Origin of the sequence: Trinickia dinghuensis (genome assembly GCF_003367175.1) — a bacterium.
In the GTDB taxonomy this organism is placed as follows: Bacteria; Pseudomonadota; Gammaproteobacteria; order Burkholderiales; family Burkholderiaceae; genus Trinickia; species Trinickia dinghuensis.
This window is the reverse complement of record NZ_QRGA01000018.1, coordinates 115,343-171,350: the sequence shown is the minus strand read 5'-3', so window position 1 is coordinate 171,350 and position 56,008 is coordinate 115,343. Positions and strand designations below refer to the sequence as shown.

The window sequence follows — 56,008 nt, the reverse complement described above, 5'->3', positions numbered from 1 at the left end:
ATGCCTTTGCGAACTACCAGGCACGTCTCGTCTTTCCCGAGCCCACGCGCGAGTTCACGGTCACCGTCGATCTCGTGGCCGAGATGTCGGTCTATAACCCATTCGATTTCTTCCTCGAGCCCGAGGCGGAGACCTTCCCGTTCGACTATGCGCCGGCGCTGGCCGCCGAGCTCGCTCCGTATCTCGCGCGCACGGTTGAACCGACATCGCGGTTTGCCGCCTTCGTCGAAAGCATCGACCGCGCGTCGTGCCGCACCGTCGACTTTCTCGTCGCGCTCAACCAGCGGCTCGCGCGCGAGGTCCGGTATCTGATTCGCATGGAGCCCGGCGTGCAGACGCCGGAGGAGACGCTCGAGAATCGCTCGGGCTCGTGCCGCGACACGGGATGGCTGCTCGTCGAAACGCTGCGTCAGCTCGGCTTCGCCGCGCGCTTCGTGTCGGGCTATCTGTTGCAGCTCGCCCCTGATGAGAAGGCGCTCGACGGCCCGAGCGGCACGGAGGTCGACTTCACCGATCTGCATGCCTGGTGCGAGGTCTATCTGCCGGGCGCCGGCTGGATCGGGTTCGATCCCACGTCGGGGCTGATGGCCGGAGAAGGGCATATTCCCGTGGCCTGCACGCCGCAGCCCGGCAGCGCCGCGCCCGTCTCGGGGGCGCTCGACGAGTGCGAGGTCGAATTCGCGCACGCCATGTCGATTACGCGCGTACTCGAGACGCCGCGCGTGACGAAGCCTTACGACGAAGCGGTTTGGCGCGACATCGAGTGCATGGGCGCTAAGGTCGACGACGATCTGGCGTCGATGGACGTGCGCCTCACGATGGGCGGCGAGCCCACTTTCATTTCCGTGCGCGACCGTGATGCGCCCGAGTGGAACACCGATGCGCTCGGGCCGACCAAGCGCGGCTATGCGGTCTCGCTGATGGACAAGCTGCGCGCACGCTACGGTGCGAACGGGTTCCTCCATGTGGGGCAGGGCAAGTGGTATCCGGGCGAGCAACTGCCGCGCTGGGCGCTGTCGCTTTTCTGGCGCGCGGACGGCGAGCCGTGCTGGCACGACCCGACCCGCTTCGCCGATGAACGCGAGCCGATGAGCTATACGGCGGAGGATGCCGAGCGATTCATTCGCCGTCTCGCGGATAAGCTCGCGGTCGACGCCGGCCAGGTGCAGCCCGGCTACGAAGATGTCTGGTATTACCTCTGGCGCGAGCGGCGCCTGCCGGTCAACGTCGATCCGTTCGACTCGCGCCTGAACGACGAACTCGAGCGGCTGCGGCTCAGGCGCGTCTTCGACGCCGGGCTCTCGGCGGTGACGGGCTATGCGCTGCCGCTTGCCCGCGAACGCGATACGGCGGCCACGCTCGCCGGGCCGCGCTGGGTCACGGGGCCCTGGTTCTTCCGCGACGAGCGCATGTATCTGATTCCCGGCGATTCGCCGATGGGCTATCGTCTGCCGCTCGATTCGCTGCCTTGGGTGAGCGCGGCCGACTATCCATGGCTGCACGAGCACGACCCGTTCGCTCCGCCGCCGGCCTTGCGCGGCGCCGCGCAACTGCGCGCGCAGTATGGGTCGCGCGACGCGGGCGGCGAGCCCATAGCGGATCGGGAGCGAGACCGGGCGGCAAGCCGGCGCGCCGCCTCATCCGACGCGCGCGTGCCCGAGCGCGGCGAATCGGCGTCGTCGGTACGGCGCACGGCGCTTTGCGTGGAGGCGCGCGATCCCGCGCGCGCGGCCGGGCCGCAGGCCGAGGCCGATGCGGTAGTGGCGGGGCGCAAGGGCGGGGCGCTTTATGTCTTCATGCCGCCGTTTGCCGCACTCGACGATTACCTCGATCTGCTGGCGGCCGTCGAGGCGACGGCGGCGGAGCTGCGGGTCAAGATCGTCATCGAAGGTTATCCGCCGCCGCGCGATGCCCGCCTGAAGATGCTGCAGGTCACGCCGGATCCGGGTGTCGTCGAAGTCAACATTCATCCGGCTTCGACCTGGCGCGACCTCGTCGATAACACCGAGTTTCTCTACCGCGCCGCGCACGAGTCGTATCTCGGGCCGGAGAAGTTCATGCTCGACGGGCGCCATACCGGCACGGGCGGCGGCAATCACATGGTTCTCGGCGCGGCGACGCCCGCGGACAGTCCGCTCCTGCGCCGCCCCGATTTGCTTGCGAGTCTCATCGCCTATTGGCATAACCACCCTTCGTTGTCGTATTTGTTTTCGGGGCTGTTCATCGGCCCGACGAGCCAGGCGCCGCGCGTCGACGAAGCCCGCAACGACCAGGTCTACGAACTCGAGATCGCGTTTCGAGAGCTGCAGCGGCAGCTGGATGGGTTGGGGGCGCTCGGCGAAGGGGGGCAGCGGGTGCCGCCTTGGCTCATCGACCGCGCGCTGCGCAACATTCTCATCGACGTGACCGGCAACACGCACCGCGCCGAGTTCTGTGTCGACAAGCTCTACTCGCCCGATGGCCCAGCGGGCCGGCTCGGGCTACTCGAGCTGCGCGGCTTCGAGATGCCGCCGCACGCGCGCATGAGCCTTGCGCAACAGCTTCTGCTGCGCGCGCTCGTGGCGCGCTTCTGGCACACGCCCTATCAGACGAGGCTCACCCGCTGGGGCACCGAACTGCACGATCGCTTCATGCTCGGCACGTTCGTGCAGATGGACTTCGACGATGTCCTGGCCGATCTGCGCGCGGCCGGCTATGCGTTCGACCGTGCCTGGTTCGCGCCGCACTTCGAGTTCCGCTTTCCGCTCGTCGGCGAATTCGACGCGAGCGGCGTCACGCTGACGCTGCGTCATGCGCTCGAGCCTTGGCACGTGATGGGCGAGGAGGGGGCGCCGGGAGGCACCGTGCGCTTCGTCGATTCGTCGCTCGAGCGCATCGAGGTACGCGCGCTCGGCCTCAACGAAAACCGCCATAGGGTGACGGTCAATGGCGTGCCGGTGCCGCTGCAGCCGACGGGCCGCGCAAGCGAGTATGTGGCCGGCGTGCGCTTTCGCGCGTGGCAGCAGGCCGCATCGCTGCACCCGACCATCGGTGCACATGCGCCGCTCACGTTCGATCTTTTCGATAGCTGGGCCGCGCGCTCTCTCGGCGGATGCCAGTATCATGTCGCCCATCCGGGTGGACGAAATTATCAGACGTTTCCCGTCAACGCTTATGAAGCGCAGAGCCGGCGGCGTGCGCGCTTCTTCACAATCGGCCATACGCCCGGACCGATGCCCGTGAAGACGCGCGAGCGCAGCCTCGAGATGCCTTTTACTCTCGATCTGCGGCGTGCCGGGCTCGACGACTGACTGCACTGACCGAAGCCAGAGAGCAATTTGCCTTTCCAATCGACCCTGCCGTTCGGTGCCGCGGCCGATGTCACCGATGTTCTCGCGCGCCTCGCCGACGTTCCGGCGCGCGAGGGCCACTGGGACGAACTGCGCGATGCCGCGGGTGCGCTGCGCGCGCCGTGGCGGCGCTTTTTCGGCCTGCTCGGCGAAGACGGCGTGGCCGGCCTCGAGCAGGCCGCGACCGCGGTTGCGCGGCAGGTCCGCGACAACGACATCACATACAACGCCTATGCCGACAACGGCGAGTCTCGGCCATGGGCGCTCGATCCGCTGCCGTTCATCATCGACGAGGACGAATGGGCCGTGATCGAACGCGGCGTCGCGCAGCGCGCGCGGCTCCTCGAAGCGCTCGTCGCGGACATCTACGGGCAGCAAGCGGTCCTGGCACGAGGGCTGCTGCCGCCGGCGCTAGTATTCGGGCACCCCGGCTATCTGCGCGCGATGAAAGGCTGCGTGCCGCCGGGCGGACGCTACTTGCAGATCGTCGCCGTCGACTTGGCGCGCGGGCCGGGCGGCGCGTGGACCGTCATGGGACACCGCACGCAGGCGCCGTCGGGGCTCGGCTATGCACTCGAGAACCGGCTGATCGTCGCCGGCCTGTTTGCCGAGCCGTTTCGCTCGCTCGGCGTGCAGCGTCTCGCGCCGTCGTATTCGCAACTGATCGCCACGCTCGCGCAGGCGGCGCGCACGACGATGACCGACGACGAGCGCCGCGCGCGCGCCGGCTCTCCTCACATCGCCTTGCTGAGCCCCGGCCCTTTCAGCGAGACGTACTTCGAGCATGTGTTTCTCTCGCGCTATCTCGGCCTCACGCTCGTCGAAGGCACCGATCTCACGGTGCGCGGCGACAAGCTTTATCTGAAGACGCTGGCTGGCCTCGAGCGCGTGCATGGCCTGCTGCGCCGGCTGGACGATAGTTTTTGCGACCCGGTCGAACTGCGGGCCGATTCCACGATCGGTGTGCCCGGCCTGCTGCAGGTCATGCGCGCCGGCAACGTGGTCGTCTCGAACGCGCCCGGCGCCGGTGTCGTCGAGTCGCCCGCGCTGCATGGGTTTCTGCCTGGCATCGCCGATGCGCTCTTCGGCGAAACGCTCGCATTGCCGAGCGTCGCCAGTTGGTGGTGCGGCGAAGCGGCCGTGCGCGAGGACGCGCTGGCCCAGCTTGAACAAGGGTGGCTCGTGCCGACGTGGACCGGATTGCCTCACCCCGTATCGTCCGATATGCCGCCGGGTCTCGCGGCCGGCCCGCAGCCGCTCGCCGACTGGCGCGCGCGCATCGAGGCGGCACCCGACGCGTTCACCATCCAAGCTCCGCTGCCGCACTCGTGCACGCCGCGCTACGAGGACGGCGCCTTGACCCACCGGCCCTGTGCGCTGCGCGTCTACGCGATCGCCGGCGTGTCGGGCGGCTGGCACGTGTTGCCGGGCGCGTTCACGCGCATGGCCGGCGAGCGGCAAACGAGCGTCTCGATGCAATCGGGCGGCAGCAGCGTCGATACGTGGGTGTTGTCGAGCCGGCCCGGTTCGACGTTCTCATTGCTGCCTTCGCCGATGAAACCCGGCGATTTCGCGCATCGCCGACGCACTGTGTCGAGCCGTGCGGCCGAGAATCTCTTTTGGGCGGGGCGCTATTGCGAGCGAGCGGAAAACAGCGTGCGGCTCGCGCGCTTGATCCTAGGCTCGCTCGACAATCACGATTCCGAGGACATGCTCTCGACGCTCGCCGAGCTGGCCGCGCGCTTCGAACTGATCCCGGCCGTCGATCCGGCCGCGCGCGGCACGCGCCATGCGTTCGAACGCGCGCTTGCAGCCGGTCTGCACGAGCACTCCGGCACAGCGAGCGTGGGCCGGATCATCGCGAGCCAAGCGCGCGCGTGCGGCGAGATTCGCGCGCGGCTCTCGAACGATCACTGGCGCACCATTCTCGCGGCACGCAACGATTTCCGCGATGCGCTGCATGCGCTTTCGCTTGCTCCGTGCATGGGTGGGGGCGCCGAGCATAACGGCGACGACGCGCAGCGCGGCGAGCGCTACGAATCGTACGATCGTGTCGCGCTGATGAGCGCGCTCGAGACACTGGCCATGCAGCTGTCCGCCATCAGCGGCGCGCAGGGCGACCGCATGGTGCGGGACGAGGCATGGCGGCTGCTCTTCGCGGGCCGCCATATCGAACGCGTGATCGGCATGACGACGTTCCTGCACGTCGTGGCCGATGCGGGCGTTCTGGCCACGCCGGCCGGCTTCGATCTCTTGCTGCAACTGTTCGACAGCACCCTGACTTATCGGTCGCTCTATCCCGGGCGGCTCGAGGTGCCGGCGCTGCTCGATCTCGTCGTCGTCGATCCGATGAATCCGCGCGGGCTCTACGGCGTGTACGAACGCCTCGCGAAAAAGCTCGACGAGATCGCCGCCGTCGCGGGCGGTGCGTCGCGACGGCCGTTCGGCGAGGCGATGCCGCCGGTGTCGGCGCTGCCTTCGCTCGAACGTCTCTGCGGTACCGATGTGGCGGGACGCTACGCGACGCTCGCCGAACTGTGCGCCGAGCTTGCTTCGCATGTCGCCGGTGCGGCGAACGAGATCAGTGCGCGCTATTTCATTCACGCGGATAACGCGCTTGCCTCGAGGGTGTCGTCATGAGCGCCGACGTTGCCGATGTCAGACTCTCGGTGTCGCACGAGACGACCTATCGCTATTCGATGCCCGTCGAGACGGCCCAGCATCTTGCGACGATCCGTCCGCTCGATTGTCCCTGGCAGCGTGTGATGTCCTATCGTTGGCGGATCGATCCTTCACCGTCGTACGAGACGTCGCACGTCGACGCCTTCGGCAATGAAGTGCGCTATTTTTCCTTCGATGCGCCGCACGGGTCCCTGCAGGTGACGAGCGAGACCACGGTCGAGCTGACGCGGCGCTGGGGCAGCCTCGTGCCGTCAGCGACACCGGCATGGGATGGTGTCGCGGATGCGCTGCGTTATCGCGCGGTCGGCACGTATATGCCCGAAAGCGAGTTTGTCTTCGCCTCGCCGAACATCTCGCTGGCGCCCGAGTTGCGCGAATACGCGCTGCCGAGCTTCCCGCCGGGCAGGCCGCTCGTCGCGGGCGCGATCGACCTTATGCATCGGATTCACGCGGATTTCGCCTACAAGCCGCAGACGACGTCGTTCGACACGCCCGCGCTGCGTGCCTTTCGCCTGCGCCAGGGCGTGTGCCAGGACTTCGCGCAGGTGATGATCGGCGCGCTGCGTTCGCTCGGGCTGGCGGCGCGCTATGTGAGCGGCTACCTCCGTACGGTGCGGCCGGAGGGCACGCCGAATCTCGTCGGCGCGGATGCCTCGCACGCCTGGGTATCGGTGTACTGCCCGGGCACGGGCTGGGTCGACCTCGATCCGACGAACGACGTGCTTGCGGATCTCGACCACGTCACGCTAGCGGTGGGGCGCGACTACGGTGACGTGTCGCTGCTGCGCGGGATCATCCTCGGCGGCGGCGAGCACGTCGTCGACGTGGCGGTCAATGTGACGGCCGTCTAGGCGGGTGTCGATTCGCGCGCCGCCTGCCGCCTGCCGCGTGCTTCGTCAATGCGGCAGACGAACGTTCAGCTTGAACGTGACGAGCCGCGCGATGAGGATGAAGGCGCTGGCGGCGATGACGCTGTAGACCGGATCGAGTTGAAGATGGTCGAGCAGCAGATAGAACCAGCAGCCGACGAAGGCGCACGTCGCGTAGGGGCGGGAGTCGCGCAGCAACAGCGGCATTTCGTTGCAGACGACGTCGCGAATGATGCCTCCGAATACGCCTGTTACGACGCCCATCATCACGGCGATGAATGCCGGCATGCCCGTGTCGAGCGCGATCGACGTGCCCGAGATGCTGAAGAGGCCGAGGCCGATCGCATCGGCGATGAGCAATGCGCGCTCGTTGAACACGCGCGAGGCCATGCGTAGCACGAACGGCGCGAACAGCGACAGCACGAAGATGACGAGGACGTAGGTCTCGTGCTCGACCCAATAGAACGGCCGCCGCTGGAGCAGCACGTCGCGCACGGTGCCGCCGCCGAATGCGGTAGCCAGTGCGACGAGGAACGTGCCGACGGCGTCGAGCCGGTGTTTGCGCGCTTCGATGAAGCCGGAGAAGGCGTAGGCGAGGATCGCGAGGCCCTCGATGATGGCGAGCGCGAACGTGAGCCTAGGGTGCACTGGCGGGCCCATGGTCGGGGCGCGTGGTGCCTGGCCGGGCGGAACCCGGCTGCAGCAGCACGAGCACGGCGCCCGCGCCGCCGTCATGCGGCCGGGCCTGGCAAAACGCTATGACTTCGGCCTTTTGCACGAGCCACGCGCGCACCTTGCCCTTCAATATGGGTTCCTTGCCGACGGAGCCGAGCCCCTTGCCGTGAATCACGCGCACGCAGCGCAGCCCGCGTTTGACCGTTTCGCGGATGAAATCGGCCAGCGCCTCGCGCGCCTCGTCGCGACGCATGCCGTGCAAGTCGAGCTGCGCCTGCACGATCCAATGTCCGCGCCGCAGCTTGCGCACGACCTCATGGCTGATGCCGGGCCGGCAATAGAACAGCGACTCGTCGGTATCGAGCAGCACTTCGGGATCGAATTCGTCGGAGATCGCTTCGCTGAGCACGGCTTGCTCGTCGCGCCGGGTCTGCAGCGGCAGCGCCTCCGGCGGCGTGCGGCCGTGGGCGGCGCGCGCCGCGGCGGCGATCGGCGCGACGTCGCCGACCTCGCGCCGGAACAGGTCGGCGTCCGCCGCCGCCTCGCGGGCGGCCTTGGCCGCCGCGATACGCTCGCGTTCGCGCTCGGCCGCGTCTTGCTTCAATGCATCGCGCAGCTTGGAAAGATCGGCGAGACCCGACGCGCGCGCACCGGCCACGGGGCGCTGGGTCTCGCTCTGACGGGGACGATTCTTCGACATGATGGATACCGGCGACGACTAGAACTAGTGCAACAGAGAAACAGAGAAACAGAGAAACGAATGCCGGGAGACTGCCAGGACGACGGCTCACCCGCGCTTGCACCTCGGCATGCCCCGCGCAAAAAGGGCCGCGGGCTTGGCGGCCGCGGCCCTCATCCGAACGCCAAGGCGTTCGGTTTTAACGCGGAGCGATGCCGGCGAACGCTATTTTACCGATCGGCTTCGGCGCTCATCACATGATCTTGATGCAGCTCGTGCACGCTCTCCAGATAGCGCTGCGCATCGAGGGCGGCCATGCAGCCCGTTCCGGCGCTTGTGATCGCTTGGCGATAGACGTGATCCTGCACGTCGCCGGCCGCGAACACGCCCGGCACGCTCGTGCCCGTGGCATTGCCGTTCAGGCCGCCGTTCGTGATGATGTAGCCGTTCTTCATCTCGAGCTGGCCTTCGAAGATGTCGGTGTTCGGCTTATGGCCGATCGCGATGAAGACGCCTTGCAGCGCGACGTCGGTTGCCGCGCCCGACTGCGTGTGCTTGATGCGCACGCCCGTCACGCCCGAATTGTCGCCTGTCACTTCGTCGAGCACGTGGTTCCACTTGATCTCGACGACGCCTTCCTTCTCCTTTTCGAGCAGGCGGTCGATGAGGATCGGCTCGGCGCGGAACTTGTCGCGGCGGTGGATCACGGTGACCTTGCTCGCGATGCCGGCCAGATACAGCGCCTCTTCGACGGCCGTGTTGCCGCCGCCGACGACGGCCACGTGCTGCTGCTTGTAGAAGAAGCCGTCGCAGGTGGCGCAGGCGGACACGCCGCGGCCCGAGAACGCTTCTTCCGATGGCAGGCCCAAGTATTGGGCCGAGGCCCCCGTCGAGATGATCAGCGAATCGCACGTGTACTCGCCGGAATCGCCGATCAGGCGAATCGGCTTCTCGTTCAGCTTGGCCGTATGGATGTGGTCGAACACGATTTCAGTATTGAAGCGCTCGGCGTGCTCGAGGAACCGCTGCATGAGTTCCGGGCCTTGGACGCCGTTTGCGTCGGCGGGCCAGTTCTCGACGTCGGTCGTCGTCATCAGCTGGCCGCCCTGGGCGAGGCCCGTGACGAGCACCGGCGAGAGGTTCGCGCGCGCGGCGTAGACGGCGGCCGTGTAGCCGGCGGGGCCGGAACCGAGAATGAGCACTTTGGCGTGTTTGCGCGAGGACATGGTTGTTCTTCCGTAAGAAAGGTGCCGCAAGGGGAGCTGCCCGATGGGCGGGCCGCGCGCCGGCTCGAACCGCGAGCGCGCGCTGCCACAGCACGTAAGTTGGGCATACGGGCGTAATTATAAAGGGCTGCTCGCCACGTCGCTGACCGCGTGATCAATCGCCGCGATAGCGTTCGGCAGATTGGGGGGTGACCGCCTTGCCGGCGGTTTGAGCCAATCGGGCGTCACCGGGCGCCACCGGGCGCGATCGGACGCCGTTACGGTCATTTACAGCCTGCGGTGCGACGCAACGTTTACAATAGCCCGCATCGAACTCCTGGCGGGTAGTGCCCGCCACGCTGCTACGGATTCATGGCCAAAGCTCCCTATTCGGCGCCTGCGCAAGCGTTACCGCATCGCATGTCGCGCCTGTTCACCGAAATCCGCTGGATCTTGCAGGTCGCGCTCTGCGTGTTCCTCGTGATGGCGCTCGTCAGCTACAGCCGTCACGACCCGAGCTGGACGCACGCCGCGCAAGTCGATCGCATCTCCAATTGGGCCGGCCGTGTCGGCGCCTGGACCTCCGACATCCTGCTGCTCCTGTTCGGGCTGTCCACCTATTGGTGGGTGGTCCTGCTCGTGCGCCGCATCGCCGCGAACTACCGCCGCTTGAACAGCCACCGCGCGATCGAGGAAGACGCGCCGCGCGACGGCGCCTGGATTGCCGATGCCTTCTCGTTCGTCCTCGTGCTGCTGGCCAGCGACGGCATCGAAGCGCTGCGGATGTGGTCGCTGCGCGTGCCGCTGCCGCGCGCGCCGGGCGGCATCGTCGGCGACGCCGTCGCGCGCGGCGTCTCGCATGCGCTCGGCTTCACCGGCGGCACGCTCGCGCTGCTGCTCGGGCTGGCGATCGGTCTGTCGCTTTATTTCCGCTTCTCGTGGCTGTCGGTGGCCGAGCGCGTCGGCGATTCGATCATCTCGGCCGTGACGTTCGCTCAGCTGCGGCGCGAAGCCGGACGCGACCGCAAGCTCGGCGAGGCCGCGGCCGTCAAGCGCGAAGGCAAGGTGGAGCAAAGCCGGGTACGCCTCGAGGATCACGAGCCCGTGATGATCGTGCCGCCCGTGACGTCGCCCCCGAAGTCCGAGCGCGTCGAGAAGGAAAAGCAGGTGCCGCTGTTCGCCGATCTGCCCGGCGATTCGACGCTGCCGCCGATCGCGCTGCTCGACCCGGCGCCGGCCGCGCAAGAGACGATCTCCGCCGATACGCTCGAGTTCACCTCGCGGCTGATCGAGAAGAAGCTGAAGGATTTCGGGGTCGACGTCGGCGTGGTCGCGGCCTATCCGGGGCCCGTCGTCACGCGCTACGAGATCGAGCCGGCTACCGGTGTGAAGGGCAGCCAGATCGTGGGTCTCGCCAAGGACCTCGCGCGCTCGCTCTCGCTCGTGTCGATCCGCGTCGTCGAAACGATTCCGGGCAAGAACTACATGGCGCTCGAACTGCCGAATCAGCGGCGGCAGACGGTGCGCCTCTCGGAAATTCTCGGCTCCGAAGTGTATGCCGCCGGGTCCTCGAAATTGACGATGGGCCTCGGCAAGGACATCGCCGGCAATCCCGTGTGCGCCGATTTGGCGAAGATGCCGCACTTGCTCGTGGCCGGCACGACGGGCTCGGGCAAATCGGTGGGGATCAACGCGATGATCCTCTCGCTGCTGTACAAGGCTGCAGCCGAAGACGTCCGCATGATCCTCATCGATCCGAAGATGCTCGAAATGAGCGTCTACGAGGGGATTCCGCATCTGCTGTGTCCGGTCGTGACCGACATGCGCCAAGCGGGCCACGCGCTCAACTGGGCCGTCGCCGAGATGGAGCGCCGATACAAGCTCATGAGCAAGCTCGGCGTGCGCAACCTGGCCGGGTACAACAACAAGATCGACGACGCGGCCAAGCGCGAGGAAAAGCTGCCCAATCCGTTCAGCCTGACGCCCGAGGCGCCCGAGCCGCTCACGCGTCTGCCGCACATCGTCGTCGTCATCGACGAGTTGGCCGATTTGATGATGGTGGTCGGCAAGAAGGTCGAAGAGCTGATCGCGCGGATCGCGCAAAAGGCGCGCGCGGCCGGCATCCACTTGATCCTGGCGACCCAGCGGCCGTCGGTCGACGTCATCACGGGCCTGATCAAGGCCAACGTGCCGACGCGGATGGCGTTCCAGGTCTCGTCGAAGATCGATTCGCGCACGATCCTCGATCAGCAAGGCGCCGAATCGCTGCTCGGCATGGGCGACATGCTCTATCTGCCGCCCGGCACCGGGTTGCCCGTGCGCGTGCACGGCGCGTTCGTGTCCGACGACGAAGTGCACCGCGTCGTCGAAAAGCTCAAGGAGCAGGGCGAGCCCAATTATGTCGAAGGCTTGCTCGAAGGCGGCCTCGCGGGCGAGGGCGACGAGGGCACCGCGGCCAGCGGTGGGCAGGCCGGCGAGGAATCCGATCCGCTCTACGATCAGGCCGTCGAGGTCGTCGTCAAGAATCGGCGCGCATCGATTTCGCTGGTGCAGCGTCATCTGCGCATCGGCTACAACCGGGCAGCACGGCTGCTCGAGCAAATGGAGCAATCGGGGCTGGTCTCGACGATGTCGTCGAACGGCAATCGCGAGATTCTCGTCCCGTCGCGCGAAGGCGATTGACGATCGGCCGCGGGGCTCGCCGCTCGTCCGCCGCCTTCGCCGCGTGTTTTCCGACCCATCACGGAGAGTCATTTTGAATTCGAAGCAGTACTCGTTCCGATTCGGCGAGCGTTCGCCGTCTTCTCGTTCGCAGTCGCTCAGCGTCAGCGCGAGCCGCGTCGGCTCCACTTGGCGTTCGTTCGTTCATGCCCTGGGCACGGCCGCACTCGGCGCGGCGCTCCTCATGTCGACGCCGGCCGCGTTTGCGAGCGGCACCGAGCAGTTGAAGGCGTTCGTCGCGCAGGTGCAGTCGGCGCGGGGCGACTTCGTTCAGCGGGAAGTCAAGGCGCCGCCGAAGAACATGCCGGCGAGCGGCTCGGTCGTGCCGACGATCAGCGGCACCTCGAGCGGCACGTTCGTGTTCGCGCGCCCGGGCAAGTTCATCTGGACGTACGAGAAGCCGTATGTGCAGGTATTGCAGGCCGACGGCGACAATCTCTACGTCTACGACAAGGATCTGAACCAAGTCACGATCCGCAAGCTCGGCGGCGCGCTCGGCGCGAGCCCGGCCGCGATCCTGTTCGGCAGCAACGACCTCGACAAGAATTTCACGCTGAGCGATGCCGGCGTGAAGGGCGGCATCGACTGGCTCGAACTGAAGCCGAAGGCGCGCGACACGCAGTTTCAGAGCATCGGCATCGGCTTTCGCGACGGCAACCTCGAAGCGATGGAATTGCACGACGTGTTCGGCAACGTGACGCTGCTCACGTTCTCGAACATTCAAAAGAACCCGCCGATGAAGCCCGGTTCGTTCAAGTTCTCGGTGCCCAAGGGTGCCGACGTGATCAGCGGATGATCGACGAACGAGGCAGCCTGCCAGCGAGGCTGCCTAGGCATTAGCGCTCGCGCGCCCGGGCTTGCCGGCTGGGCGCGCAGTCACGATTGGAACCACGCCATGTTTGAAGAGACCCGCGCCGGGATGCCGCTCGCCGAGCAGCTACGGCCCAGCACGATCGACGACGTTATCGGCCAAAAGCATCTGCTCGGGCCGATGAAGCCGTTGCGCGTGGCCTTCGAATCGGGCGAGCCGCATTCGATGATCCTATGGGGGCCGCCCGGCGTCGGCAAGACGACGCTTGCGCGGCTCATGGCGAACGCGTTCGATGCGGAGTTCATCGCGTTGTCGGCCGTGTTGTCGGGTGTCAAGGACATTCGCGAGGCGGTCGATCTCGCGCAGGCGCATCGCGCGCATGGGCGGCGCACGCTCGTGTTCGTCGACGAAGTGCATCGCTTCAACAAGAGCCAGCAGGACGCGTTCTTGCCGCATGTCGAATCGGGCTTGTTCGTCTTCATCGGCGCGACCACCGAGAATCCTTCGTTCGAGGTGAACAGCGCGTTGCTTTCGCGCGCGGCGGTGTACGTGCTGAAGAGTCTGGACGACGACGATCAGCGCGAACTGCTCGACCGCGCGCTGGCGACGCTCGGCAGCGTCGAGATGACCGACGAAGCGAAGGAGTCGCTGGTCGATTCGGCCGACGGCGACGGGCGCAAGCTGCTGAACAACATTGAGATCGTCGCGCGCGCGGCGAAGGCGCAAAAGGCGGAGAGCATCGACGGCGCGTTGATCGCCAGCGCGTTGACGGAGAATCTGCGCCGCTTCGACAAGGGCGGCGACGCGTTCTACGATCAGATCAGCGCGCTGCACAAGTCGGTGCGCGGCAGCAACCCCGACGGTGCGCTCTATTGGTTTTGCCGCATGCTCGACGGCGGGGCGGACGCGCGCTACCTCGCGCGCCGTATCGTGCGGATGGCATGGGAGGACATCGGGCTGGCCGATCCGCGCGCACCGCGCATCGCGCTGGACGCCGCCGAGACGTACGAACGGCTCGGGACGCCCGAAGGGGAATTGGCGTTGGCGCAGGCGGTGATCTACTTGGCCGTGGCGCCGAAGTCGAACGCAGGCTACATGGCCTACAACGAAGCACGGCGCTTCGTCGGCAAAGACCGTTCGCGCGGGGTGCCGGTGCATCTGCGCAATGCGCCGACGAAGCTGATGAAGGAACTCGGCTACGGCCACGAATACCGCTACGCGCACGATGAGCCCGAAGCCTATGCGGCGGGCGAAACCTACCTGCCCGACGGCATGCGCGAGCCGCACTGGTACCGGCCGACCCCGCGCGGGTTGGAGGGTAAGATCGGCGAGAAGCTGTCGCGGCTTGCCGACCTCGACGCGGCTTGGCGGCGAGAAAACAAGACGAAGGACGAGTAAGCGGGCTTCGCTTCGTCCTATTTCAGCGGCTTGGTGGGCGCCGCTGCGCGGCGCGGCGAGCCGGTGCGTTAAAATCGTCACTTCCCCTCGACACCACTAGTACCTAGCTATGCTCGACATCCAGTTGCTGCGCAAAGATCTCGACGGCGTCGCGAAGCGCCTCGCCGCTCGCGGCTATCCGCTCGACGCGGCGGCGTTCTCCGCGCTCGAAGCCGAACGCCGCGCCATTCAGACCCGCACCGAAGAACTGCAATCGCGGCGCAACAGCTTGTCGAAGCAGATCGGCGCGATGAAGGGCAAGGGCGAAGACACGACGGCGCTGATGGCTGAAGTGGGTGGCATCGGCGACGAGATGAAGACCTCGGCCGCGCAGCTCGACGATGTCCAAGCGCGTCTGTCGAAGTTGATGCTCGAAATGCCGAACCTGCCGCATGAAAGCGTGCCGGCGGGCGCGGACGAAAAGGACAACGTCGAAGTGCGCCGCTGGGGCACGCCGCGCCAGTTCGACTTCGAGGTGAAGGATCACGTCGATGTCGGTACGCCGCTCGGGCTCGACTTCGAGACGGGCGCGAAGCTGTCGGGCGCGCGCTTCACGATGCTGCGTGGTGGGATGGCACGGCTGCATCGCGCGCTCGCGCAGTTCATGATCGACACGCACACGCAGCAGCACGGCTATACCGAGATCTACTCGCCGTACATCGTCAATCCCGAGATTCTGTACGGCACGGGCCAATTGCCGAAGTTCGCGGACGACATGTTCCGCGTGGAGAAGGGCGGCGGCGAGAACGTCGTGACGCAATACCTGATCTCGACGTCCGAGATTTCGCTGACGAACACGGTGCGCGACAGCATCGTCGACGGCGCGGCCTTGCCGATCAAGTTGACGGCCCATTCGCCGTGCTTCCGTTCCGAGGCCGGTTCGTACGGGCGCGATACGCGCGGGATGATCCGCCAGCACCAGTTCGACAAGGTCGAGATGGTGCAAGTCGTGGCGCCGGAGATGTCGTACGACGCGCTCGAGCAGATGGTCGGGCATGCCGAGGCGATCCTGCAAAAGCTCGAACTGCCTTATCGCGTGATCACCCTGTGCACGGGCGACATGGGCTTTTCCGCCGCGAAGACGTACGACCTCGAAGTGTGGCTGCCGGCGCAGAACACCTATCGCGAGATTTCGAGCTGCTCGAACACCGAAGCTTTCCAAGCGCGTCGCATGCAGGCGCGTTATCGCAACGCGCAGGGCAAGCCTGAGCTGCTACATACGCTCAATGGCTCGGGGCTGGCCGTGGGCCGCACGCTGGTGGCCGTGCTCGAGAATTTCCAGAACGCCGACGGTTCGGTCACGGTGCCGGCCGCGCTGCGTCCGTATTTGGGCGGGATGGAGCGGCTCGAGTTGACGCCGGCGGGCTGAGCCGAGCGGCGCCTCAACTTTTCTGTGAAAAGGGGCTTGGAATGTTGCGAGGGTTATTCTATAATCTTCGCTTCGCCAAACAACGACCGGTTTGGTGAATGAGCCGGGGAAACCCAGTTCACGAAGTCGGAAAGGTGGCAGAGTGGTCGAATGCGCCGGACTCGAAATCCGGTGTACGGTTATACCGTACCGTGGGTTCGAATCCCACCCTTTCCGCCAGGATATTGAAACGGGCCCTTCGGGGCCCGTTTTTTATTCCTGCATCGCCTGCATCCGCGTGCCGAATTCATACGGCATCGAAAAATGCTGGCCACAAGAAAGGAAAGCGCGGCGACGAAGCTTGCCGCGAACCTAGTCTCGGGATCGTTACATTCAATCGGTCCGATTTTTGCCAACCTTGCTTGCTAGAACTCCGCAAATAGGCGGAAATGGCTCCCTTTACTTCCGTGGAGAGCGCCATGAAACATCTGCTGCGCATGCTGGCTGGCATGGGGTCCGCACTAAACGCGCTGGGTACTGCCCCAGCATATGAACGCCCGTGCGTCGGTGATCAAGCGCGCGATTTTGGGATGATCGGCGTCGACATGCAGCGCGTCACTGCTCGCGTTGAGAGGAAATCACGTCAAGCGATGGCGGGGAAGCATGGGCGCGCATACAACCGCGCACGTTAAGGAGAAAGACCGCAGCCTAACGCTATCCCATCATGAGTCGGACGCGCCGTTGTTGCCCATGGCGCAGATCGAGCGCCTCAAAGAGATCCTTCCGGAGAAGGTCGATTGGGTGTTTGACCAAGCAGCCGACGAAGGACGGTTCCGTCGAACCGAGACGAAGCGAGTGAATACGCTCGTGGGAATCGAACGGATCGGAAGCATGTTGGTCGGGCTGATCATAGGCTGCTTCGCATTGACGTTATCAGCTTATCTTGCGATGCGTGAACACGATTGGGTGGCTGGCGTGATCGGTGGGATCACCGTTGTAGGCCTCGTTTCGGCATTCGTAATCGGGCAGCGACGATCGCCGCCGGAAGGAAGGGCGGTTCTATCCAACCGCAAGTGATTCGGCCTCAGTCGCCTGTCGTGGTCGCTATTTAGTGCTCACACTGGCGACGCCGGTCGCAACTCGTGCATTTACCCGCCGTAACCTCCTCGCTTCCGTTCGTAGCGCCAGCGTTGCCCCCTTGAGTTGGGCTCCAAGAAATTTCCTCGAAGAGAATGTGCTACCCGCGCGCGGGCGCACGACGATGAAGTACAGACGAAAAAAAGCGCGGACGAATCCGCGCATATAAGGAGACTTGGATGAAGAAAGACCGCTACGGAGCGGCGATCAAAGTATAGAAGGGGAGCGCTTCGCTAGGCTTAAGCGAAACTGAAAGCGCAAGCGTTTGCGCATGGCTCGCATGCCGAGAATCGCGGCCCCCGCCAAGCCGTATCCTGATCATAAGGACACCGAAGGATCCGCGGCTTACGAATTCATTTATTGTGCTCTGCACAATGCCCGAGAGTGGACGTGCCATTCGTCTCCCGTTTTAATACGGGGTTTGACTCGCCCGCCGGTTCGGACGAAGCTACCCGTTAGCCACCCATCAGCGAAATTCGGAGCCTCATGAGTTCATCTCTGACTGTTCGCCGTATAGCCGCCGATCAGGGCGCAACGCTGCGCGAGTTGCGCACCGCCTCTTTGCGCGATGCACCCTATGCCTTCGACGAAACGCTCGAAGAAGCCTTGTCGGAAAAGGCGGAAACGTTTGACGCAGCCGCGGCGCGATACGCCGAGTCCGAAGCGGCGGCTACGTTCATCCTCTATACCGAAGGTCATCCGGCCGGACTCATCGGCGCCTATTTTGACGAAACACCTGAACATAAAGCGTTCGTTTGCGCCCTGTGGGTCGCCCCGGCCGTACGCCATTTGCGCGGCGGCGAATTGCTCGTGAACACGGCGAGCGTTTGGCTCGCCGAGGGCGGCGCGAGCGAAATCCACGCCTGGATCGCCGACGCCAATCGCAACGCAATGCGCTTTTATTCGGCGCTGGGCTTCGGCCCAGGCGGCGAGCATCAACCGATCGCGCGTGTACCTCAAGAGTGGCAGACGCTACTCGTGCGCAGCGTCAAGCCCGGGCATACCGCGCCGCATTGAAGGTGAAGGCCGGCGCTCAGCCGCCGGGGCGCATCGCATCCCGCCTTTCCTCATATCTGTTCGCGCGCTTGGCCCGTGCCGAGCGCGTTCGTTCAGATCGGTTCAGATCGATTTCAACGCGATTTCGACGATACGTCCACGCGGCGCATCCGTCGCGCACGGGCTCGCCGCGAGGAAAAAATCTGGCCGGTCGCGTAGACCCCTGTAAAATACGCAAAATTTTTTGCCAACCCCTCATGTCGCTGAACAAAACGCCTTTTTTCGAACTTCGCAGCGGCTCCGTCGACGCACTCCAGTTCGTCGTGAAGACGACGGACCTCGATGCGCTCAAGAACGAGCTGACGCGCCGCTTCGAAGCGACACCCGAGTTCTTCTCCGGCGAGGTCGTGACGATCGACCTGCGCCGCCTCGGCGAGAACGAGCGCGCATCGGTGGCCGACATCGCACAGTTGCTGGGCAGCGTGCGCATGCGCCCGATCGGCGTCGTCGCGGCGGAAGCGCAGCGTGCCTGGGCGACGGACGGCGGATTGCCGATCGTCGAAGCGCGCGATCGGCGCGGCGCCGGCAGCAAGTCGGAAGCTTCGGCAAGCGCGGCGGATACGGCGGCCGCGCAAGCGCAGCCGGCACCCGCCGCGGCCTCCACGGTCGAGCCGAACGCGAGCGCGCGCGTGGCAGTTCCCCCGCAAACGCTCATCGTCGACAAGCCGTTGCGTTCGGGGCAGCAGATCTACGCGAAAGGCGATCTCGTCGTGCTCGGTCTAGTGAGCTACGGCGCGGAAGTCATCGCCGAGGGCAATATCCATATTTATGCGCCGCTGCGCGGCCGCGCGCTGGCAGGGGTGCACGGCAATCACGATGCGCGAATCTTCTGTACGTGCCTCGAGCCGGAACTGATTTCGATCGCTGGCATCTATCGCACAACGGAGAATCCGTTGCCGGCCGACGTGATCGGCAAGTCGGTGCAGATCCGGCTGTCCGACGAAAAACTGATGATCGAACCGCTGCGGCTCACGTAAGCCGAGCCGAGCGAAGAGGCGCCGCGCTGCATGCCGCGCCGCTCAATTGACGAATTTGACGAATACAGGGTTAGGGGAAATGACGAAAATCGTTGTGGTGACTTCGGGCAAGGGCGGCGTGGGTAAAACCACGACGAGCGCGAGCTTCGCTTCGGGTCTCGCGCTGCGCGGCAACAAAACGGTCGTGATCGACTTCGACGTCGGCCTGCGCAATCTCGACCTCATCATGGGTTGCGAGCGCCGCGTCGTCTACGATTTCATCAACGTGATCCAAGGCGAAGCGAACCTGAATCAGGCGCTGATCAAGGACAAGAAGTGCGAGAACCTGTTCATCCTGCCGGCCTCGCAAACGCGCGATAAAGATGCGCTCACGCTCGAAGGCGTCGAGAAGGTGATGACGGATCTGGCCGGCATGGGCTTCGATTACATCGTCTGCGATTCGCCGGCCGGCATCGAGTCGGGCGCGCTGCTCGCCATGCACTTTGCCGACGAAGCACTCGTGGTGACGAATCCCGAGGTGTCGTCGGTGCGCGACTCCGATCGCATTCTCGGCATTCTTTCGTCGAAGACGAAGCGTGCGATCGACGGCAAGGATCCGGTCAAGGAGCATCTGCTCATCACGCGTTACAACCCGAAGCGCGTCAGCGAAGGCGAAATGCTCTCGCTGTCCGACATCCAGGAGATTCTGCGGATCGACCTGATCGGCGTCGTGCCCGAATCGGAAGCCGTGCTGCACGCATCGAACCAAGGTCTGCCTGCCGTGCACATGGACGGCACCGACGTGGCCGAAGCGTACAAGGACATCGTTTCCCGATTCCTCGGTGAAGACAAGGAGCTGCGCTTTACCGACTACCAGAAGCCGGGTCTGTTGCAGCGCCTCTTCGGCACTCGCTAAGGAGGGCGCACGTTATGTCGATTCTGTCGTTCTTGCTCGGCGAGAAGAAGAAGTCTGCGGCGGTTGCGAAGGAACGCCTGCAGCTCATCATCGCGCACGAGCGTGCCGGCGGCCATCCGCCGGCCGATTACCTGCCCGCGCTGCAGCGCGAACTCGTCGCAGTCATTTCGAAGTACGTGAAGATTTCGGACGACGACATCCGCGTCAGTCTCGAGCGGCAAGACGATCTCGAGGTGCTCGAGGTCAAGATCGAAATCCCGCAAGCCTGACCGGCGCAAGCCGGCCGGCCGCGGTTGGCGTTCGAACGCCGGCCGCGGCCTCGTCCCCCCCTCCTCGAAAATATTCGGTTGCACTTTCGGCCTCTCGGTAACACGGCCGTTGTCGTCGCAATCGGGGTCTCGCGCATTATGGGAGTAACGCCGCCAAACGGCGCTGCTCACCAAAATCAAGAGGCTCTCATGAAACTGTCCACCCGCTTACTGATCGCGCAATTGGCATTGGCCGCCGCCGGCACGTTTGCCGCCGCCGCTTCCGCATCCGCGCAGGAAGTCGTCGTCGTCGCGCCGAACGCCCCGCCGCCCGTGCGCTACGAAGCCGTTCCCGCGGCGCGTACCGGCTACGTTTGGGATCACGGGCACTGGCGCTGGCAGGGCGGCCGGTACGTCTGGGTAGCAGGCCATTGGGAGCGTGTGCGGATCGGCTATCACTGGGTGACCGGCCACTGGGCACGCCGCGGCCCGAACTGGGTTTGGGTGCGCGGTCACTGGGCACGTTGAGGCGAGGCGAGCGATGAAAAAAACGCTGCTTGCGGCGGCGCTCGTGGCCATCGTTCTGGCGGGTTGCGTCGTCGTACCGGCGCGGCCCGTTTATATCCGGCCAGCGCCCGTCGTCATCTATTGAGGGGGCTGGAATCGAGAACCGAATCCCGATTCTCGATTCCAGCATAGTTAGGACTGCGAATCAGTTCGACCCCCGTTTCCATCTTCATCTTCATCGCGGCGCATCGGTTTGCGCCGCGCTTCGTTTTCTTCGGCCTTCTCGTCTTCGAACAGCGGCTCGAGCGTTTTCGGGGAATCGGGCTCGGGCTCGGGCGCGGCTGCGCCGTGGGGCGTCATGTAGCGCTCGGACAGTGCTTCGTATAGCGGTGGCGCGAACAAGCGTGCGACACGGCTTGAAATCAGGGCCGTCGCCATCAGCGAGATCACGAGCGCGTGGCCGTCGATCATTTCCATGACGATCACGAACGAGGTGATCGGCGATTGCGTCACGGCCGCCAGGTAGCCGACCATCGCCAGCGCGATGAGCATCGGCAGTTGCATGCTGCTGAAGACGGAATGCAGCAGATTACCGAAGCCAGCGCCGATCGACAGCGACGGGGCGAATATCCCGCCCGGAATGCCCGGCAAATAGGAGCCCACCATCGACGCCATCTTCAAGAACGGATAGAACATCGAGAGTTGCTCGTGCCCGTCGAGCAGGCCGCGCGCCTCCGCGTAGCCGCTGCCGAATGTCGTGCCGCCCGACACGAGACCGATGACGGCGATCGTGAACCCGCATAGCGCAGCGAAGACGACGGGCCGTTCGCGATGCAGCCGCGAGACCGGAGGCGGCAGCCAGCGCGATGTATGGAGCAGCAGCCAGCCGAAAACGCCGCCAGCGACGCCCGTGACGATCCCCGTGAGGATGACCGCGACGGCAAGCAGATCGGGGAAGTGCGAACCGATTTGAATCGTGCCGAAGTAGGTGTAGTTGCCATTCAGGCCGAGCGCGATCACCCCCGCGACGATGATCGCCGTGATCAGCACGCCGCTGGCGCGCGCCTCGAAGCTGCGCGTCAGTTCCTCGATGGCGAAGACGACGCCCGCGAGCGGCGTGTTGAAGGCGGCCGACAGCCCGGCGGCCGCGCCGGCCAATACCAGCTGCCGTTCGATGAGCGCGTTCGAGCGCGGATAGAATCGCCGCAAGTTGTACATCAACGCCGCGCCGATCTGCACGGTCGGGCCTTCGCGGCCGATTGTCAAGCCGCCGAGAATCGCAAGCAGGGAGACGAGTATCTTGCCGGCCATCAGCCGCAGCGTCAGCGTGCGCGGCCCGAGCGTCGCCGTGCCTTCGTGAAGGGCCGCGATGACTTGCGGAATCCCGCTGCCCTCAGAGCCGCGGAAGAACTGCCGCGTGAGCCAAACGCACGCGGCGGTGATCGCCGGCGTCACGATGAGCGGCAGCCACGCATGGCGATGCTGCATGACACGGAAAGCGTCGTAGCCCCAATCGATGAGCTTCGCGTAGAAGACGGCGACGAGGCCGACCGCAATCGCGCCCAACCAAAAGATGCCGTATCGGCGCCATATCTGCCGGGCTCGGCGTGCGACGTGGGATGACTGGAAGGGCGGGGCCACGGTCATGATGCTCGACGGGCAAAGCGGAAATTATAGATGTGTAACCCGCACGCCCCAAGAGCGGAAGCAGACGAACGCGGCCCGCCGACTCATTTGCCGGGCCGTTCGATTCGATTACGACTCTGTTAAATCTGTGCCCGCGTGTTGCCGAGAAAACGTCGTGGCGGTGCCGTGGCAAAGGGCCGGTAGGGATCAAGGTGAATCGTTGTAATACAGGCAGTCCGATGCTTACAAATTGCAACGACGAGCGTGCCTGGCGTGCGGTTCAATGCCACTCATTCGAGTTCGACATGCCGTCGAATCGATGAACAGCGACGTTAGGAGAAAAACATGAAACGCTCGACCGTACTTTTGATTGCAGGCTCGTTGGCTGCGCTACTGCTCGGCGGGTGTGTCATCGCGCCGGCACCCGGCTATTACGGGTACTACGGCGGCTACCACCATCACGGGTATTATTACGACCGCTGAGATTGCGCCCCCTGAGCCGGCTGGGGGCGGACTCGGCTCGAGACTAGGCCAGCAGCGCTTCGACGGCGAGCACGGCGGCGAACGCCGCGGCGTTCGCCAGCAAGGCTTCGACGACGATCGCCAGCCACGTTTTCGGGCGGAAGCGCATGGCAAGCAACAGTGCTATCAGTAGCGCAAGTGCGAGGATGGCGACAATGTCGGCGTTATCGATGCGGATGTCCATCGTCGTCTCCCATGCGCAAACGTGCGGATGTGCAGAAAATTGACGTGAAACGGTGCGTCGAGCCCAGTATAGACGCACGGTTTGCCCGGACAACCCGGGAATAATCCCGATGCTTTCGCCGCGCGCAAGGGTGGCATCGGGAAATCCCCGATAAAAATCGCGCGGGCGAGGAATTTTTGGCGGGCTCGATGCACCAACCGGCGAGGGCCGGGAGCGGCCATAAAAATAAGGGTGCTCAATGAATTCGTCCGCTGGACGGTCGATCGAGGTCGATTTGCTGCGCGGGATCGTCCTGATCGCGATCGCCATCGATCATATTTCCGTGAGCGTGCTGTCGCACGCCACGCTGCATAACTACGCGTACTGCGATGCGGCCGAGGTTTTCGTGTTTCTCGGCGGCTACGCGTCGGCGGCGGGGTATACCAATATCGCCGCGCGTCGTGGCGAAGGGGCCGCGCGCCGGCGCTTCCTCAAGCGTGCGTGGGAAATTTATCGCGCCTACTTGCTGACGGCTGCGCTGATGCTCGTGTGCGGTGCCGTCGTCGCGAGCTTGCCCATCGCGTCGCCGCTGGTCGCCGAATCGGGGTGGCCCGGTTTCGCGCATCGCCCTCTGCAAGGCATCGTCGAAATCGCCACGCTGCGCCGGCAGCCGTTTCTGTCCGCCGTGCTGCCGATGTACTTGCTCTATGCGCTGAGTGTATCGGTGGTGGTGCCGCTGGCGCGTCGCATGCCCGTCGCCTTGTTTGCGGGGAGTCTCGCCGTGTGGCTGGGTGCGCCCTGGCTTGCGGCCGGCGTGCTGAACGTCGCCGATTGGCCGTTCAACCCGTTCGCCTGGCAGATGCTGTTCATGCTCGGCGTGCTGTGCCGCCTGCATCCCGTGCCCGCGCGGACGCAGACGTCGAACGTCGGCCATGCGTTGACGGCTGCCGCCTTCGCCGTGGTACTGACGTTCATGTTCGTGAAGGTCTGTATCGATAGCCACCCGTCGCCCGGGTATATGAAGCAGAACTTGGCTAGCGTGCGTATCGTCAGTTTTCTGGCGCTTGCTTGGCTGTGCGCACAGGCGGCTCGGCTGGGCTGGATTCGGACGCTGGCCGAACGCCTGCCCGCGGTCGTGACGGTGGGAAAGCAAGGACTGGTCTGTTTCGTCGGCGGCACGGCCGTGTCGATCGTCGTCGATGCCGGCATTCGCCTCGCGCACGCCGACACGAACTGGTTCGCGCGGCTCGCCGGCGATATCGTTGCCGTCTCGGCGCTGCTGGCGATGGCGCGTATCGCGGCGGCGCCTGCCACGCGGCTCGTCCGCGTGAGTTCCGACAACCGTTCGCCGAGCGAACGGTGACGGGCAGGACAACTTAGGACAACGGAACGTCGCGCGTTTCGCGCATCGCGAGGACGGCGACTAGGCTGACTGCCGCGGCCAACGACACATAGGCGCCAACCCACGTCAATCCGCCGCGCGCCGCGAGCATCTGGGCGATGTACGGTGCGATCGATGCGCCGAGAATGCCGCCAAGGTTGTAGGAGACGCCGGCACCTGTGTATCGCACGGCGGTCGGGAACAACTCGGGCAGCAACGCGCCCATCGGGGCGAACGTGATGCCCATCAGGAACAGCTCGAGCGTCAAGAACAGCGTGATGAGCGCCGGCGAACCGCTGCCGACGAGCGGCGCCATGGCGAAGCCCGATGCGATCGCCGCGAGCATGCCCGCGATGAGCACGGGGCGCCGCCCGAAGCGGTCGCTGGCCCAGGCGGCCAGCGGCGTTGCGAGCGCCATGAACAGCACGGCGAAGCACAGCATGCCCAGGAAGGTTTGCCGCGCGATATGCAGCGTCGACACGCCGTACGAAAGCGTGAACACAGCCGACATATAGAACAGCGTGTAGCAGACGACCATCGCGAACGAGCCGGCGAGCGTTGCCCGGCCGTGATGCGCGAACAGCGAAACGAGCGGCACGCGCACGCGTTCGGCGCGTTCGATTGCAGCGCGGAAGGCGGGCGTTTCGGCAATCTTCAAGCGGACGTACAGGCCGAGCGCGACGAGCACGGCGCTCGCCAGGAACGGCACGCGCCATCCCCACGAACGAAACTGCGCGTCGGAGAGCCCCATTGCCAGCGCGAAGAACAAACCGTTCGAAACCAGAAAACCGACCGACGGCCCAAGTTGGGGAAACATGCCGAACCAGCCGCGGCGGCCCGCCGGCGCGTTCTCGGTAGCGAGCAGCGCGGCGCCGCCCCATTCTCCGCCAAGCCCGATGCCTTGCCCGAAGCGCAGGATGCACAGCAGGATCGGCGCCAGCGAACCGAGCGAGTCGTAGCCCGGTAGGAAGCCGATCAGTGTCGTGGACAGCCCCATGACGAGCAGCGAGGCGACGAGCGTGGACTTGCGCCCGATGCGATCGCCGAAGTGGCCGAATATGAACGAGCCGATCGGCCGCGCGATGAACGCGATGCCGAACGTGACGAACGCCGACAAAGCTTGGGCCGTTGCCGATCCGTGCGGGAAGAACACTGGCCCGATGACCAGCGCGGCGGCGGTGGCATAGACGTAGAAGTCGTAGAACTCGATCGCCGTGCCGATGAAGCTGGCGAAGACGATGCGGGCGCGGCTCGTCTCGGTCGCCGGGTCGGACACGGAAGTCACGGAAGGCGATGACGGCGAAGCGGACATATAAGGGTCTCCGGTGGTTATGACGGTTGCCGGGCCGCGCGAGCGTCGGCGGCATCCATGGTGTGATCGGGGAGCTACGGCACGATTGCGCAAGCGTAATCGCAATCGAAAATGCAATCGCAAACAAAAACGCAATCGCGAATACTAGAACACTCGCATACTGAGCAAGCAGCGAGAAAAAACGGAAGTGCGATTCGACCGGCGTGACGCGCGAATGGCGCGGGCGAGGCGGTGTTGGGCTCACCGGCGCTCCGCCGGGTAAGCGGGGCGCCGCGAGCGTGACCGGAAGGTCCGGCTGCGCGGTGCGGAAAATTATAGGAGCGTGCGCGCCGGGCGGCAACGCTCCAAGCCGTGCTTGCGAGGCTCGACTCAGTCGAAGGTCAGCGCTTGCGGGGCCGCGAGTTCGCGCAGTTGGAATTTGCCGTCGTCGTTGAACAGCCAGTCTTCCATCAGTTCGACTTGACCGCGGCCGTTGAGCAGCTTGGCCGGCGGCGGCGGCAGCGGCGACGCGCGACGCAGCGCGGCGAGCGCCGTCGCTTCGGCTTCGTCGTCCCCGTTGGTGCGATAGATGGACGAGCGGACGACCGTGCCGTTGCGATCGATCGTGAACGCGACGACCACGAGCGAGCGCAGCATCGCTTGCGGAGCGCGATGCTCGACATACGACGGGCTGCGTTCGGCAATCCGTCGCGCGACGGCTTGCCGGTATTGATCGACCGTCAGGCTGTTGGCGACCGCCGGCGGGGGCAGCGCGGCGGCGGGGGGACGAGTCGGTGGCGTGAAAGTGCAGGCAGAGGCGAGGAACAATGCGCCGAGTGCGGCGAGGCGGGTCAGTCCGCAGGCGCGTAATGCGGGGTAGCGCACGAGATCGGGGGTCATGGCTGTCGCGATGCAACTTGCGCGCTAGATCGAGCGCGAGGCGATGTGCATGAAGCGTAGTCAATGGCACGCGTGCCTGCATCCCGATTCGCGCGACGATCGTGCGCGTGCCCACAGCACAGGGGTGCCTGTTCGAGCGCGCAGGCGGGGATGTCTGCACCCGTTGCAGAAATGGCGGACGGCGAGGGCGAACCTTGGCCTCAATAGACGACTAGCGATTCCGCCCACGCGTGGGTGCCCATGCTGCCGGAGCCGTTCAGCATCCATTCGTAGTCCCCGTAGCCGGCCCCCTCGCCGGGCCACGGGTTCATGAAGTAGAGCGCGCCTTCTTGGTCGTCATAGCCGTCGACGACGATGAAATGACCTCCGCCGTCGCGCCAGGTCCAAAGGACGACGACCGGGTCGCCCTGATCGATGTTGTTGCCGATCGTGCCGAAAGAGAGCGCACCGTCGTAATACCGCGAGTCGCGCCGGCCTAGCGACCAGAGGATCCCGCTGATACCCGTCGTGCCTGCGATCGAATTGGGCGAGTTGGCTGCGTCGTTCCAGTCGAATGGCGCGTCTTCGCAGGCATATCCGATCGATTCGACCCAGTTCGCGATACCGCATTGAGTGCTCGATACGCCACGATAGGCGAGGACGGCATCGGCGTCGGCGGCCCAGCACCATTCGCTGTATTGCTGCGTGACTTGAGGGATGCCGATCTGCTGCGCGCTGACGGTGACGAACGCGGGTGCGGCAACGATAGCGAACTCGCTCAACAAGCGAGCGGCGATTCTTTTGTTCACGGCCAATCTCCCGAATATCCGCCCGAGTCAATCATGTCCGATTCGTAAATCGCGCATGCCGAGCCGCGCGCGTTGCCGCAATGCACCGTCGAGTTCGGTATCGGAGAGTGCGGATCGCGGCGTGATGGGCTCGGCGCGATTGGGGGCGAGCGTCGCGCGAGCACTCGCGAGCGGAACGTAGACGGGCGCACTCGCGGCGCCGGCGCCGCTAGGCGCGGAAACCTCGATGAAGTCGGCGACCGCTTGAGGGCTGCGCACGAAACGTAGACGAGCGCCCGGATTTTGCTGCGCGTAGCGCGCGGCGACCGACACGATTTCGCTGGCCAGTTCGCTGGCACCGGCTTCGACCATGGTCCACTTGCTGTTCATGAGTGCGACCGTGATGAGGCCGATGCCCTTGCCGTTTGCCACGACGACGAACCGCCATTCGCCGCTGCCGTAGAGGCTTTGGCCGAGGAGCTTGCCTGCCAGCAGTCTCTTCGGATCGACGAGATAGGTCTCGAACCCGTCGCCGATCTTAGCGCTGCCGAGCTGTCGATCGTCGATGTCGAAGATGTGATTCGCGCCGACGCCGGATGCCGACGCGGGCAAGCGCCTGGCGAGTGTCGCCAAGCCCTGTTCGGCTGCTTGACGCTGGGCGGACCCGCCGGCCGGCGACAGCACCCCGATGTCGTTCGACTGCCCGGGCGCCGGGATCGACTGGGCGCAAACGAGCGACGACAAAGTGGCCGCCGCTGCCACCAAGCAAAGCACCGCGACCCGCAACCGACGATCTTGCATGACTCACCCCCGCCGAGACGCGCAACCGATGCGATCGTAGTGCTCGTTGTGTTCGAACAGAGCCGACCACGCGCGACGATCTCATGTGCCAAGCAAATCACCGCGTGCACCCTTTGTAAAGCCGGTATCGATGCGGCATTCTTTTCTTGAGTTCGTCAGTCATTCGCCGGGGCGAGTTGCCCCCGGCTTTCCGCAGTAGCGCAATCGAACGTTACGCGTCCTCGAACGTCATCTTCATCGACCACTGCGTTTGATCGGTGACGGAATACTTGAACGAGGGCGTACCGAGCTTGGTTTCATCGGTCACGGCGAGCAGGCCCGTATCGGGATGATGGCCGAGCGTCGACTGGTATGCCCCCGCGTTTTCATAGTCGAACTTCATGCCGAAGCCGAAGACTTTGCCGTCGCCGAAAATGACACCCATCAGATTCTCGTCGGGCTCCGTATCGGCGCCTAGGCGAATGCCGAAGCTGGTGCTGGCGCCCGGCCGCAGGCAGCGCGCTTTCTCGGCTGCGCGTCCGCCGACGAGAAGCACCTGATCGTCCCAGTTCGGATCGCGTGCGATGCACACGGGGTGATCGGTTTTATTCGATACGCGTACGACAGGGTTGGTCATGACGTTGCCCTCCTGGTGAGCGACCGCCGCGCATGCGTGACGTCGCCGAGTATCGATGACGCCACGCCGGTCGTGGATACGGGCGCGGGAGGCCATGGTCGCCTGAGCAGGGTGCTTCGGTGCGATTCACTCCGCAGATTCGGACTGGTTCGCAGGCTCGCGCGGCGATGTGCTTCGCGCGACGGTGTGTGAGGCGATTGAACACGACGCTGCGCTGCCCGATACGCCAACGCTTGCGCAGCGTTTCATAGTCGGCATGCGGTAGCCGCTGGCATCTTTTATGCGGCGTCTCGTCTGATGGAACGGGAGCCGCGAACAGGTGGAACCATCGCGGCGACCTCTGTTGGGGGGACGGATGATGCTCAATTCATTTTGTCGCGCCGCGGCCGCTGTGATGGGATGCACAGCGTTGATCGCCTCAGGCTGCTCATTTTTGCAATCGAGTGCGGAAGTCACGCCGGTCGATCAGCAATTCATGCTGACGGCTGCGAGCGAGGAGATTGCCGAGGTAGACATGGCGGAACTCGCGGAGCGTCACGCGGGCGATCCTGCGGTGAAAGCGTATGGACATCGGCTTGCGCAGGAGTACACGCATATCAACGCGGAGCTGTCTCAACTGGCCGATCGCAAGCGTGTGAATCTGATCAACGCAATGGACCCGGCCAACCGAACGCTCTACGAGGAGTTGACCAACCTGAACGGCAAGCTCTTCGACCGCGAGTATCTGCGCGCTCAGATCAACATTCACCGCATGGGCAACGGGCTTTACGAAAGCGAGGCGCAGGCCGGCGAGGATGCCGACGTGAAGGCGTTCGCGGCGAAGAATGCGCCGGTCGGCGTCGAGCATCTGCAGCTCGCGCAGGCGCTGCTTTTGAAGGAGCAGCAGGCGGGGCGCTAAAAGAGTTCGGGAGGCTTCTTGTCGACGAACTCGCGCGGCAGGGTTTCGGCCAGCGTGAAGCCGATGTGCGGAAGTGCGTCGAGTGCGCCATCGAACTTCGCGTCCGCTTCGCTCGTGAACAACCCGTCGAGATAGTCGAAGGTCAGCTCGGGCACTAGTGCGCGTAGGCCTCGTTTGCGTCCGCTTGCGGTCCCAAGTCGATGGCATCGACGTCGAGTTTGATCTGGCCGGCGCCGTCGCGCAGGCAAGTAATTTCACCGATGTCGATCAGCTTGCCGGGTGCGTTTTGAGCAAGCACGCGAACAAGCGCAAGGGGCGGTCGAACTGCGGGAGTGATGTGTTCGATTCGGTCGCCATGGATGTTCCTCCGAAGTGAGCGCGATCACGCTGTCGAGCTGTGAGCCAGCATGATCGGTTCTAGAAGGAACGGCGCGATGTGCGTGCCGGTCGGGGCTCGGAAAGGGAAGGGCGAAGGGCCCGCACGGGGCGGGCTTCAGTCGACGTTTACTGCAATTGGTATCTCAATTGGTTTTCGACAAGCTTTGGGAGATCCGGCTCGCTGAACGTGACTGTCGTGCCAGTATAGTAATTCGCCCGCTCAAACTGACGCTTCCCAACTGTCGTCTGACTTTCTGCAATCGCCAGCACGAAACCCGACATGTTCGCCAAGCGGTACTGCATATGAATGATTTCTGCCTCGAGCAGCCGGGTTGCGTTCGTTGCAGCAACCACAATCAAAGGCGTCCGATGATCAATCACATGGTCAGCGACCAGTCCGCCAGCGATAGGAAGTTCGACTTCCGACTGCAAGTTGACTCCCAGATCCTTGGCGGTACGAATCATCACCTCTGCTAGGCGCTGCTTAAAGTCCCATGCTTGCCGCTCTGTGCGAGATGTAGCGATCGCAAACAACTGTTGAGCTGCCTCGGCGACTCGGAAGACATAGGGCGCAGTCAGGCGGACGTCGTTGGTATATGCTTTGATGGCTTCGTCTGCACTATCGAACCGCGCTGGTGAATACCGCGCGAGGTCTTCGACCCAGCGCGCCACGCTCTCCGAATCGACGTCTCCGCCAGCCATGCCCGCATAGAGCGCAGCTTCGCCGTTGTCGTCGATGGAGTAGCCGTCATCCCGTGACCGCACCCGAACAACGACCCGATCGCCGCTGCCAGGGTACTCCAAGGGCGTGACGACCCGCTGCACTCCGGCTTCATCGTCGTGCACTTCAAAAAGGCCGCAAATCGCGCGCTTCAGGTTCGTTGCTAGTCGTTCCATAACGAGTTGGCCCCCCCAAGAACAATGCCGCATGCATCGCAGAACGCCGCGATCAACCGCAACCTGTCAACCTCGTTTCTTGGGTCAAGCTTCCGTCGGTTTTAAGGGCCAGCTCCGGCGCCCCTGGCAGTTGCCTGTTAGTGTAGTCGTATTCCGTCCGGCAAGGCAGCTTGGCGTGCAGTCCTTTGTGGCTTGGGTGCCAATGGAATTCAAAAAGAGGGTAGAGCGCGCCGGTGGGCAACTTGCAAAGCAAATGCCCAAAGAATGCTCTATCGGTGAGGATCTCTCCATCTCGCCAGATGAAGACCACGACGTGTTCGCTTGAGACTTCGATGAGGTCAGTTGCAAAGGTCCTCGGGCCGCCCATCTTATGGAAGGGCTTCGGCAGTTTCCCGCGCTTCAATGACTTGAACGTTGGCGTCTCTTGCAGACGTTTGGGTGCTGCCTTGTGGCTCGCAAGGTCGCGTGGTTCCAAATGGTGCTCCGCAGAAAATTGGTTGCTCTTTCCTGGTCATTCTGCGGCTGGCGCAGTACCTCTTGGAGAGCCGTCTACTCTGTTGGCGGCTCCGTTTGTCTGAATGCTACACCGTCTCATTTAACGATTTTCCATGGCGTCGATAATTTAGTTTTGACATCGCCATGCGGTGCGCGAGTGCCCGGAAAGGTACCGGGCACGGTTATGGCAGTATGCATTTCTGTGTGCGGGGCCAACAAGACTTCGCAAGCCGTCGATCGCTCGACGAGCGCTGCTTCCACCGTGGCGCTAGCCGCTAAGATGACTCGACGTTGATCGGTAGCCGTGCGAGAAAACATCAATTAGACATGAAAGAAAGAGCCACGATCGTATGTAGGCGGCGTGACAAGATCTTGCTTGTCACGCGCGAGCGGTCGCGCTGGTCGTTACCGGGCGGCACGATTCGGCGCCTCGAATCGCCGCTCGAGGCTGCTAGCAGAGAACTCGAAGAGGAAACGACTCTCGTCGTGGATGGTTTCATGTATCTGTTCGAATTCGGCGGCTTCAACAAGCGGCATCACGTTTATCTCGTCGACCTGCCACGCGAGGTTGTGCCCGAGGCCTCGAACGAGATTCTCCGGTGTCGCTGGTTCCGTCCCGAGCAGGTGTCAAAGCTCATTACGAGCGTGCCGACACGAGGGATCGTCGAGTTGTTGCTTCGTCAGAAGAGCGGAGCCCCTGAGTAGTCTCGTCGAGCGAGGCCGGGCCAGCGCAAGACGTCACGTGTCAGTGCAAAATCGCTTCCGCCACACCGGCCAGCGCCGCGAACGTGACGACCGCAAGGGGCGGGATTCGCCAGCGCGTCAGCAGAAAGAAGCCGACGGCAGCGACCGCGAAGTCGATAGAGGTGTGAACGGCGCTCGTCCACACGGGCGAATACAGGGCGGTCGCCAATAGCCCAATCACGGCGGCATTCACCCCCGCTAAGACAGCCGCCATCGATGGGTGTGCGCGAAGCGCTTGCCAGTACGGTAACGCCGCAAGGACGAGCAGCAAACCGGGCAAAAAGATGCCGATCAACGCCAGCAGTGCCCCCAAACCATGATTGGGCGGGCTACTCATGATCCATCCGAGGAAGGCGGCAAACGTGAATAGCGGCCCGGGTACGGCCTGCGTGGCCCCATAGCCGGCAAGAAAGTCGTTCGGCGACACCCAGCCGGTAGCGACAGTTGCGTGCTGCAGCAAGGGAAGCACGACGTGACCACCTCCGAACACGAGCGCACCCGAGCGGTAAAACGCGTCGAACAAGCGGACGGCATGGGTCGAGTCGAGCGCTGCAACGGCCGGAAGCCCAAACAGCAGTACGCAGAATAGAACGAGGGCGATTGTCCCCACGGCGCGCGGCACGCGGAACTCGCTTGCATGCTGCCGTGTACCGGCCATGCTCGCCGATGAATCCGATCGGCAAAACGCGATGCCGAGCAACGCGCCCAACACGATGACGATCAATTGGGCATAGACGGTCGTCAACACAGCTAAGATGACGACCGTCGCGAGTGCGATGCCGGTCCGGCGATGGTCGGGGCAGAAGCGGCGCGCCATGTCCCACACTGCTTGCGCCACGACGGCAACCGCGGCGAGCTTGAGTCCGTGAACGACACCGTTCCCAACCGGACCGCCCAATTCGGGCGCTACCATGGCGAACGCGATCAGCAGTGCAACCGACGGCAGCGTGAACCCGCACCATGCGGCCAATCCGCCCAGCCAGCCCGCGCGAAGCAAACCGACGGAAAATCCGACCTGGCTGCTGGCGGGGCCGGGAAGAAACTGGCAGAGACCGACGAGGTCGGTAAATGTCTCCTCGCTAAGCCAGCGTCGTCGCTCGACGAATTCGCGCCGGAAGTATCCGAGGTGGGCAATGGGACCGCCGAAAGACGTCAGGCCGAGCTTCAGAAACACCGAAAGTACTTCGACCGCGGACTTTGCTCGACCTCGATGCGACGTCGACGTACTGGCTTCCATGGCGCTGATGTAGTGATGAGTGAAAAGCGATGCGAGCTACGATCATACTTGCCAACCGTTGGGGGAAAGCATGCGTGCCGAGTTGGAACAGGATCTTATCGGAATTGTTTTACGGAACCGGTGGAACGCGTTGATCTTGTCGGCGGCTCCGCAACTTGGGTTGTCCGATTGGTGGCTAACTTCCGGCTGCGTTGCGCAATCCGTCTGGAATGCTGCTTGCGGCCGCGACATGCACTCGGGCATACGAGACTACGATCTCATCTACTACGATCCCAATACGTCGTGGGCGGCGGAGGACGATGTGATTCGCCGAGGCCGGTCGCTCTTCGCGGGGTTGCCTATCGAGGTGCAGATCCGCAATCAGGCCCGCGTTCCGCTGTGGTACGAGGAGAAATTCGGCATCCCGTTCGGTGTCGTCAACCGGGCATCCGATGGGATCGATCGCTTTCCGTGTGCGACGGTTTGCGTTGGGCTCAAGTGCGTGCACGACGGGTTCGACGTCTATGCGCCGTTTGGTCTGAAGCCGCTGTTCGAAGGCGTGTTGCGGCCGAATCGCGCTTTGCCGATCGAATCTGTATACGCGGAAAAGACCGAGCGCTGGCAGCGAGAGTGGCCGCACTTGACGCGGGAGCCTTGGTAAGCATGCGACGTCAATCGTGGGCGATGAGGCGTGCGGAAATGAAAAAACGGGCCAGGAGGCCCGTTCTCATGCAATAGGTGGCGGAGGGCGTGGGATTCGAACCCACGAAGGCCGTAAAGCCTTGCCGGTTTTCAAGACCGGTGCATTCAACCGCTCTGCCAGCCCTCCGAGAGGCGCGATTGTAACCCGAAACGAGGCGCCGCCCGCGAACTCGAACGAACTTGAGCGAACGCGCATCGTTTCGTCGATCACCCCTCGCGATCGTTCAAGAACAATTCCTGCAAATCGTTCAAGAAGCGCTGACCCAGCGGCGTCGGCGCGATCTTTTCATACGTGCGTTCGATCAACCCGCGCCGCTCGGCCTCCTGCAAAGCGGGCTCGATCGAGGTCATCGGCAATCCCGTTCGCTCGATGAAGCGGTGCACGGGGAAGCCCTCGACGAGCCGCAGCGCGTTCAGCATGAACTCGAACGGAAGTTCGTGCGCCGTGACCTCGTGCTCTTCCTGCACCGACGTGCCCGCGCGCGCTTGCTCGATGAACGTCGCCGGGTGCTTGTACCGGGCCTGTCGAACGATACGATGTGCAAACGAGAGTTTCGTATGCGCCCCGGCACCGATGCCGAGATAGTCGCCGAAGCGCCAGTAGTTCAGGTTGTGCTTGCACTGCCGATTCGGCTGCGCGTAAGCCGAAACCTCGTAGCGCTCGTAGCCGGCGGTAGCCGTCCGCTCGTGAATCCACTCCTGCATGTCGGCCGAGGCATCGTCGTCGGGCAATGCCGGCGGAAACTTTGCGAACAGCGTATTGGGTTCGAGCGTCAGGTGATAGAGAGACAAATGCGGCGGCGCGAACGAGAGGGCCGTTTCGATGTCGGCGCGGCATTCGTCCAACGTTTGCCGCGGCAGCGCGAACATCAGATCGAGATTGAAGTTCTCGAAGTGGCGCGCCGCGATCTCGACGGCACGGTGCGCGTCGCCCTTGTCATGAATGCGCCCGAGCGCCTTCAGATGCGCTTCGTTGAAGCTCTGAATCCCGACCGACAGCCGGTTCACGCCGCTCGCGCGAAATTGCGCGAACTTCTCGGCTTCGAACGTGCCCGGGTTGGCCTCCATTGTGATTTCCGCATCCGCATCGAGCGGCAGCAGCGCGCGCACGTCGGACAGCAATCGATCCAGCCCCTTCGCCGAAAGCAAGCTCGGCGTCCCTCCGCCGATGAACACCGTATGCACCTGCCGTCCCCAGACGAGCGGCAGCGCCTGCTCGAGGTCGGCGCGCAAGGCATCGAGGTAGTCGTCTTCGGGAAAGCGCTCGCCTTTCCACTCGTGCGAGTTGAAATCGCAGTAGGGACACTTGCGCACGCACCACGGGAAGTGGACGTAAAGCGCAAGCGGCGGCAGCGAGGTGAGCCGAATGGCGCCGGGGGCGGTGAACGCCTGTACGACGCCGGCGCGGGTGCCGATCATCGTTCTTCCTCCTTGAGCCGGGCCAGCAATGCGGCAAGCGCAATCGCCCGGTGGCTGCACGCATTTTTCACGGCGGGCTCGAGCTCGGCCGCGGTCGCGTTCAAATTGGGCAACAGAAAGTACGGGTCGTAGCCGAACCCGTTCGCGCCGCGCGGGGCCTCCAAGATTTCTCCGGGCCAGCGGCCCTCGGCGATCAGCGGTTCCGGATCGTCGGCGTGCCGCACGAGCACGAGCACGCAGAAGTAATAGCCGCGACGGTCGGCATGGCCTCGCAGCCGATCGACGAGATGCGCGTTGTTGGCCGCGTCGCTCTTTTCTCCGCCGGCACGTTGCGCGTAGCGCGCCGAATAGACGCCGGGCTCGCCGCCGAGCGCGCGCACGCACAGGCCGGAATCGTCGGCCAGCGCGGGCAAACCCGTCAGCCGCGCCGCATGGCGCGCTTTCGCGAGCGCGTTTTCGACGAAGGTCACGTGCGGCTCCTCGGCTTCGGGCACGCCGAGTTCGCCTTGAGGGACGAGGGCGATGCCCGCCGCGCCGAGCAGAGCGTCGAACTCGCGCAGTTTCCCGGCGTTGTTCGACGCGAGTACGACGCGCGCCGGCGCGGTGCCTACCGGCTCATTCATCGTGGGCTCCCAACGCCGCTTTTTGCTTTTCGACGAGCGTGCGAATGCCTTGTTGCGCGAGATCGAGCAACGCGTTCATTTCGTCGCGCGAAAACGGCGCGCCTTCGGCCGTGCCCTGCACTTCGACGAAGCCGCCCGCGCCCGTCATGACGACGTTCATGTCGGTGTCGCAGCGCGAATCCTCGTCGTAGTCCAGATCGAGCACGGGCACCCCTTCGTAGACGCCGACCGAAATCGCGGCGACGTAATCGGTGATCGGCGATGCGGCGATACGGCCCGCGGCGACGAGCTTCGAGACGGCATCGTGCGCGGCGACGAATGCGCCCGTGATGCTGGCCGTGCGCGTGCCGCCGTCCGCCTGGATCACGTCGCAGTCGATGTGCAGCGTGCGCGGCCCGAGCCGCTCGAGATCGAACACGGCGCGCAGCGCGCGGCCGATGAGCCGCTGAATTTCCTGTGTGCGCCCCGTCTGCTTGCCGCGCGCGGCTTCGCGATCGCTGCGCGTATGCGTCGCGCGCGGCAGCATCCCGTATTCGGCCGTGAGCCAGCCTTGGTTGCGCTCGCGCAGGAACTCCGGCACGCGCTCGGCGATGCTCGCCGTGCAGATCACTTTGGTATCGCCGAATTCGACGAGCACCGAGCCTTCGGCATGCTTCGTGTAGTGGCGCGTGATGCGCACGTTGCGCAGTGCGTCGACGGTGCGGCCGCTAGGGCGTTGAACGGTATCAGGCATGGTGGGCATGGGAAGCGGCGCGGGCCGCATGGAAAGAGAGGAAACTGCAATTTTACCGCTCCGAACGCGAAGCATGCGTTGTGCCGGGTGCCGTGCCGCCGCGCCGGGCGTGCTCCGCAAAAATGGGATAATGCGTGTTCAACGCTTTCGCGCCGGGTCGACGCGCGAAGCGGCTCGAACAACCGGCCGGCGACGGCCCCAATCGCGAGACGGACGATGATTTACAGCATGACAGGCTACGCGAGCGCGACACGCGAACTCGCGGCTGCAAGCGGTACCGGAGCCATGAGCGTATCGGTCGAACTGCGCACCGTGAATTCGCGTTTTCTCGACCTGAATTTTCGTATGCCCGAAGAGGCCCGCACGTGCGAGCCGACGCTGCGCGAAATGTTGATGACGAAGCTCTCGCGCGGCAAGGTCGACATCCGCGTGAACTTCCAGCGCAGCGAGCAGACGGCGACGGTCGGCTCCCTCAATCGCGATGCGCTCTCGCAGCTGGCCGTGCTCGAGCGCGCGGTGCTTGATGCATTTCCCGGCAGCGAGCGCATGCGCACGGGCGAGATTCTGCGCTGGCCCGGCGTGCTCGCCGAAACGAACGTGCCGCCCGAGGCGTTGCGCGACGCGGTGCTCGCGTGCGGCAAGCAGGCGATCGGCGAACTGGTGGACGTGCGGGCGCGCGAAGGCGCGCAACTGGCGACGATGCTGCTGAACAACGTGACCGAAATGGAAGCGATCGTTGCGCGCATCACGCCACTCGTGCCGGAGCTCATCGCGAAGCATCAGCAAAAGATCGTCGAGCGGCTGCAGGAAGCGCTCGGCATCGCGGCGCCCGATGCGGCGGCTACGATCGTCTCGCGCGAGGAAATCGCCGAGCGCATTCGCCAGGAAGTGACGATGTACGGTATTCGCATCGACATCGCGGAAGAGCTGTCGCGGCTCACCGCGCATCTGAACGAAACGCGCCACGTGATCGAGAAGGGCGGCAAGGTCGGCAAGCGCCTCGACTTCATGATGCAGGAACTGAATCGCGAAGCGAACACGCTCGGCTCGAAGGCGGCGGCCAAGGAGCTTGCCGATGCGTCGATGACGCTCAAGCTGCTCATCGAGCAGATGCGCGAGCAAGTGCAGAACCTGGAGTAACGAGAACCATGACCGAGTCCACGCACGAATCGCATGCGGCGTCTGACGCTCCGCGCAATCCCTACGCCGGCTCCTATCCCGGCAATCTATTCATGGTGGTCGCGCCCTCGGGCGCGGGCAAGTCGACGCTCGTGAACGCGCTGCTCGCACGCGATCCGGCAATCCGTCTATCGATTTCGTACACGACCCGCAAGCCGCGCCCGGGCGAGCAAGACGGCCAGCACTATCACTTCACGACCGTCGACGATTTTCTCTCGCGCCACGGCCACGGCGAATTCCTCGAGAGCGCGGAGGTGCACGGCAACTACTATGCGACGTCGCGCTTGTGGATCGAGCAGCAGATGAAAAGCGGCCATGACGTGCTGCTCGAAATCGACTGGCAGGGCGCGCAGCAAGTGAAGAAGCGCTTCCGCAATGCGGTGGAGATTTTCATTTTGCCGCCTTCGCTCGCGGCGCTCGAAGATCGACTGAAAAAGCGCGGGCAGGACGAGCCGAACGTCATCACGCGCCGGCTGCTGGCGGCCGGCAGTGAGATCGCGCATGCGGCCGAATCCGAGTACGTCATCATCAACGAGCACTTCGAGCGCGCACTCTCCGAGCTGCAGTGCGTGGTCGACGCGACGCGTTTGCGCTTTGCCTCGCAATACGCGCGCCATGCCGAGCTTTTCGTCGAGCTCGGCATTCATCTGCCGCAGGCCGAGTGAAGGCGGGTCCTTGCGTACATAAGGTAGAATGAGCAACATATTGAGAAGGAATTTCGAAACATGGCCCGCATTACCGTCGAAGACTGCCTGAAGCAAATCCCGAATCGTTTCGAGCTGGCGCTCGCCGCGACGTATCGTGCGCGTCAGCTCGCGCAAGGCCACACGCCGAAGATCGAAAGCCGCGACAAGCCCACCGTCGTCGCGCTGCGCGAGATCGCGGCGGGCCAAGTCGGTCTCGAGATGCTGAAGAAGGTCCCCGTCTAAAGTTGTCGGACGCGCTGGGTGCATCGCGCCCGGCGCCGTCTCGAGCCATGCCATCTCGCGCACAGCCCGCTTAGCGATCGATAGGAGGCGAAAATGAGCGCTACCCCATCGTCCGCCTCCGCTTCCGACGATGCCGTGCATCTCGAGCACGAGCACGACGTCGAAGCAACCGGCCCCGCGCGCAAATACATCGACGCGGTTCTCGAACAGTCGTTTCGCCACCTGTTCGGGCCGACCGCCACGCCGGAGCAGCCTCGCAAGCATGACGTCGTTTCGATCGCGAAACTCACGTCGATGCTCGCCGGCTACCTGAGCCCCGAAGAAATCAAAGAGGTCAAGGCCGCGTTCCACTTCAGCGATGAAGCGCACCTCGGCCAATATCGCCATAGCGGCGAACCGTACATCACGCACCCCGTCGCCGTCGCCGAAACCTGCGCCGGCTGGAAGCTCGACGCGCAGTCGATCATGGCCGCGCTGTTGCACGACGTCATGGAAGACCAGGGCGTCACGAAGACGGAGCTCGCCGAGCGTTTCGGCCCGAAAGTGGCCGAACTCGTCGACGGCCTGTCGAAGCTCGACAAGATGGAATTCCGCAATCGCGAGGAAGCGCAGGCGGAAAACTTCCGCAAGATGCTGCTCGCGATGGCGCGCGACGTGCGTGTCATCCTCGTCAAGCTGGCCGACCGTCTGCACAACATGCGCACGCTCGGCGCGGTGCCGGCCGAGAAGCGCCGGCGCGTGGCACGCGAAACGCTCGATATTTACGCGCCGATCGCGCACCGCCTTGGTCTGAACAATACCTATCGCGAGCTGCAGGACCTGAGCTTCGAGAACTTCAACCCGCATCGCTACGCCACGCTCGAAAAAGCCGTGAAGGCGGCGCGCGGAAATCGGCGCGAGGTGGTCGGCAAGATTCTGGAGTCGGTGCAGCGTTCGATCGCCGATGCGCAGATCGACGCCGAAGTGACGGGCCGCGAGAAAACGATCTACAGCATCTACAAGAAGATGCGCGACAAGCAGCTCTCGTTCTCGCAGGTGCTCGACGTTTACGGCTTTCGTGTCGTGGTCGGCAGCGCGCTCGAGTGCTATACGTGCATCGGGGTGCTGCACGCGCTCTACAAGCCGGTGCCCGGCAAGTTCAAGGACTACATCGCGATTTCGAAGGTCAACGGCTATCAGTCGCTGCACACGACGCTCGTCGGTCCGTTCGGCGCACCGATCGAATTTCAGGTGCGCACGCGCAAGATGCACGAGATCGCCGAAGCGGGCGTGGCTGCGCACTGGCTGTACAAGAACGGCGGTGCGGATCTGAACGACGTGCAAAAGCGCGCGCACCAATGGCTGAAGTCGTTGCTCGACATTCAGAGCGAGGCCGGCGATTCGAGCGAGTTCCTCGAGCACGTCAAGATCGACCTGTTCCCCGATGCGGTCTACGTGTTTACGCCGAAGTCGAAGATCATGGCGCTGCCGCGCGGTTCGACCGCGCTCGATTTCGCGTATTCGATCCACAGCGATCTCGGCAATCAATGCGTCGCCGTGAAGATCAACAACGAACTCCTGCCGCTGCGCACCGAGCTCAAGAGCGGCGACATCGTCGAAGTGATCACGGCGCCGTACTCGAAGCCGAACCCTGCGTGGCTCGGTTTCGTGCGCACGGGCAAGGCACGTTCGGCCATTCGGCACTACTTGAAGACGATGCGGCTGAACGAGTCGGTCCAGCTCGGCGAGCGGCTGGTCGATCAAAGCCTGAAGGGTTATGGGCTGGCGCTTGCCGATATCGAGCCGGAAGTGTGGGACAAGCTCGTGCAATGGACGGGCAACAAGAATCGCCAGGAGATTTTTGCCGACATCGGGCTCGGCCGTCGTGTGGCGGCGGTCATGGCCAAGCGGATCGAGGTGCTGGTCAGCGGCCGCGACGCCGACGACGAGCGCGGCGAAGCGGCGGGCGGGGGCCATCATCCGGCCGCGCCGGCTGCGCCGCCTGTCGTCATCACGGGTACGGAAGGCATGTCGGTGCAGTTGTCGGCCTGCTGCCGGCCGATTCCGGGCGACGACATCATGGGCTATATCGGCATCGGGCTCGGCATGGCGATTCACACGACCGACTGCCGCGTCGCTCAGCGCATTCATCGGCGCGATCCGGGGCGCTGGATCGATGTCGCGTGGGCGCCGCAGCCGGGCCGGTTGTTCGACGTGGCCGTCAAGGTCCTCGTGCGCAACGTGAAGGGCGTGTTCGCCCGCGTGGCGGCCGATATCACGTCCGCCGACGCGAACATCGTCCATATCGCGATGGATGAGGACTTGTCGCAGGAGTCGACGGTCTTGCGGTTCGTGATTCAGGTCAGCGACCGCGTTCATCTGGCGAACGTCATGCGACGTGTCAGGACGAACCCGGACGTCATGCGCATTGCGCGCGAGCGCCCGAGCGAGGACGGCCATCATCGCCACGACGGCGGTATGCGAATCGAGCGCGAGCGCGGCGATTATTGATTTGATTTGCGGAAAGCGGGGGGGGCGCCGGGCGGCGGCGGGCCCGATCGATGCGCGCAAAGCGATCGATACGGAAAAAGGGGCGCCGGAAAAAACAAAGGGCCTTCCGAATGGAAGGCCCTTCATAGGTGGCGCGGCTGGCAGGATTCGAACCCACGACCCCTTGGTTCGTAGCCAAGTACTCTATCCAACTGAGCTACAGCCGCACGCTAAAACTTCAAACCGGACTTCGGTGAAACAAAAGAGCCTTCCGTGAAGAAGGCTCTTGAAAAGAGTGGCGCGGCTGGCAGGATTCGAACCCACGACCCCTTGGTTCGTAGCCAAGTACTCTATCCAACTGAGCTACAGCCGCACGCAGAAGCGAAATTATAGCAAACTTCCGAGAAAAGGGAAGACATCGGGGCGGGTTTCTTCAATCTTTCTTATAGCGGGCCTGATCGTGTACGCTTGAACATTGATTCCCCGCAGTGATTCGTACCATGAACAAAGCATTTGTCAAAGAGTCGAGCGACGGCGACGACGACGATCTCGACGTAGTCCAGCCGGAAATTCCGGCCGGCACCAAGAACTACATGACGCCCGCGGGCCATAAGCGCATGCGGGACGAACTCCTCCATCTGATCGACGAGGCGCGTCCCGACGTCGTCAAGCTCGTGTCCTGGGCGGCTTCGAACGGCGATCGGTCGGAGAACGGCGATTACATCTACGGAAAGCGCCGCTTACGCGAGATCGATCGGCGCATCCGCTTCTTGACCAAACGGCTCGATTTGGCCGAAGTGGTCGATGCCAGCAGGCAGGAGAACGTCGACCAGGTGTTCTTCGGCGCGACGATCGAATACGCCACCGAAGACGGCGAAACCCATACGGTCACGATCGTCGGCGTCGACGAGGTCGATCTCGATCAAGGACACGTGAGCTGGATCTCGCCGGTCGCGCGTGCGCTGCTCAAGGCGCGCATCGGCGATACCGTCACGCTGCATACGCCAGCCGGGCCGGAGCAGATCGACGTGCTCGAGGTGCGGTATCCAACGGGCGGCTGATTCGCGGGCCTTGTGGTTGGTGCTCGTGCGCGTGAGGGGGGCCCTCTGACGGTTCGATGCGTTGGTTTTTCGCCGAATTCGCCGAGACGAAAAAAAGGCGCCGCGAGTGCGGCGCCTTCGTCATGCATTGAAGCGTTGGGCCGGATTCCGGCCGCTCGAGCTTAGAAGCGGTGGCGCAGGCCGACCGTTGCAGCCACTTGCTTGTTGTTCGACGACGCGGCCAAGCCGTTGATGTCGGCCGTGAGCGGCAAGCCTTTGTTGACCGCCAACTGGTACTCGCCTTCGACGTAGACGTCCGTGCGCTTGGACAAAGCGTAGTCCGCTTGCAGGCTGAACTGATTCCACTTCGGACTCGTGCCGCCTATCGCGCCATCGGTGTACGTATAGGCGCCGGCCAGGCTGACCGCCGGCGTCAGAGCGTAGCGCCCGTTCAGTTCGAAGTTGTTGAAGCGAGCCGTGCCGCCCGGCAGGGCGAGCGTGCCCGTCGTGCCGGCGTTCGATGCGTTGACGCCCGTCGCATCGTTCAGGTGCGTCTGCGTGAAGACGAAGCCCGCCGTTGCCGGGCCGAACGTGTAGTTCAGGCCCGCGCCCCAAGTGCGCTGACGGCTTGCGACGAAGGTGGCGTCGCCGGTCACGGCGCCAGGGCCGCTCGCGGCTTGATTGAGCGCGTTCAGATCGTTGTCGAGCTGCAAGTAGGCCGCGGCGACATTGAACCCCATGTACGTATACGACGCGCCGACGCTGAACGCCCGGTTGTTCGAGAACTGGCCCGCCGTGTTGGAGAACCCGTACAACGCGCCCATCTTGAAGCCGCCGTAGTTCGCGCTCTGGAAGTGAACCGAGTTGTTGATCCGGAACGAGTTGTCGAGGTTGTCGTTGTCGAACGGATGCGCGAAGTAGGTGCCGCCGTACTGCGTGCCCGTCAGCGACAGCGGCCCGAGGTATTGAACGACGTCGTCATATTGACGGCCGAGCGTGACGGTACCGAATTGGTCGCTGCTCAAGCCGACGAAGGCTTGGCGGCCGAATTCGCGGCCGCTTTGCTTCAGCGTGCCGTCGTTGATGCCGAACCCGTTTTCCAACGTGAAGATGGCCTTCAGGCCGCCACCGAGGTCCTCGGACCCGCGCAAGCCCCAACGGCTGCCGTTGACCGAGCCTGTCGTCTCTTGAAAGTTGTGGCTGCCGTGCTGGTTATTCGTATAGGTGATGCCGGCGTCGATGAGACCATACAGCGTCACGCTGCTCTGAGCGTGCGCCATCGTCGCGAACGCGCCTGCGAGAGCGCCGACTAGAAGCGTCTTCTTCATCTTTCACTCCAGTATCAGTATCAGTATCAGGAAGTTTTCTTGGCTGTCGCCCGAGGCGCCGGCCGCAGCGCATTCACTGCCGCACTGGACCGTCCGCACGGCGATGCGGGAAACCACAGCAACAGGGTCCGTTTTTCCGAACTGGGTTGAGTGTAAATAGCGGCTCCTTCGCGATCGACTTTCGAAAAGCGCAATAAAGTATTGAGCGATCGGAAATGGGCTGAAAAATCCGTCAAAGCCTTGCTGGGTAAGGCTGTCTGAGGATTTTAAAGGGGGCTGATCAAATACGGATAACGTGTGACGTTGTGTTTACGACACGTGATTTCGAATGAATATCGGCGTTGGTCGTCTTTGTGACTAATTATTGACGATTTTGAAAAAGAGGTTTGCGCCCTATAGTAATAATCGGCCATATGCCGGACGCTATACTGCCGGTTCTGCTTGCCCAAGCAGACTTTTTCATCAAGGAAAAGACGTCTCCAAACCTTTGTCAACGCGGCCTTCCAGCCGCGTTTTTTTTGCGCCTAATTTTGTGCGTTACTCGTGCATCTTTTAGTGGCGAATCTTTTTTGCGGCTTAACCGCGCATGCGGCGCCGTCCACCTTGCTTGTCCGATCCGTGCCGGTAGTCGACTTCGTCGTCCTCCAGCGGGAGGGCCCAATCTTCCATGACGTAATGGCGTGCATCCATCGGCGAAGCCAATAGATTTTGCCAATGATCGCCGTGCCAGAAGGGATCGAACTCGAGAACCGAGGCTGTCGCGCTATTCGTCGGACCAATCGATGCCGCCGTGGGGCGAAGCATGCGGATGAGCCAGGAGACGAAGCGCTTGATGGGGGTTGCGTGCATGACCGTCTCCAACCAAATCGTCTATCTGATGATGAGACGGCGGTTCTGCCCAGGCAACCCGGAAAAATACTTACCGTAGAAATATCTTGTTGCAAACAGCGCAGTTTTTTCCTGTTTTCCGATTCTTATCTGCGCTTCACAGGTAATAGTGACTTTCCCGGCACGATTTTTTAGTGCGTTGTGCATGCCCTCCGAGTGGAGGCGCCATTTAATGAAAAATTCCTTGACGACCGCTGATCTGAGCATTTATAAAAGCAGCGCCGGAATCACCCAGTGAGCGGCGCCGCGGGAGAGAGACCGAGGTGTCGTTTTTCCGAGGCTGGGCTTACGGCGGAGGGCGCTGCCCGTCTATTAAATTTCGAGGGAATTAGTACTATGGAAACCGGTGTCGTCAAATGGTTCAACGATGCTAAAGGCTTTGGCTTCATCACGACCGACAAGGGCAACGAAGACGTGTTTGCGCACTTCTCCGAGATTCAAGCTGATGGCTTCAAGTCTCTGAAAGAAAATCAACGCGTTCAGTTCGATGTGAAGACGGGCCCGAAGGGCAAGCAAGCGGCGAACATCCGCCCGCTGTAACACGTTGTTCCGGCAGGCCGCGCCCAGCCGCCTTCGTTAGGGCGCTCGACGGCGCGGCACGCATCCTTACAAGGGCGCTCGGGTGGTGCATACTTCGTCAATCGAAGCACCCGAGCGCCCTTATTCATGTCAGATTCATCGTTTCCGACCCCGCTGATCGACACCCCCATCGCATTCGTCGATCTCGAAACCACGGGTGGCTCGGTCGCGGAACATCGCATTACCGAAATAGGCGTCGTGCAGGTAGGGCCGGGCGGTGTCTCGCGCTGGAGCACACTGGTCAATCCCGGGCAGGCCATTCCCCCTTTCATTCAGTCGTTGACGGGTATCACCGACGCCATGGTGCGTGATGCGCCGACGTTCGCGTCGCTGGCGTCCGATCTGTTCGAACGGCTCGACGGCCATCTTTTTATTGCCCACAACGCCAGTTTCGACCGCGGCTTTTTGCGCGGCGAGTTTCACCGGGCCGATTTCGCCTTCAATCCCGATGTCCTTTGCACGGTCAAACTTTCGCGCGCGCTCTGGCCGCACGAGAAGCGGCACGGGCTCGACGCGCTGATCCAACGCCACGCGCTCGAGCCGCTGGCGCGCCATCGCGCCCTAGCCGACGCCGATTTGCTTTGGCAGTTCTGGCAGCGGTTGCACGGCGCCTGGGCCCCCGACGTTCTGCGCGGGCAGATCGACCGCACCGTGCGGCGCTATCGCATCGCGGGCGATATTACCGAGGACGTGATCGACTCGGCGCCAGCCGGGCACGGCGTCTACGCGTTCTTCGACGCGTCGGACGTCCCGCTCTACGTCGGGCGCAGCGTGCGCCTGCGGCAGCGCGTGCGCGCGCATCTGACGGGCGAGCGGCGGTCGGCGCGTGAAACGCGGATCGCCGAGCAAGTGCGCCGCGTGCAATGGCGCGCGACGGGCGGCGAAATCGGCGCGATGCTGACGGAAGCGCAATGGATCGGTACGCTGCGCCCGGTGCATAACCGGCAGCCGCGCGTCGGCCGGACGGAGTCGCTGGGCTCGCCATGGCCGTTCCAAACGGCGATCGTGTTCGACGAGTGCGGCGAGGATGGGGCGCTCGGGCGCGTTTTTCACGTCGTCGACCGCTGGTGCTACCTGGGCGCCGCGCCGACGCTCGAGGCCGCGCGCGCGCTCGTGGCCGAGCGGGGGGAGCCGGTGTTCGAACCGTCGACGTTTCGGATTTTGCAGACCCACCTCGCGCGCGGGCTGCGCGTGATGCCGTTGGAAGCGGTGGCGGGGGAGGCGGTTGGGGCGAGCCTGTGAGGTCGGGGTGATGCGTTCAGCGCTGCAGCAGCGCTGTAGCGCCGGCTAGCGCTCTAGCCTTCGCCGCCGACGCCGCCCGCCTTGCAGACATGCGCGAGGGCCGTGTTCAGCGCTTGCGCGTCGATCGCCCCGTAACGCGTCAGCGCTTTCCAATTAGCGACGCTTTGCGCGAGCCGAGCCGGACAATCGTCGGCATCGCGCGACGGCTGCACGCGCGCGAGCGCCCTGATCAGCGCGTGAGTGACGCGATCGAGTTGGGGCCGGGTGCTGGTGGCCAGATCGGGGATCGCACCCGATGGCGGTGCTGATGTGCGCCAGCGCTCAAATAATGCGGTTTGTATTTGCTTGCTCGCTTCCATTTGATCTTGGAAGAAGGCATGTGCGTAGGCCGGGTCGACATCCGCCGCTTGTGCGCGATGTGCGACGTCGGCCAGCAATTGCGCTTCGCGCGGCGCGTCCGTGATCGGGCGATGGTTCGCCCATTTCCATTGAGCGACGGGCAGTGCCAATGCCAGGCGCTGGGAGACGAGTGCAACGAGGTTGGTCATCGCCGTCTCGTCGCCATCCGCGCGCGCGCCCACGCTCGCCAGCGACAGGGCGAGGCACAGGGCGACAGCCGGCAGCGCCGAGCGGCGCACGCGAGGTGTCATTCGATGCGAGCGACGAGGCCCGCAACCGCCGCAGCGTTCACTTCTGTTCGCACAGCTTGCGCTGCTCGTCGAAAAACGCGCGTACGTGTTCGGGCAGTTCGGTCGCCAAAAATTCGACGCCTACCGGTTCCGGATCCGGGCTGGATACTTTGTCGGGGGTCGGAATTTTGGTGGGCTTGGCTTCCATGATTTATCTCCTGGCACGTGACAATTATCCGACGCGGTTCCTGCGAAGTGCCAGCGCCGAATCTTTTTTTAACGCTTTGTTGCATTAACGGCACAGCCACTCGTGCTTTGAAGACAGCCCCAAGATTCTTTGACCAAAATCAACGGATACTCAGGTACACGCATCGGTTCGCATCTCGCGCAAGCTTGTGGTGCTTTTCTCCCAATGTCCGTATTTGAACGTACGTTCAGCGCGCACCTGAGGTCGCTGGTCGTCGTACATCGGGCGCGGCCGCTCGATTCAGAAGCGTGAGCGCTGCGCCCGCTCGTTTCGTCGTCGCCCCCCCGCTATCCGGAAGTTATGTCCGTGGGGCCGGTACGTGAACGGGGCGATCGTACGCGGCGCTCTTGCTGCTGACGTCGACCTGCCCGTGGATGCGCGCTTGGTGGCCGTCCTCGAACATGTAGTAGGGGAATGGCCGCCCGGGTTCGGAAACGGCATCGAGGCGGGCCGCGAGTGCCGGGTCGAGTTCGAACTCGAGCGATGCGAGCGAGTCGCGCAGTTGCTCCGGCTTCGTCGCGCCGACGATGATGCTCGAGACGCCGCGTTTGCGATGGAGCCAGTTCAGCGCGACTTGGGCCATCGGCCGATCCGCTTCGCGCGCGACGGCTTCGAGTTCGGCGACGATGCGGAAATTGCGCTCGGTCAGCTTGTCGAATCCCGGCGGTGGCTTCGCGCCCGGATTTTGCGCGAGCACCGTATCGAGCCGGCCGCCGCTTGTCGCGCCGCCTTGTGACGGCTTGTATTTGCCGGAAAGCACACCCATCCCGAGCGGGCTCCACGGCACGAGCCCCATTCCGAGTTCGACCGCCAAGTCGGCGAACTCGAGTTCGGCGTTGCGCTCGATCATCGAGTACTCGAGCTGCATCGCGGCAACGGGTTCGAAGCCGCGCCACTGGGCCAGGGTCTGAGCCCGCGCGGCGAACCAAGCCGGCGTGTCGGACAGCCCCACATAACGAATCTTGCCCGCGCGCACGGCGTCGTCCATCGCACGCATGACTTCGTCGACGGGCGTCATGCGATCCCAGGTGTGAAGATAGTAGAGATCGATGTAGTCCGTGTTCAGGCGCTTGAGCGAGCCGTCGAGCGCCCGCATCAAGTTCTTGCGATGGTTTCCACCCGCGTTCGGGTTGCCTGCCTGCGCGTTGTAGCTGTACTTCGTCGCGATCACGAGCTGGTCGCGCAGGCCGCGGGCGGCCACGAACTTGCCGATGAAGCGCTCGCTCGTGCCTTCCGTGTAGAGATCGGCCGTGTCGATGAAGTTGCCGCCTTCGTCCACGTACAGATCGAACAAGCGTTGTGCCGTCGCTTCGTCGGCACCCCAGCCCCATTCGTCGCCGAACGTCATCGTGCCCAGCGAGATCGGCGAAACGCGCAGGCCCGAGCGGCCCAGCAGGGTATAGCGGTTCATCGTCATGTCAGCGCTCCTTGTTGTCGGTCGGTGGTATCGATGGGTCTATCGTGCTCGCATTTATCTTGTGGAAAAATAGCGGTCGACTACATGAATTGTGAAGTCATGCTTAATAAAGGAGACGCTTATGGACCCGGCGCAATTGCCCGCGCTCGTTGCTTTTGCGAGCGTGGCCCGGCATGGGAGCTTTACGCGCGCGGCCGCGGAGGGCGGCGTGTCGGCGTCGGCGCTGTCGCAATCGGTTCGCTCGCTCGAAGCGCAGTTGAATGTGCGGTTGTTCAATCGGACCACGCGCCGGGTTGCGCTGACGGAAGCGGGCGCGCAGTTTTTGGAGCGTGTGCGTCCGGCGCTGGCCATGATCGATGAGGCTTGCGAGGCGCTGGACGAGACACGGGCCGAGGCGAGCGGGACGTTGCGGATCAACCTTCCGCGTATCGCTAGTGAGTTGCTTGTCATGCCGCACCTGGCCGAGTTCACGCGTCGCTATCCGCGCGTCGTGCTCGAGATGTCGCTCGACGAAGGGCTCAGCGATCTCATTGGGGAAGGGTTCGATGCGGGTATCCGGTTAGGGGAGCGGCTCGCGCGCGACATGGTGGCCGTTCCGTTGTCGGGGCCGTTACGGCTCGTTGTGGCGGGTTCACCCACGTACTTCGAGCGGTATCCGAAGCCGTCGACGCCTAGTGATCTGATACAGCACGATTGCCTGCGTTATCGGTTTTCGACGAGTCGCGGGATATATCGCTGGGAATTCGCCGAGCCCGGCAAGGCGCAGCGTGCGTTCGAGGTTCAGACGGGCGGGACGTTCGTTACCAACGATTTGCGCACGATGGTGAATGCGGCGGAGCAGGGCGTCGGGCTGCTGCATGTCATCGAGGATTATGTTCGCCCGCAATTGAACGATGGGCGGCTCGTGCGCGTGCTTGAAGATTGGTCGCTGACGTTCGACGGGTTTTCGCTCTATATGCCGAGCCGCGCGCAGGTGCCGTTGAAGCTCAGGGTGTTCGTGGATTTTTTGAGGGAGAAGTGCCGGGTGGGGAGGAGCGGTGGGCGACGATGACAGCTGTATTTCGCGGTTCGCCTTGTGCGTTAGCGCATAGAAATCCCTCCCCCGGATTGGCTAATGTTCACATGGCGCGCAGCGGCTTCGCACGGAAATTACGGTCCACTGCGCGACGTCATGAACAAGCCGCGCATACTCCATGGATAGCGTGGCGGGCATTCGCTTACGGGGAAGCGCCATGTCAATTATCGATCCGAAACTCGTCGGTATTCTCTTGCTTGGCGCTATCGAGGTCGTGCTCGCTTGCTATGCCTTCTTCGCGCCAACGATCATTGCCCGGTGTCGCCAACACCGCGCGCGCGATGCGATCCTTGCCACCAATCTGCTATTCGGATGGACGCTCATTGGCTGGTGCGTTGCGCTGATCTGGGCATTAGCGCAACCGAGAAGATTCGAAATTCATTCACGATGAGTACTCGGACGCGCGGACGCCCAAAAACAAAAAGCCCAGTCACGAGGGCTGGGCTTTTTGCTTGAATCTTTGTGGTGCCGGAAAGAGGAATCGAACCCCCGACCTTCGCATTACGAATGCGCTGCTCTACCGTCTGAGCTATTCCGGCATCAACATCAGAGAAACGCGATTATAGCGACAGTTTTCGGAGGCGCGCAAGCCCCTTTGATCATTTTTTTTCTTCGCGGTGATAGCTCGTCACCCGGTCGACCTCGTTCTTCGAACCGAGGAACACCGCCACGCGCTCGTGCAGGCTCTTCGGTTGGATATCGAGGATGCGTTCGGCGCCGTTCGTGGCCGCGCCGCCCGCTTGCTCGACGATGAACGCCATCGGGTTCGCCTCGTACATCAGCCGCAGCTTGCCCGGCTTGTCCGGCGTGCGTTTATCGGCCGGATACATGAAGATGCCGCCGCGGTTCAAGATGCGGTGCACATCGGCCACCATCGACGCCACCCAGCGCGTATTGAAATCGGCCTGGCGCGGCCCGGTCGTGCCCGCGAGCAACTCGCCCACGTAACGCTGCACCGGCTCGTACCAATGACGCTCGTTCGAACCGTTGATTGCGTACTCGCGCGTATCGGCCGGGATCTGCAGGTTGTTGTGCGTGAGCACCCACGAGCCCAGCTCGCGATCGAGCGTGAAGCAGTTCACGCCGTTGCCCGTCGTCAGGACGAGCACCGTCTGCGGACCGTACACCGCGTAGCCGGCCGCCACTTGCTGCCGGCCCGGCTGCAGAAACGATTGCTCGGTCGCGTCTTGTCCGTCCGGGCAGCGCAGCACCGAGAAGATCGTGCCGATCGAGACGTTGACGTCGATGTTCGAGGAGCCGTCGAGCGGATCGAACACGAGCAGATACTCGCCGCGCGGATAGTTCGACGGGATCGGGAACAGCGTTTCCATTTCTTCCGACGCCATCGCGGCAAGGCTGCCGCCCCACTCGTTGGCGTCGAGCAGGATTTCGTTCGACAGGACGTCGAGCTTCTTCTGCACTTCGCCTTGAACGTTCTCGGTGCCTGCGGTGCCGAGCGCTTCGCCGAGCGCACCTTTGCTCACGTGATAGCTGATCAGCTTGCAAGCGCGCGCGACGACTTCGATCAACAGGCGCAAGTCGGCCGGCAGATTATGGTTCTCTCGCTGCTGCTCGATCAGATACTTAGCCAGGGTAGTGCGACGTTGCAAAGACATTGCGGTGCTCCGAAAGCCATGGGAATGCGACGATTTTACCCGCGGGCCGTGGCAAGGCCCCGTGTTTTTGTAAGCATCCGTACGCTGGTCGCCGTTTGCGGGCTGCACGTAGCAAGCCGCGTGCACAAAAAAAGAACGGCGCCAAAGCGCCGTTCTCCTGATGTATGCGCCGCCCTTGCCGCATCTTTTCCGCTCGGGCAGCGCGCCGTTCCTGCGTTTTACGCCAACGCTTTTTCGACGATCTCACGCACGTCGCGCGACTTGACCTGTCCAGCCACGCGCTCCAGCGCTTCACGCATCTTCTCGCGCAGCGCCGGCGTATACCGGCGCCAAAGTTCGAGCGAGCGCGCGAGCCGCGCGGCCACCTGCGGATTGAGCGCATCGAGTGCGACGACCTGCTCGGCCCAGAACGCGTAGCCCGAGCCGTCGGCCGAATGGAACTGCGACGGGTTCGCCGCGCAGAAGCTGAAGATCAGCGAGCGCGCGCGGTTCGGATTGCGCAGCGTGAACGCGGGGTGCGCCATGAGCTTGCGGACGATGTCGATGACCGGACGCTGCGCGCTGCCTCGCTGCGTGGCTTGCAGCGCGAACCATTTATCGATGACGAGCGGTTCTTGCTCGAAGCGGCGATAGAAATCCTCCAGCGCACGTTCGGCCGCATCGGTGCCGGCCGAGGCCGAGGCCGCAAGCAGCGCGGCCAGCGCCGCGGCGCGATCGGTCATGTTGTTCGCGTTGTCGTATTGCGCGTTCGCAAGACGGATCGCATCGGCCGGATCGTCGGCCTCGGCGAGGTAAGCGAGCGCGAGATTCTTCAAGGCGCGGTGACCCGCGGCCTCCGGGCTCGGCTCGTACGCGCCGGGCGTGGCGTGGCTTTCGTAGATCGAGAGCCAGTCGCGCTTGAGCGCGTTCGCGAGGCGCTTGCGCGCGAACTGACGCGCGGCATGCACGGCGGCCGGATCCGCTTCGGCCATTTGCTCGGCCAGATACGATTCCGACGGCAGCATCATCGCGAGGTCGCGGAATGCCGGCGAGAGCGTTTCATCGGTCAGCACACGGCTGAACGCGGCGACGGTCGAATCGTCGAGCGCGAGCGGCTCGCCCGCTTGCGCGCGCGCGGCCAGCGCCAGCAATTCGCGCGTGGCCAGCCGCTGGCCCGCTTCCCAGCGGTTGAACGGATCGCTGTCGTGCGCGAGCAGGAACGCGAGTTCGTCGTTCGTATAGTCGTACTCGACGATGACGGGCGCGGAGAAGTTGCGCAGCAGCGAGGGCAGCGGCGCTTCTTTCACGTCGACGAACGTGAACGTCTGCTCTTGCTCGGTCAGCTCGATCACGCGCGTCGTGCCCTTTGCTTCGGCTTCGCCTTCGAGGCGCAGCGCGATGTCCTTGCCGTCGCGGCCGATCAGGCCGATCGCGAACGGGATCAGGAGCGGGCCCTTCTGCGTTTCGCGCGCGGCGTTCGACGCATCGCCGTAGCCTTGCGCGAGCGTCACGCTGTAGCGCTGGGCCACTGCATCGTAAGCCGTGCGCACGGAGATGCGCGGCGTACCCGCTTGGCTGTACCAACGCTCGAACTGCGCCAAGTCGCGGCCGTTCGCGTCGGCCATCGCATGGCGGAAGTCGTCGCAGGTGACCGCTTGCCCATCGTGGCGCTTGAAGTACAGATCCATGCCGCGGCGGAAGCCCTCGCGGCCGAACAGCGTCTGATACATCCGCACGACTTCCGCGCCTTTCTCATAGACGGTCATCGTGTAGAAGTTGTTGATCTCCACGAAGCTCTCGGGCCGCACCGGGTGCGCCATCGGGCCCGCGTCCTCGGCGAACTGCATTTGGCGCAGCACGCGGACGTCTTCGATCCGCTTGACCGCGCGCGCCGCTTCGTCGGTGGCGCCGCCTTGCATGTCGGCCGAAAACTCCTGATCGCGGAATACCGTCAGCCCTTCCTTCAGGCTCAGCTGGAACCAATCGCGGCACGTGACGCGGTTGCCCGTCCAGTTGTGGAAGTACTCGTGGCCGACCACGGCCTCGATGTTGCCGAAGTCGGTATCGGTGGCCGTCTCTTGATTCGCCAGGACGTACTTCGTGTTGAAGATGTTCAGGCCTTTGTTCTCCATCGCCCCCATGTTGAAATCGCTGACGGCGACGATCATGAAGCGGTCGAGATCGAGTTCGAGGCCGAAACGTTCTTCGTCCCAGCGAATCGAGTGAATCAGCGAATCCATCGCATGCCGCGTCTTGTCCAGGTCGTGCGGCTCGACCCACACTTGCAGCAGCTTTTCCTTGCCCGAGCCCGAGCGGATGCGCTCGTCGATCGAGACGAGCTTGCCGGCGACGAGCGCGAACAGATAGCTCGGCTTCTTGAACGGGTCTTCCCATTTCGCGAAGTGGCGGCCGTCGGGCAACTCGCCTTCTTCGATCAGATTGCCGTTCGAGAGCAGGACCGGGTAGGCCGCTTTGTCGGCGCGCAGGGTGACCGTGTAGGTCGCCATGACATCGGGACGATCGAGGAAGTAGGTGATTCGGCGAAAGCCTTCGGCTTCGCACTGCGTGAAGAAGTTGCCGCTCGATACGTACAGGCCGGACAGCGTCGTGTTCGCGCCGGCATCGCAGGCGCTCTCGATCGTCAGCGTGAACGCGTCGGGCGCGTGCTCGATCGTCAGGCCGTGCTCGTGCGCGCGCACGGCGCCTTCGGGCAACGCTTTGCCGTCGATCGCCGCACCGATGAATTCGAGGGCCTCGCCCATCAGCTCGAGACGCGCGCCGGGCGCGCCATGGGCCGCCCCGGCATCGGGATTGCGGCGGACGCGCATCGTGCTCTTGACGATCGTGCGTTCCGGCACGAGATCGAATTCGAGAGCGACGGAGTCGATGAGGAAAGCGGGCGCAGCGTAATCGGCCCGGCGGATCACAGCGGGATTGACGGTATCGGACATGGCGGATGGATGAAAGAACCGGTTTTGGCTCGCGTGCCCCGGTAAGGGCCCGCCGCGAGTCTAGTCGTCCATTGTACAAAGGCACGGGCCTGTCTGTCGAAAGGAGGCGCGCCTTTGGAAGTGGGACTCGGTCGGCGGTATCATCGCGTTGCTCGCGCGGGACCGGCGCGGGCCATTCACGAAAGACGAGGACAACATGAAGTGGGAGCGAGTTTGGAGGGCCGTCGTGCCGGCGATCACGGCAACGACGGTGCTGCTGTCGGGCTGCACGACTTACGTGTCGACGCAGGTGACGGCTTTCTCGAATTGGAGCGGCAGCGATGCGACGCGTACCTACGCCTTCGCTCGAACCGGCCCGCAACAAAACAGCATCGAGCAGACGACTTACGAGCAACTCGTCGCGAACGAACTGGATACCTACGCGTTCCGGCAAGTCCCGAGCGGCAGTGCGCACTACCTTGTCGGCTTGAGCTACTCGGTTCGCGGCGACACCGTCACGGTCACGCAACCCGTTTTCTACGGGAATCCGTGGCCCGGCCCCTTCTGGCGGCCGATCGGTCCGTGGGGCGCGTTCGGGCCGCTTCCGCCCGATTACGTGACGCAGAGCTATCCCGTCTTCACGCACACGCTCGGGATTCGCATCACCGAGCGTTCGTCGGGCAAGGAGGTCTATAACGTCACGGCGCGCAATACCGACGAAAACTCGTCGCTCGTGCGCGCGATGCCGTATCTCGTGCGCAGCGCGCTGGCCGATTTCCCGCTCGGCAACGGTACCGTGCGCACGGTGCGGATCCGCTACGAGAAGGGCGGCGCGGCACCGTCGAACGAGGTGCCGGCCGCACCGCCTGGCACCGGCGGGCCGGCCGCGGCGTTGGGCGCTAGCGCGGTGCCGAGTCAGTAGCCGCCGCTGTCGCCGCTGCAGTAGCCACCGAATAGCCGGCCGCGCTCGCCGGGGCAGTTGCGGCCGGCGGGCAGAGCCGACGGACCGCCGTCAGACGCCGCCGCGAATGAATGCCAGCGCGCCGAGCACGACGAACAACACCGCGGCGAGCGCATGCACGGCCTTCGTCGGCAGCTTGTGAGCGAAGCGCTCGCCAAGCAAGATGGCCGGCACGTTGGCGAGCATCATGCCGAGCGTGGTGCCCGCGACGACACCGAAAAAGTCATGAAAGCGCGCGGCGAGGGCGACGGTGGCGATTTGCGTCTTGTCGCCCATCTCCGCGAGGAAGAATGTCACGATCGTCGTGCCGAACACGCCGAGATGGCTGCGGCTGACGTTCGCTTCGTCCGGATCGAGCTTGTCCGGCACGAGTATCCACAATCCCATGACGACGAACGAAACCCCGAGCGCCCAGCGCATGATGCCGGGGGTGATCAATGCGCCGAGCCAAGCGCCGATCGCACCCGCGCACGCATGATTCGCGAGCGTGGCTACGAGTACGCCGAGCATGATCGGCACCGGCTTGCGATAACGCGCGGCCAGGACGAGCGACAGCAACTGAGTCTTGTCGCCGATTTCGGCGAGCGCGACGGCCCCGGTCGAAATCAGAAAGGCTTGTTCCATGTGATGATCTTCCTCGGGCCAAGATGTGAGCGAGCGACGATCCTCCGCGCTGCCGGGCCCTGAAAGCGGCGTGCACGGGGATCATCGGTCTCGCCAGGCCAAAGGCTGCGTCCGCCATAGCTCGCGTG

The 56,008-nt window shown here is 63.9% G+C and carries 55 protein-coding genes, 5 tRNA genes and 1 riboswitch (2 of these 61 cut by a window edge); of the genes, 30 read left to right on the top strand and 30 right to left on the bottom strand.

Annotation, left to right across the window (positions count from 1 at the left end):
* The 3 genes in view from DWV00_RS27815 to DWV00_RS27805 are tightly spaced (at most 27 nt apart) and all read left to right on the top strand, a layout consistent with a single transcriptional unit that may run on beyond the window.
* Positions 1-3,290: the 3' portion of a transglutaminase family protein gene (locus DWV00_RS27815; protein ID WP_115536835.1), read on the top strand. Its footprint begins 169 nt before the window's first position; 3,290 of the gene's 3,459 nt are visible here — the last part of the coding sequence; the start codon falls outside the window, past its left edge; the stop codon is at positions 3,288-3,290.
* Between the two features lie 27 nt (positions 3,291-3,317).
* The gene (locus tag DWV00_RS27810) at positions 3,318-5,969 is read left to right on the top strand and encodes a circularly permuted type 2 ATP-grasp protein (protein ID WP_115536834.1); all 2,652 of its coding nucleotides are present in this window, start codon (positions 3,318-3,320) and stop codon (positions 5,967-5,969) included.
* On the top strand, positions 5,966-6,862 hold the full coding sequence (locus tag DWV00_RS27805; RefSeq protein ID WP_115536833.1) for a transglutaminase family protein: 897 nt from the start codon (positions 5,966-5,968) through the stop codon (positions 6,860-6,862). The genes DWV00_RS27810 and DWV00_RS27805 overlap by 4 nt, the downstream gene beginning before the upstream one ends.
* Before the next feature lie 45 nt (positions 6,863-6,907).
* Here the strand turns inward: DWV00_RS27805 and DWV00_RS27800 are convergent, their stop codons facing one another.
* The 3 genes from DWV00_RS27800 to trxB form a co-directional block, all read right to left on the bottom strand.
* Positions 6,908-7,528 (bottom strand): trimeric intracellular cation channel family protein, encoded by a 621-nt coding sequence (locus DWV00_RS27800; RefSeq protein WP_181885609.1) that lies wholly within the window; start codon positions 7,526-7,528, stop codon positions 6,908-6,910.
* Positions 7,518-8,255 (bottom strand): Smr/MutS family protein, encoded by a 738-nt coding sequence (locus tag DWV00_RS27795; RefSeq protein ID WP_115536831.1) that lies wholly within the window; start codon positions 8,253-8,255, stop codon positions 7,518-7,520. Before DWV00_RS27795 ends, DWV00_RS27800 begins: the two co-directional genes overlap by 11 nt.
* 209 nt (positions 8,256-8,464) lie before the next feature.
* On the bottom strand, positions 8,465-9,460 hold the full coding sequence (trxB, locus tag DWV00_RS27790) for a thioredoxin-disulfide reductase (RefSeq protein ID WP_115536830.1): 996 nt from the start codon (positions 9,458-9,460) through the stop codon (positions 8,465-8,467).
* A gap of 351 nt (positions 9,461-9,811) precedes the next feature.
* Here trxB and DWV00_RS27785 point away from each other — a divergent pair, with 351 nt between their 5' ends.
* The 12 genes from DWV00_RS27785 to DWV00_RS27735 all read left to right on the top strand — a co-directional run bounded on the left by DWV00_RS27785 (position 9,812) and on the right by DWV00_RS27735 (position 20,597).
* Positions 9,812-12,121, top strand: coding sequence for a DNA translocase FtsK (locus DWV00_RS27785; protein ID WP_115536829.1), 2,310 nt, complete (start codon positions 9,812-9,814; stop codon positions 12,119-12,121).
* 190 nt (positions 12,122-12,311) lie between these two features.
* Positions 12,312-12,956 (top strand): outer membrane lipoprotein chaperone LolA, encoded by a 645-nt coding sequence (gene lolA / locus DWV00_RS27780; RefSeq protein ID WP_245965068.1) that lies wholly within the window; start codon positions 12,312-12,314, stop codon positions 12,954-12,956.
* 99 nt (positions 12,957-13,055) lie between these two features.
* A complete protein-coding gene (locus tag DWV00_RS27775) occupies positions 13,056-14,369 on the top strand; it encodes a replication-associated recombination protein A (RefSeq protein ID WP_115536827.1) in 1,314 nt (437 codons plus the stop codon).
* 109 nt (positions 14,370-14,478) lie between these two features.
* Positions 14,479-15,777, top strand: a complete 1,299-nt coding sequence (serS, locus tag DWV00_RS27770; protein WP_115536826.1) for a serine--tRNA ligase — start codon at positions 14,479-14,481, stop codon at positions 15,775-15,777.
* Positions 15,778-15,905: 128 nt separating this feature from the next.
* Positions 15,906-15,996 (top strand) — tRNA-Ser (locus tag DWV00_RS27765).
* A 239-nt stretch (positions 15,997-16,235) separates the two neighbouring features.
* The gene (locus tag DWV00_RS34205; RefSeq protein WP_181885606.1) at positions 16,236-16,448 is read left to right on the top strand and encodes a hypothetical protein; all 213 of its coding nucleotides are present in this window, start codon (positions 16,236-16,238) and stop codon (positions 16,446-16,448) included.
* Positions 16,420-16,833, top strand: a complete 414-nt coding sequence (locus DWV00_RS27760; RefSeq protein WP_115536825.1) for a hypothetical protein — start codon at positions 16,420-16,422, stop codon at positions 16,831-16,833. Before DWV00_RS34205 ends, DWV00_RS27760 begins: the two co-directional genes overlap by 29 nt.
* 546 nt (positions 16,834-17,379) lie before the next feature.
* The gene (locus tag DWV00_RS27755) at positions 17,380-17,910 is read left to right on the top strand and encodes a GNAT family N-acetyltransferase (protein ID WP_115536824.1); all 531 of its coding nucleotides are present in this window, start codon (positions 17,380-17,382) and stop codon (positions 17,908-17,910) included.
* Between the two features lie 236 nt (positions 17,911-18,146).
* Positions 18,147-18,926 (top strand): septum site-determining protein MinC, encoded by a 780-nt coding sequence (minC, locus tag DWV00_RS27750; protein ID WP_115536823.1) that lies wholly within the window; start codon positions 18,147-18,149, stop codon positions 18,924-18,926.
* A gap of 79 nt (positions 18,927-19,005) precedes the next feature.
* Positions 19,006-19,821 carry a septum site-determining protein MinD gene (minD, locus tag DWV00_RS27745; RefSeq protein WP_115536822.1) on the top strand — a complete coding sequence of 272 codons (816 nt, stop codon included), beginning with the start codon at positions 19,006-19,008 and terminating at the stop codon, positions 19,819-19,821.
* 14 nt (positions 19,822-19,835) lie between these two features.
* On the top strand, positions 19,836-20,090 hold the full coding sequence (minE, locus tag DWV00_RS27740) for a cell division topological specificity factor MinE (protein ID WP_102608594.1): 255 nt from the start codon (positions 19,836-19,838) through the stop codon (positions 20,088-20,090).
* 189 nt (positions 20,091-20,279) lie between these two features.
* A complete protein-coding gene (locus DWV00_RS27735) occupies positions 20,280-20,597 on the top strand; it encodes a YXWGXW repeat-containing protein (RefSeq protein WP_115536821.1) in 318 nt (105 codons plus the stop codon).
* Positions 20,598-20,768: 171 nt separating this feature from the next.
* Here the strand turns inward: DWV00_RS27735 and DWV00_RS27730 are convergent, their stop codons facing one another.
* Positions 20,769-22,223: a chloride channel protein gene (locus DWV00_RS27730; RefSeq protein WP_115536820.1), complete on the bottom strand. Its 1,455-nt coding sequence runs from the start codon at positions 22,221-22,223 to the stop codon at positions 20,769-20,771.
* Positions 22,224-22,547: 324 nt separating this feature from the next.
* Between DWV00_RS27730 and DWV00_RS34200 the strand changes: the two genes are divergently transcribed.
* Positions 22,548-22,685 carry a hypothetical protein gene (locus tag DWV00_RS34200; RefSeq protein ID WP_181885605.1) on the top strand — a complete coding sequence of 46 codons (138 nt, stop codon included), beginning with the start codon at positions 22,548-22,550 and terminating at the stop codon, positions 22,683-22,685.
* 43 nt (positions 22,686-22,728) lie between these two features.
* On the opposite strand, the gene DWV00_RS27725 is transcribed toward DWV00_RS34200, so the two are convergent.
* Positions 22,729-22,908, bottom strand: a complete 180-nt coding sequence (locus DWV00_RS27725; RefSeq protein ID WP_115536819.1) for a hypothetical protein — start codon at positions 22,906-22,908, stop codon at positions 22,729-22,731.
* A gap of 238 nt (positions 22,909-23,146) precedes the next feature.
* On the opposite strand from DWV00_RS27725, the gene DWV00_RS27720 reads away from it, so the two are divergent.
* The gene (locus tag DWV00_RS27720; RefSeq protein ID WP_115536818.1) at positions 23,147-24,250 is read left to right on the top strand and encodes an OpgC domain-containing protein; all 1,104 of its coding nucleotides are present in this window, start codon (positions 23,147-23,149) and stop codon (positions 24,248-24,250) included.
* 13 nt (positions 24,251-24,263) lie between these two features.
* On the opposite strand, the gene DWV00_RS27715 is transcribed toward DWV00_RS27720, so the two are convergent.
* The 5 genes from DWV00_RS27715 to DWV00_RS27695 all read right to left on the bottom strand — a co-directional run bounded on the left by DWV00_RS27715 (position 24,264) and on the right by DWV00_RS27695 (position 28,643).
* On the bottom strand, positions 24,264-25,580 hold the full coding sequence (locus DWV00_RS27715; protein WP_115536817.1) for an MFS transporter: 1,317 nt from the start codon (positions 25,578-25,580) through the stop codon (positions 24,264-24,266).
* 369 nt (positions 25,581-25,949) lie between these two features.
* Positions 25,950-26,459, bottom strand: a complete 510-nt coding sequence (locus tag DWV00_RS27710; RefSeq protein WP_115536816.1) for a TonB family protein — start codon at positions 26,457-26,459, stop codon at positions 25,950-25,952.
* A gap of 200 nt (positions 26,460-26,659) precedes the next feature.
* Entirely contained in the window at positions 26,660-27,247 is a 588-nt protein-coding gene (locus DWV00_RS27705; protein WP_181885604.1) for a C39 family peptidase, read from the bottom strand.
* 27 nt (positions 27,248-27,274) lie between these two features.
* A complete protein-coding gene (locus DWV00_RS27700; RefSeq protein WP_115536814.1) occupies positions 27,275-28,027 on the bottom strand; it encodes a hypothetical protein in 753 nt (250 codons plus the stop codon).
* Positions 28,028-28,238: 211 nt separating this feature from the next.
* Complete coding sequence (locus tag DWV00_RS27695) at positions 28,239-28,643, bottom strand: hypothetical protein (protein ID WP_147297992.1); 405 nt, start codon at positions 28,641-28,643, stop codon at positions 28,239-28,241.
* Positions 28,644-29,076: 433 nt separating this feature from the next.
* On the opposite strand from DWV00_RS27695, the gene DWV00_RS27690 reads away from it, so the two are divergent.
* Complete coding sequence (locus DWV00_RS27690; protein WP_181885603.1) at positions 29,077-29,541, top strand: DUF4142 domain-containing protein; 465 nt, start codon at positions 29,077-29,079, stop codon at positions 29,539-29,541.
* Here the strand turns inward: DWV00_RS27690 and DWV00_RS34745 are convergent.
* The 4 genes from DWV00_RS34745 to DWV00_RS27675 all read right to left on the bottom strand — a co-directional run bounded on the left by DWV00_RS34745 (position 29,538) and on the right by DWV00_RS27675 (position 31,291).
* Entirely contained in the window at positions 29,538-29,696 is a 159-nt protein-coding gene (locus tag DWV00_RS34745) for a hypothetical protein (RefSeq protein WP_245965064.1), read from the bottom strand. The genes DWV00_RS27690 and DWV00_RS34745 overlap by 4 nt on opposite strands.
* Positions 29,696-29,839, bottom strand: a complete 144-nt coding sequence (locus DWV00_RS34740; protein ID WP_245965063.1) for a hypothetical protein — start codon at positions 29,837-29,839, stop codon at positions 29,696-29,698. Before DWV00_RS34740 ends, DWV00_RS34745 begins: the two co-directional genes overlap by 1 nt.
* A gap of 206 nt (positions 29,840-30,045) precedes the next feature.
* Positions 30,046-30,816: a hypothetical protein gene (locus DWV00_RS27680; protein WP_115536811.1), complete on the bottom strand. Its 771-nt coding sequence runs from the start codon at positions 30,814-30,816 to the stop codon at positions 30,046-30,048.
* 52 nt (positions 30,817-30,868) lie between these two features.
* On the bottom strand, positions 30,869-31,291 hold the full coding sequence (locus DWV00_RS27675; RefSeq protein ID WP_245965062.1) for a hypothetical protein: 423 nt from the start codon (positions 31,289-31,291) through the stop codon (positions 30,869-30,871).
* Positions 31,292-31,638: 347 nt separating this feature from the next.
* Between DWV00_RS27675 and DWV00_RS27670 the strand changes: the two genes are divergently transcribed.
* A complete protein-coding gene (locus DWV00_RS27670; RefSeq protein ID WP_115536810.1) occupies positions 31,639-32,016 on the top strand; it encodes an NUDIX hydrolase in 378 nt (125 codons plus the stop codon).
* A gap of 40 nt (positions 32,017-32,056) precedes the next feature.
* Here the strand turns inward: DWV00_RS27670 and chrA are convergent, their stop codons facing one another.
* The gene (gene chrA / locus DWV00_RS27665) at positions 32,057-33,292 is read right to left on the bottom strand and encodes a chromate efflux transporter (protein WP_115536809.1); all 1,236 of its coding nucleotides are present in this window, start codon (positions 33,290-33,292) and stop codon (positions 32,057-32,059) included.
* Between the two features lie 136 nt (positions 33,293-33,428).
* On the opposite strand from chrA, the gene DWV00_RS27660 reads away from it, so the two are divergent.
* Positions 33,429-33,932 (top strand): nucleotidyltransferase family protein, encoded by a 504-nt coding sequence (locus DWV00_RS27660; protein WP_220274743.1) that lies wholly within the window; start codon positions 33,429-33,431, stop codon positions 33,930-33,932.
* Between the two features lie 78 nt (positions 33,933-34,010).
* Here the strand turns inward: DWV00_RS27660 and DWV00_RS27655 are convergent.
* The 4 genes from DWV00_RS27655 to rph all read right to left on the bottom strand — a co-directional run bounded on the left by DWV00_RS27655 (position 34,011) and on the right by rph (position 36,748).
* Positions 34,011-34,100: transfer RNA gene (locus tag DWV00_RS27655), tRNA-Ser, on the bottom strand.
* An 80-nt stretch (positions 34,101-34,180) separates the two neighbouring features.
* Entirely contained in the window at positions 34,181-35,392 is a 1,212-nt protein-coding gene (gene hemW, locus DWV00_RS27650) for a radical SAM family heme chaperone HemW (RefSeq protein WP_115536807.1), read from the bottom strand.
* Entirely contained in the window at positions 35,389-36,015 is a 627-nt protein-coding gene (gene rdgB / locus DWV00_RS27645; RefSeq protein ID WP_115536806.1) for an RdgB/HAM1 family non-canonical purine NTP pyrophosphatase, read from the bottom strand. The genes hemW and rdgB overlap by 4 nt, the downstream gene beginning before the upstream one ends.
* Positions 36,008-36,748: a ribonuclease PH gene (gene rph, locus DWV00_RS27640; protein WP_115536864.1), complete on the bottom strand. Its 741-nt coding sequence runs from the start codon at positions 36,746-36,748 to the stop codon at positions 36,008-36,010. The genes rdgB and rph overlap by 8 nt, the downstream gene beginning before the upstream one ends.
* 216 nt (positions 36,749-36,964) lie before the next feature.
* On the opposite strand from rph, the gene DWV00_RS27635 reads away from it, so the two are divergent.
* The 4 genes from DWV00_RS27635 (at position 36,965) to DWV00_RS27620 (ending at position 41,346) form a co-directional block, all read left to right on the top strand.
* Positions 36,965-37,888, top strand: coding sequence for a YicC/YloC family endoribonuclease (locus DWV00_RS27635; RefSeq protein ID WP_115536805.1), 924 nt, complete (start codon positions 36,965-36,967; stop codon positions 37,886-37,888).
* Between the two features lie 8 nt (positions 37,889-37,896).
* On the top strand, positions 37,897-38,592 hold the full coding sequence (gene gmk, locus DWV00_RS27630; RefSeq protein WP_115536804.1) for a guanylate kinase: 696 nt from the start codon (positions 37,897-37,899) through the stop codon (positions 38,590-38,592).
* Positions 38,593-38,652: 60 nt separating this feature from the next.
* Positions 38,653-38,856 carry a DNA-directed RNA polymerase subunit omega gene (gene rpoZ / locus DWV00_RS27625; protein WP_006400783.1) on the top strand — a complete coding sequence of 68 codons (204 nt, stop codon included), beginning with the start codon at positions 38,653-38,655 and terminating at the stop codon, positions 38,854-38,856.
* 93 nt (positions 38,857-38,949) lie between these two features.
* Entirely contained in the window at positions 38,950-41,346 is a 2,397-nt protein-coding gene (locus DWV00_RS27620) for a RelA/SpoT family protein (protein ID WP_115536803.1), read from the top strand.
* Between the two features lie 129 nt (positions 41,347-41,475).
* Here the strand turns inward: DWV00_RS27620 and DWV00_RS27615 are convergent.
* A tRNA-Arg gene (locus tag DWV00_RS27615) sits at positions 41,476-41,552 on the bottom strand.
* A gap of 69 nt (positions 41,553-41,621) precedes the next feature.
* Positions 41,622-41,698: transfer RNA gene (locus tag DWV00_RS27610), tRNA-Arg, on the bottom strand.
* A gap of 127 nt (positions 41,699-41,825) precedes the next feature.
* Here DWV00_RS27610 and greB point away from each other — a divergent pair.
* The gene (gene greB, locus DWV00_RS27605) at positions 41,826-42,386 is read left to right on the top strand and encodes a transcription elongation factor GreB (RefSeq protein WP_115536802.1); all 561 of its coding nucleotides are present in this window, start codon (positions 41,826-41,828) and stop codon (positions 42,384-42,386) included.
* 161 nt (positions 42,387-42,547) lie between these two features.
* Here the strand turns inward: greB and DWV00_RS27600 are convergent, their stop codons facing one another.
* Complete coding sequence (locus DWV00_RS27600; protein ID WP_115536801.1) at positions 42,548-43,693, bottom strand: porin; 1,146 nt, start codon at positions 43,691-43,693, stop codon at positions 42,548-42,550.
* A gap of 576 nt (positions 43,694-44,269) precedes the next feature.
* Entirely contained in the window at positions 44,270-44,542 is a 273-nt protein-coding gene (locus DWV00_RS27595) for a hypothetical protein (protein WP_115536800.1), read from the bottom strand.
* 375 nt (positions 44,543-44,917) lie between these two features.
* On the opposite strand from DWV00_RS27595, the gene DWV00_RS27590 reads away from it, so the two are divergent.
* Both DWV00_RS27590 and DWV00_RS27585 read left to right on the top strand, forming a co-directional pair.
* Positions 44,918-45,121 carry a cold-shock protein gene (locus tag DWV00_RS27590; protein WP_115536799.1) on the top strand — a complete coding sequence of 68 codons (204 nt, stop codon included), beginning with the start codon at positions 44,918-44,920 and terminating at the stop codon, positions 45,119-45,121.
* A gap of 126 nt (positions 45,122-45,247) precedes the next feature.
* Entirely contained in the window at positions 45,248-46,402 is a 1,155-nt protein-coding gene (locus tag DWV00_RS27585; RefSeq protein ID WP_115536798.1) for an exonuclease domain-containing protein, read from the top strand.
* 53 nt (positions 46,403-46,455) lie between these two features.
* Here DWV00_RS27585 and DWV00_RS27580 read toward each other — a convergent pair whose 3' ends face one another.
* From DWV00_RS27580 to DWV00_RS27575, 3 genes are all read right to left on the bottom strand, one after another.
* A complete protein-coding gene (locus DWV00_RS27580) occupies positions 46,456-47,052 on the bottom strand; it encodes a chorismate mutase (protein ID WP_115536797.1) in 597 nt (198 codons plus the stop codon).
* A gap of 37 nt (positions 47,053-47,089) precedes the next feature.
* Positions 47,090-47,239 (bottom strand): hypothetical protein, encoded by a 150-nt coding sequence (locus tag DWV00_RS34195; RefSeq protein WP_181885602.1) that lies wholly within the window; start codon positions 47,237-47,239, stop codon positions 47,090-47,092.
* Between the two features lie 337 nt (positions 47,240-47,576).
* Complete coding sequence (locus DWV00_RS27575) at positions 47,577-48,695, bottom strand: aldo/keto reductase (RefSeq protein WP_115536796.1); 1,119 nt, start codon at positions 48,693-48,695, stop codon at positions 47,577-47,579.
* Between the two features lie 121 nt (positions 48,696-48,816).
* Between DWV00_RS27575 and DWV00_RS27570 the strand changes: the two genes are divergently transcribed.
* Positions 48,817-49,746: a LysR family transcriptional regulator gene (locus DWV00_RS27570; RefSeq protein ID WP_115536795.1), complete on the top strand. Its 930-nt coding sequence runs from the start codon at positions 48,817-48,819 to the stop codon at positions 49,744-49,746.
* Between the two features lie 181 nt (positions 49,747-49,927).
* Positions 49,928-50,161 carry a superinfection immunity protein gene (locus tag DWV00_RS27565; RefSeq protein ID WP_115536794.1) on the top strand — a complete coding sequence of 78 codons (234 nt, stop codon included), beginning with the start codon at positions 49,928-49,930 and terminating at the stop codon, positions 50,159-50,161.
* A gap of 72 nt (positions 50,162-50,233) precedes the next feature.
* Here DWV00_RS27565 and DWV00_RS27560 read toward each other — a convergent pair.
* The 3 genes from DWV00_RS27560 to pepN form a co-directional block, all read right to left on the bottom strand.
* Positions 50,234-50,309 (bottom strand) — tRNA-Thr (locus tag DWV00_RS27560).
* Between the two features lie 60 nt (positions 50,310-50,369).
* Positions 50,370-51,386 (bottom strand): class 1 fructose-bisphosphatase, encoded by a 1,017-nt coding sequence (locus DWV00_RS27555; RefSeq protein WP_115536793.1) that lies wholly within the window; start codon positions 51,384-51,386, stop codon positions 50,370-50,372.
* A 218-nt stretch (positions 51,387-51,604) separates the two neighbouring features.
* Entirely contained in the window at positions 51,605-54,316 is a 2,712-nt protein-coding gene (pepN, locus tag DWV00_RS27550; RefSeq protein WP_115536792.1) for an aminopeptidase N, read from the bottom strand.
* A 196-nt stretch (positions 54,317-54,512) separates the two neighbouring features.
* Between pepN and DWV00_RS27545 the strand changes: the two genes are divergently transcribed.
* A complete protein-coding gene (locus DWV00_RS27545; RefSeq protein WP_115536863.1) occupies positions 54,513-55,217 on the top strand; it encodes a DUF4136 domain-containing protein in 705 nt (234 codons plus the stop codon).
* A gap of 90 nt (positions 55,218-55,307) precedes the next feature.
* Here DWV00_RS27545 and DWV00_RS27540 read toward each other — a convergent pair whose 3' ends face one another.
* Positions 55,308-55,880: a TMEM165/GDT1 family protein gene (locus DWV00_RS27540; RefSeq protein WP_115536791.1), complete on the bottom strand. Its 573-nt coding sequence runs from the start codon at positions 55,878-55,880 to the stop codon at positions 55,308-55,310.
* 6 nt (positions 55,881-55,886) lie between these two features.
* A riboswitch (yybP-ykoY riboswitch) is annotated at positions 55,887-56,008 on the bottom strand; it runs 132 nt beyond the window's last position.

Coding starts and splice junctions, on each gene's coding strand:
- DWV00_RS27730 (WP_115536820.1), bottom strand. CDS start 22,223: ATGACCGTGGCCCCGCCCTTCCAGTCATCCCACGTCGCACGCCGAGCC.
- DWV00_RS34205 (WP_181885606.1), top strand. CDS start 16,236: ATGAAACATCTGCTGCGCATGCTGGCTGGCATGGGGTCCGCACTAAAC.
- DWV00_RS27555 (WP_115536793.1), bottom strand. CDS start 51,386: ATGTCTTTGCAACGTCGCACTACCCTGGCTAAGTATCTGATCGAGCAG.
- DWV00_RS27575 (WP_115536796.1), bottom strand. CDS start 48,695: ATGACGATGAACCGCTATACCCTGCTGGGCCGCTCGGGCCTGCGCGTT.
- DWV00_RS27715 (WP_115536817.1), bottom strand. CDS start 25,580: ATGTCCGCTTCGCCGTCATCGCCTTCCGTGACTTCCGTGTCCGACCCG.
- DWV00_RS27755 (WP_115536824.1), top strand. CDS start 17,380: ATGAGTTCATCTCTGACTGTTCGCCGTATAGCCGCCGATCAGGGCGCA.
- DWV00_RS27710 (WP_115536816.1), bottom strand. CDS start 26,459: ATGACCCCCGATCTCGTGCGCTACCCCGCATTACGCGCCTGCGGACTG.
- DWV00_RS27635 (WP_115536805.1), top strand. CDS start 36,965: ATGATTTACAGCATGACAGGCTACGCGAGCGCGACACGCGAACTCGCG.
- minE (WP_102608594.1), top strand. CDS start 19,836: ATGTCGATTCTGTCGTTCTTGCTCGGCGAGAAGAAGAAGTCTGCGGCG.
- DWV00_RS27580 (WP_115536797.1), bottom strand. CDS start 47,052: ATGACACCTCGCGTGCGCCGCTCGGCGCTGCCGGCTGTCGCCCTGTGC.
- DWV00_RS27570 (WP_115536795.1), top strand. CDS start 48,817: ATGGACCCGGCGCAATTGCCCGCGCTCGTTGCTTTTGCGAGCGTGGCC.
- rpoZ (WP_006400783.1), top strand. CDS start 38,653: ATGGCCCGCATTACCGTCGAAGACTGCCTGAAGCAAATCCCGAATCGT.
- minD (WP_115536822.1), top strand. CDS start 19,006: ATGACGAAAATCGTTGTGGTGACTTCGGGCAAGGGCGGCGTGGGTAAA.
- DWV00_RS27670 (WP_115536810.1), top strand. CDS start 31,639: ATGAAAGAAAGAGCCACGATCGTATGTAGGCGGCGTGACAAGATCTTG.
- DWV00_RS27600 (WP_115536801.1), bottom strand. CDS start 43,693: ATGAAGAAGACGCTTCTAGTCGGCGCTCTCGCAGGCGCGTTCGCGACG.
- DWV00_RS27775 (WP_115536827.1), top strand. CDS start 13,056: ATGTTTGAAGAGACCCGCGCCGGGATGCCGCTCGCCGAGCAGCTACGG.
- pepN (WP_115536792.1), bottom strand. CDS start 54,316: ATGTCCGATACCGTCAATCCCGCTGTGATCCGCCGGGCCGATTACGCT.
- DWV00_RS27695 (WP_147297992.1), bottom strand. CDS start 28,643: ATGACCAACCCTGTCGTACGCGTATCGAATAAAACCGATCACCCCGTG.
- gmk (WP_115536804.1), top strand. CDS start 37,897: ATGACCGAGTCCACGCACGAATCGCATGCGGCGTCTGACGCTCCGCGC.
- chrA (WP_115536809.1), bottom strand. CDS start 33,292: ATGGAAGCCAGTACGTCGACGTCGCATCGAGGTCGAGCAAAGTCCGCG.
- DWV00_RS27565 (WP_115536794.1), top strand. CDS start 49,928: ATGTCAATTATCGATCCGAAACTCGTCGGTATTCTCTTGCTTGGCGCT.
- DWV00_RS27545 (WP_115536863.1), top strand. CDS start 54,513: ATGAAGTGGGAGCGAGTTTGGAGGGCCGTCGTGCCGGCGATCACGGCA.
- DWV00_RS27720 (WP_115536818.1), top strand. CDS start 23,147: ATGAATTCGTCCGCTGGACGGTCGATCGAGGTCGATTTGCTGCGCGGG.
- trxB (WP_115536830.1), bottom strand. CDS start 9,460: ATGTCCTCGCGCAAACACGCCAAAGTGCTCATTCTCGGTTCCGGCCCC.
- DWV00_RS27795 (WP_115536831.1), bottom strand. CDS start 8,255: ATGTCGAAGAATCGTCCCCGTCAGAGCGAGACCCAGCGCCCCGTGGCC.
- DWV00_RS27585 (WP_115536798.1), top strand. CDS start 45,248: ATGTCAGATTCATCGTTTCCGACCCCGCTGATCGACACCCCCATCGCA.
- greB (WP_115536802.1), top strand. CDS start 41,826: ATGAACAAAGCATTTGTCAAAGAGTCGAGCGACGGCGACGACGACGAT.
- minC (WP_115536823.1), top strand. CDS start 18,147: ATGTCGCTGAACAAAACGCCTTTTTTCGAACTTCGCAGCGGCTCCGTC.
- DWV00_RS34200 (WP_181885605.1), top strand. CDS start 22,548: ATGAAACGCTCGACCGTACTTTTGATTGCAGGCTCGTTGGCTGCGCTA.
- DWV00_RS27735 (WP_115536821.1), top strand. CDS start 20,280: ATGAAACTGTCCACCCGCTTACTGATCGCGCAATTGGCATTGGCCGCC.
- DWV00_RS27805 (WP_115536833.1), top strand. CDS start 5,966: ATGAGCGCCGACGTTGCCGATGTCAGACTCTCGGTGTCGCACGAGACG.
- DWV00_RS27680 (WP_115536811.1), bottom strand. CDS start 30,816: ATGGAACGACTAGCAACGAACCTGAAGCGCGCGATTTGCGGCCTTTTT.
- DWV00_RS27700 (WP_115536814.1), bottom strand. CDS start 28,027: ATGCAAGATCGTCGGTTGCGGGTCGCGGTGCTTTGCTTGGTGGCAGCG.
- serS (WP_115536826.1), top strand. CDS start 14,479: ATGCTCGACATCCAGTTGCTGCGCAAAGATCTCGACGGCGTCGCGAAG.
- rph (WP_115536864.1), bottom strand. CDS start 36,748: ATGCCTGATACCGTTCAACGCCCTAGCGGCCGCACCGTCGACGCACTG.
- DWV00_RS27785 (WP_115536829.1), top strand. CDS start 9,812: ATGGCCAAAGCTCCCTATTCGGCGCCTGCGCAAGCGTTACCGCATCGC.
- DWV00_RS27595 (WP_115536800.1), bottom strand. CDS start 44,542: ATGCACGCAACCCCCATCAAGCGCTTCGTCTCCTGGCTCATCCGCATG.
- DWV00_RS27760 (WP_115536825.1), top strand. CDS start 16,420: ATGGGCGCGCATACAACCGCGCACGTTAAGGAGAAAGACCGCAGCCTA.
- DWV00_RS27590 (WP_115536799.1), top strand. CDS start 44,918: ATGGAAACCGGTGTCGTCAAATGGTTCAACGATGCTAAAGGCTTTGGC.
- DWV00_RS27725 (WP_115536819.1), bottom strand. CDS start 22,908: ATGGACATCCGCATCGATAACGCCGACATTGTCGCCATCCTCGCACTT.
- rdgB (WP_115536806.1), bottom strand. CDS start 36,015: ATGAATGAGCCGGTAGGCACCGCGCCGGCGCGCGTCGTACTCGCGTCG.
- DWV00_RS27620 (WP_115536803.1), top strand. CDS start 38,950: ATGAGCGCTACCCCATCGTCCGCCTCCGCTTCCGACGATGCCGTGCAT.
- DWV00_RS27540 (WP_115536791.1), bottom strand. CDS start 55,880: ATGGAACAAGCCTTTCTGATTTCGACCGGGGCCGTCGCGCTCGCCGAA.
- DWV00_RS34195 (WP_181885602.1), bottom strand. CDS start 47,239: ATGGAAGCCAAGCCCACCAAAATTCCGACCCCCGACAAAGTATCCAGC.
- hemW (WP_115536807.1), bottom strand. CDS start 35,392: ATGATCGGCACCCGCGCCGGCGTCGTACAGGCGTTCACCGCCCCCGGC.